This window comes from Pectobacterium carotovorum, from assembly GCA_016415585.1.
In the GTDB taxonomy this organism is placed as follows: domain Bacteria; phylum Pseudomonadota; class Gammaproteobacteria; order Enterobacterales; family Enterobacteriaceae; genus Pectobacterium; species Pectobacterium carotovorum_K.
The window spans coordinates 3,460,282-3,517,952 of the sequence record CP066552.1 but is presented as its reverse complement, the minus strand read 5'-3'; the positions used below and the strand labels follow the sequence as shown (position 1 = coordinate 3,517,952).

The 57,671-nt window shown below is 50.0% G+C and carries 35 protein-coding genes and 1 pseudogene (1 of these 36 running past the window's edge); 21 read left to right on the top strand and 15 right to left on the bottom strand.

The annotated features are described in order from the left end of the window. The first annotated feature begins 355 nt into the window (after positions 1 to 355). Both pdeH and JFY74_15645 read left to right on the top strand, forming a co-directional pair. Positions 356 to 1,147, top strand: a complete 792-nt coding sequence (gene pdeH / locus JFY74_15650) for a cyclic-guanylate-specific phosphodiesterase (GenBank protein QQG27513.1) — start codon at positions 356 to 358, stop codon at positions 1,145 to 1,147. Positions 1,148 to 1,938: 791 nt separating this feature from the next. Beyond that, the gene (locus JFY74_15645; GenBank protein QQG27512.1) at positions 1,939 to 3,453 is read left to right on the top strand and encodes a diguanylate cyclase; all 1,515 of its coding nucleotides are present in this window, start codon (positions 1,939 to 1,941) and stop codon (positions 3,451 to 3,453) included. Positions 3,454 to 3,494: 41 nt separating this feature from the next. On the opposite strand, the gene JFY74_15640 is transcribed toward JFY74_15645, so the two are convergent. From JFY74_15640 to JFY74_15630, 3 genes are all read right to left on the bottom strand, one after another. Beyond that, positions 3,495 to 4,856, bottom strand: coding sequence for an HlyD family type I secretion periplasmic adaptor subunit (locus JFY74_15640; protein ID QQG27511.1), 1,362 nt, complete (start codon positions 4,854 to 4,856; stop codon positions 3,495 to 3,497). Beyond that, positions 4,843 to 7,059, bottom strand: coding sequence for a type I secretion system permease/ATPase (locus JFY74_15635; GenBank protein QQG27510.1), 2,217 nt, complete (start codon positions 7,057 to 7,059; stop codon positions 4,843 to 4,845). The genes JFY74_15640 and JFY74_15635 overlap by 14 nt, the downstream gene beginning before the upstream one ends. Before the next feature lie 79 nt (positions 7,060 to 7,138). Further along, positions 7,139 to 8,491, bottom strand: a complete 1,353-nt coding sequence (locus tag JFY74_15630; GenBank protein ID QQG27509.1) for a TolC family outer membrane protein — start codon at positions 8,489 to 8,491, stop codon at positions 7,139 to 7,141. A 382-nt stretch (positions 8,492 to 8,873) separates the two neighbouring features. Here JFY74_15630 and JFY74_15625 point away from each other — a divergent pair, with 382 nt between their 5' ends. Both JFY74_15625 and JFY74_15620 read left to right on the top strand, forming a co-directional pair. Next, on the top strand, positions 8,874 to 15,998 hold the full coding sequence (locus tag JFY74_15625; protein ID QQG27508.1) for a retention module-containing protein: 7,125 nt from the start codon (positions 8,874 to 8,876) through the stop codon (positions 15,996 to 15,998). A gap of 59 nt (positions 15,999 to 16,057) precedes the next feature. Next, the gene (locus tag JFY74_15620) at positions 16,058 to 16,402 is read left to right on the top strand and encodes a tryptophan synthase subunit beta (protein ID QQG27507.1); all 345 of its coding nucleotides are present in this window, start codon (positions 16,058 to 16,060) and stop codon (positions 16,400 to 16,402) included. Between the two features lie 143 nt (positions 16,403 to 16,545). Here JFY74_15620 and JFY74_15615 read toward each other — a convergent pair whose 3' ends face one another. Beyond that, positions 16,546 to 18,498 carry an EAL domain-containing protein gene (locus tag JFY74_15615; GenBank protein QQG27506.1) on the bottom strand — a complete coding sequence of 651 codons (1,953 nt, stop codon included), beginning with the start codon at positions 18,496 to 18,498 and terminating at the stop codon, positions 16,546 to 16,548. A gap of 9 nt (positions 18,499 to 18,507) precedes the next feature. Beyond that, positions 18,508 to 19,197 carry a transglutaminase-like cysteine peptidase gene (locus JFY74_15610; protein QQG27505.1) on the bottom strand — a complete coding sequence of 230 codons (690 nt, stop codon included), beginning with the start codon at positions 19,195 to 19,197 and terminating at the stop codon, positions 18,508 to 18,510. Between the two features lie 348 nt (positions 19,198 to 19,545). Between JFY74_15610 and JFY74_15605 the strand changes: the two are divergent. The 3 genes and pseudogenes from JFY74_15605 (at position 19,546) to tadA (ending at position 21,337) form a co-directional block, all read left to right on the top strand. Continuing rightward, a pseudogene (locus tag JFY74_15605) lies at positions 19,546 to 20,076 on the top strand (N-acetylmuramic acid 6-phosphate etherase). Between the two features lie 31 nt (positions 20,077 to 20,107). Then, a complete protein-coding gene (gene aphA / locus JFY74_15600) occupies positions 20,108 to 20,746 on the top strand; it encodes an acid phosphatase AphA (GenBank protein ID QQG27504.1) in 639 nt (212 codons plus the stop codon). Positions 20,747 to 20,812: 66 nt separating this feature from the next. Further along, the gene (gene tadA / locus JFY74_15595; protein QQG27503.1) at positions 20,813 to 21,337 is read left to right on the top strand and encodes a tRNA adenosine(34) deaminase TadA; all 525 of its coding nucleotides are present in this window, start codon (positions 20,813 to 20,815) and stop codon (positions 21,335 to 21,337) included. A 146-nt stretch (positions 21,338 to 21,483) separates the two neighbouring features. Here the strand turns inward: tadA and mltF are convergent, their stop codons facing one another. Then, a complete protein-coding gene (gene mltF / locus JFY74_15590) occupies positions 21,484 to 22,992 on the bottom strand; it encodes a membrane-bound lytic murein transglycosylase MltF (GenBank protein QQG27502.1) in 1,509 nt (502 codons plus the stop codon). 216 nt (positions 22,993 to 23,208) lie between these two features. On the opposite strand from mltF, the gene purL reads away from it, so the two are divergent. The 5 genes from purL (at position 23,209) to glnB (ending at position 31,932) form a co-directional block, all read left to right on the top strand. After that, a complete protein-coding gene (purL, locus tag JFY74_15585) occupies positions 23,209 to 27,096 on the top strand; it encodes a phosphoribosylformylglycinamidine synthase (GenBank protein QQG27501.1) in 3,888 nt (1,295 codons plus the stop codon). Positions 27,097 to 27,816: 720 nt separating this feature from the next. Further along, entirely contained in the window at positions 27,817 to 29,253 is a 1,437-nt protein-coding gene (locus JFY74_15580; GenBank protein QQG27500.1) for a HAMP domain-containing histidine kinase, read from the top strand. Positions 29,254 to 29,271: 18 nt separating this feature from the next. Then, a complete protein-coding gene (gene qseG / locus JFY74_15575; GenBank protein ID QQG27499.1) occupies positions 29,272 to 30,123 on the top strand; it encodes a two-component system QseEF-associated lipoprotein QseG in 852 nt (283 codons plus the stop codon). Further along, the gene (gene glrR, locus JFY74_15570; GenBank protein ID QQG27498.1) at positions 30,120 to 31,457 is read left to right on the top strand and encodes a two-component system response regulator GlrR; all 1,338 of its coding nucleotides are present in this window, start codon (positions 30,120 to 30,122) and stop codon (positions 31,455 to 31,457) included. Before qseG ends, glrR begins: the two co-directional genes overlap by 4 nt. Before the next feature lie 136 nt (positions 31,458 to 31,593). Next, the gene (glnB, locus tag JFY74_15565) at positions 31,594 to 31,932 is read left to right on the top strand and encodes a nitrogen regulatory protein P-II (GenBank protein QQG27497.1); all 339 of its coding nucleotides are present in this window, start codon (positions 31,594 to 31,596) and stop codon (positions 31,930 to 31,932) included. Between the two features lie 251 nt (positions 31,933 to 32,183). Here the strand turns inward: glnB and JFY74_15560 are convergent, their stop codons facing one another. Both JFY74_15560 and JFY74_15555 read right to left on the bottom strand, forming a co-directional pair. Further along, positions 32,184 to 33,290: a pectinesterase A gene (locus JFY74_15560; protein QQG27496.1), complete on the bottom strand. Its 1,107-nt coding sequence runs from the start codon at positions 33,288 to 33,290 to the stop codon at positions 32,184 to 32,186. Positions 33,291 to 33,388: 98 nt separating this feature from the next. Continuing rightward, positions 33,389 to 35,047: a rhamnogalacturonan acetylesterase gene (locus JFY74_15555; protein ID QQG27495.1), complete on the bottom strand. Its 1,659-nt coding sequence runs from the start codon at positions 35,045 to 35,047 to the stop codon at positions 33,389 to 33,391. 646 nt (positions 35,048 to 35,693) lie between these two features. Here JFY74_15555 and JFY74_15550 point away from each other — a divergent pair. Next, complete coding sequence (locus JFY74_15550; protein QQG27494.1) at positions 35,694 to 40,502, top strand: hypothetical protein; 4,809 nt, start codon at positions 35,694 to 35,696, stop codon at positions 40,500 to 40,502. A 603-nt stretch (positions 40,503 to 41,105) separates the two neighbouring features. On the opposite strand, the gene JFY74_15545 is transcribed toward JFY74_15550, so the two are convergent. Together JFY74_15545 and hmpA are read right to left on the bottom strand one after the other, a co-directional pair. Then, a protein-coding gene (locus tag JFY74_15545; GenBank protein QQG27493.1) for an IS3 family transposase occupies positions 41,106 to 42,280 on the bottom strand; the annotation gives its coding sequence in 2 pieces (ribosomal slippage) (positions 41,106 to 42,022 and positions 42,022 to 42,280; 1,176 coding nt in all). Between the two features lie 814 nt (positions 42,281 to 43,094). Then, positions 43,095 to 44,285 (bottom strand): NO-inducible flavohemoprotein, encoded by a 1,191-nt coding sequence (gene hmpA / locus JFY74_15540; GenBank protein ID QQG27492.1) that lies wholly within the window; start codon positions 44,283 to 44,285, stop codon positions 43,095 to 43,097. Between the two features lie 360 nt (positions 44,286 to 44,645). On the opposite strand from hmpA, the gene JFY74_15535 reads away from it, so the two are divergent. The 5 genes from JFY74_15535 (at position 44,646) to JFY74_15515 (ending at position 50,370) form a co-directional block, all read left to right on the top strand. Further along, entirely contained in the window at positions 44,646 to 45,899 is a 1,254-nt protein-coding gene (locus JFY74_15535) for a serine hydroxymethyltransferase (protein ID QQG27491.1), read from the top strand. A gap of 267 nt (positions 45,900 to 46,166) precedes the next feature. Beyond that, on the top strand, positions 46,167 to 47,327 hold the full coding sequence (locus JFY74_15530) for a 3-phenylpropionate MFS transporter (GenBank protein ID QQG27490.1): 1,161 nt from the start codon (positions 46,167 to 46,169) through the stop codon (positions 47,325 to 47,327). 43 nt (positions 47,328 to 47,370) lie between these two features. Continuing rightward, positions 47,371 to 48,030 carry a DUF1007 family protein gene (locus JFY74_15525; protein QQG27489.1) on the top strand — a complete coding sequence of 220 codons (660 nt, stop codon included), beginning with the start codon at positions 47,371 to 47,373 and terminating at the stop codon, positions 48,028 to 48,030. Next, positions 48,021 to 49,124, top strand: coding sequence for a nickel/cobalt transporter (locus JFY74_15520; protein QQG27488.1), 1,104 nt, complete (start codon positions 48,021 to 48,023; stop codon positions 49,122 to 49,124). The genes JFY74_15525 and JFY74_15520 overlap by 10 nt, the downstream gene beginning before the upstream one ends. Before the next feature lie 118 nt (positions 49,125 to 49,242). Further along, on the top strand, positions 49,243 to 50,370 hold the full coding sequence (locus JFY74_15515; GenBank protein QQG27487.1) for an ABC transporter substrate-binding protein: 1,128 nt from the start codon (positions 49,243 to 49,245) through the stop codon (positions 50,368 to 50,370). A gap of 318 nt (positions 50,371 to 50,688) precedes the next feature. On the opposite strand, the gene speG is transcribed toward JFY74_15515, so the two are convergent. The 3 genes from speG to purM all read right to left on the bottom strand — a co-directional run bounded on the left by speG (position 50,689) and on the right by purM (position 53,127). Beyond that, positions 50,689 to 51,264, bottom strand: a complete 576-nt coding sequence (speG, locus tag JFY74_15510) for a spermidine N1-acetyltransferase (GenBank protein QQG27486.1) — start codon at positions 51,262 to 51,264, stop codon at positions 50,689 to 50,691. Positions 51,265 to 51,451: 187 nt separating this feature from the next. Beyond that, the gene (purN, locus tag JFY74_15505) at positions 51,452 to 52,090 is read right to left on the bottom strand and encodes a phosphoribosylglycinamide formyltransferase (protein ID QQG27485.1); all 639 of its coding nucleotides are present in this window, start codon (positions 52,088 to 52,090) and stop codon (positions 51,452 to 51,454) included. Then, complete coding sequence (purM, locus tag JFY74_15500; protein ID QQG27484.1) at positions 52,090 to 53,127, bottom strand: phosphoribosylformylglycinamidine cyclo-ligase; 1,038 nt, start codon at positions 53,125 to 53,127, stop codon at positions 52,090 to 52,092. The genes purN and purM overlap by 1 nt, the downstream gene beginning before the upstream one ends. A 336-nt stretch (positions 53,128 to 53,463) precedes the next feature. On the opposite strand from purM, the gene upp reads away from it, so the two are divergent. From upp to hda, 3 genes are all read left to right on the top strand, one after another. Further along, positions 53,464 to 54,090 (top strand): uracil phosphoribosyltransferase, encoded by a 627-nt coding sequence (upp, locus tag JFY74_15495; protein QQG30560.1) that lies wholly within the window; start codon positions 53,464 to 53,466, stop codon positions 54,088 to 54,090. A gap of 364 nt (positions 54,091 to 54,454) precedes the next feature. Further along, entirely contained in the window at positions 54,455 to 55,744 is a 1,290-nt protein-coding gene (gene uraA, locus JFY74_15490; GenBank protein ID QQG27483.1) for a uracil permease, read from the top strand. A gap of 98 nt (positions 55,745 to 55,842) precedes the next feature. Next, entirely contained in the window at positions 55,843 to 56,550 is a 708-nt protein-coding gene (hda, locus tag JFY74_15485; protein QQG30559.1) for a DnaA inactivator Hda, read from the top strand. 30 nt (positions 56,551 to 56,580) lie between these two features. Here hda and arsC read toward each other — a convergent pair whose 3' ends face one another. Beyond that, positions 56,581 to 56,952, bottom strand: coding sequence for an arsenate reductase (glutaredoxin) (arsC, locus tag JFY74_15480; protein QQG27482.1), 372 nt, complete (start codon positions 56,950 to 56,952; stop codon positions 56,581 to 56,583). A gap of 14 nt (positions 56,953 to 56,966) precedes the next feature. Next, positions 56,967 to 57,671, bottom strand: the 3' portion of a protein-coding gene (locus JFY74_15475) for a M48 family metallopeptidase (GenBank protein QQG27481.1). It continues 759 nt past the right edge of the window; 705 of the gene's 1,464 nt are visible here — the last part of the coding sequence; the start codon falls outside the window, past its right edge; it ends in the stop codon at positions 56,967 to 56,969.

Genomic DNA, 57,671 nt, shown 5'->3' with positions numbered 1-57,671 from the left:
TTCCTTTCTTCCGAGGCGGTTTACTGCGGGGTTTTAACTGTTTTCGGAGGCCTTCAGCGTGCAACCCATTGGCTGCATAAATAGTGAGGTTACAGGGTAAAATTACCATCTGTTCGTTAAATTGGTTTTATACATATGCTTTAAACTGCATGAATCAGCCAGTGCGACTGTGTTTCTTGGTTTTTAATTTATTGATTTACAATTTAAATAAATTTAGTTGTGATATTGAACCACTTATTTTTGTAATATCAATGGACATTGATTTAATCGGTATTGCTGATGATGTTTGCATCTGGAGAGCCGATGGCGGTGCATGTCCGTATGATATAATTTTATAACTAATAGTGTCAGTTTAATGGCGGAACTCATAGTGCAGCAGGAAGGTCATCTTAATCAGGTTGGGGCAGGATTTTTCCAACAGGGAGGCGCGGAGCCATTAGGCGCTGATTACTGGCACCAATGCCAACGGCGGTATACTTTTCAGCCCATTTACCGAACATCAGGTAAACTAATGGCTATTGAGTTACTGACTTCCGTTTTTTCTCCTACCCTACCGCAAAAGTTCATCTCTCCTGAAAAATATTTCGCGAATATCGATGTTGAAACCCGCCTGTTAATTATTGTAGAACAACTACAACTTTTATCTAAGTGGAGTTTTCGATTTACTCGCGACGATCTTTTTGCTTCCGTCAACATTGATGGTATGACGCTACTGGCGTTGCAAAATAATCTCGAAGCTAAGCGACTGATCGCGGCAATGCCCTGGATTCGTTTTGAAATGGTTGAAAATCAGGGAGGGTTGCCAAAAGAAATCTTAACCAAACTCCCAGAAGCGCAAACACTGTGGCTGGATGATTTCGGCTGTGGTATGGCGAATTTTTCATCACTTATGCTAGCTCAGTATGACTGCATCAAAGTGGCTCGTGAGCTTTTCATTCTCCTGCAACAAAGTGATGAAGGGAAAACCGTTTTCCCTGCGCTGATCGCTTTGTTATCGCGTTTCTGCAATTATGTGGTCATTGAGGGAATAGAAACACAGGAGGAGTGGGCAATTGTTCAGGCATCGCGTGCTTATGCTGCCCAAGGATATTACCTCTCACGCCCTCAGCCGTTTGAGAATTTTGGGATGTTGAAGATTGAACTCTAGGTTCTAGGTGGTAATTTGTTGTTTAGGCTATCACTTTGCACAGTAGAGTACAGCTGTATGCCCTTCCTGGTTTTTCCTCTATATTAATTCATTACATTTTCTAATGCTTCATACTTGTACAAAATATCAACTCTCAGTTGCTAGTCTTCACCTTTCAAAATTCAAGGTATAATGCTAAATTTTGTTTTATTTTTGTTATTTAATTCTTATTTTATTTGTTATATCAGTGTTTAATTTCAATGAAACAGCAGAAGGATGACTGCGGATTTTGCATCAAATTATGACATATGTAATCAGATGCTTGCGTTAATGATTTTATTTTTTATTTTAATTGTTTGATTTTTAATGATAAAAAAATATAATGTTTGCTGTTAACGATCAAAAATCACTTTGTGATAGATTTTGTTGATTAAAACAATGATACTTATTGGTATAATTGATTTGCTTACAAAAATTTGATGTTCAAAATATATCGCTATGTACTCTTAGGAATATTCTCTTATTCCATTAGAGAAGCTTATAACCCGAACAATTACTACTATTAAATTAAGATACTCTTTTGAATTTGTTGTTTTTATCTGCGCACAGTCATATGCGAGGGCTTTATGCTTACGTTGCTATGTTTCTAAACATTCCTGTTACATGGAGCGTTTTTTCTTTCATCCTTTCTGCTCTCCGGAAATCCCCCCATCCTGAAAATTTACGGGGTAGGGGTTTGTGACCGGGATTTTTCGTCATCAGCGTTGTGATTTGTACGATCAGGACCACTCGGGCCTGAGGAGAGTGTTATTGTGTATGAAATTATAATAACCCTATTGTTGCTATTGTTATTGTTTTCCTCTGTGAAAAATAGAAAAATTAAACAAAAGTTTAAAACTGAGCAGAAAAAACAAGACTTCCTCAACATGACTTTCTTTGCAATGGAATATAGTCCTGCCTCAATTATGATCGCAGATGAAAATTGTGAAATCATTTACGTCAACCGCCAGTTTATTACTATGTCTGGCTATATGCCGGATGAAGTTATCGGTAAAAAAACGAATATATTAAACTCCGGCATGACCAATGCCAGCGTTTATGAAGATCTATGGGCTACCATAAATAAAGGTAATGTTTGGAGCGGTGAGTTCGTTAACCGGCGTAAGGATGGGCAATTGTATTGGGAAAAAGCCAACATCGTTAAAATATATAATAAGGCGAGTAATACGACCCAATATGTCGGAATTAAATTAGATATTACCGAGCGGAAATCGCAGGAACATCATGATAATTCATACAATCGAGCGTTGGAGCTGTTATCAAGCGGTGCGCCTCTGAAGGATATCCTGGATGCGATCATTTTCAGCGTTGAGGAAAAAAACCCTGGTCGTATCGTTTGTTCTGTATTGCTAGTTGATAAAGAAAAGAAATGTTTGACGCTTGGATCGGCGCCGAGCCTGCCTGGTTTTTATAAAAATGCCATTCACAACGTGAAAATTGCCGATGGTGTAGCTTCTTTCGGTACGGCGGCCTATACCGGAAAACGCGTGATTGCTGACGATATTTCCGTGCATCCACATTGGTCTTTATATAAAGGACTCGCATTATATGCTGGGCTGCGTTCTTGCTGGTCTGAACCTATCATTGGTCAGAACAAAGAAATATTGGGGGTGTTAAGCGTTTATCATCGCAAAGTGTATGTGCCAACCGAAGAGGAAATTTTCTCTATCGAGAAGTCGGCGCAGCTGATTGCGATCGCCATAGAGCGGTATCATGCCATTGATATGCTGCGGCGCAGCGAGGAACACTATCGGCAGCTGGCGCACTATGACTCATTAACGTCACTGGCTAATGGCCTGACGTTTGCTGAGCAGATGGAGCAGGCGATTCTGTTATCGAAACAAACGGGTAGAAAGATCGCGCTGATGTTCTTGGATCTCGATAAATTTAAACAGATAAACGATTCGTTCGGACATGCTGTTGGCGATTTGCTATTAAAAGAAGCGGCTGCGCGTATGCGTGGTGCGGTTCGGGATTCGGATACGGTATATCGCCGTAGCGGTGATGAATTTATTATTTTGCTTCAGGGTATTAAGGAAATTGATAATACACTCTATGTTGCAGATAAAATCCACAATGCACTGAACAAACCATTTGAGATCAATGGGAAGAAACTTGATATATCGTGCAGTATCGGTATCGCGCTGTATCCAGAACATGGCTCCGATTCTCTGACGCTGGCAATTAATGCCGATTCCGCCATGTACCAAGCTAAAGCTATGGGGCGTAGCCAGACTCAGATTTATCACAGCATGAACGATCATTGATAAATGAAATAAAAAAGGCGCTCTGTCGAGCGCCTTTTTTATTATCTTTCTCGTAGTGCTTCTGCTTTTGCCCGGATAATCGGTTTTAGCAAATAGCTGAGGATAGTTTTCTTGCCCGTGATTATATCAACAGAGGCCACCATGCCTGGAATGATAAGAAGTGGTTTATCGGCTGAACCTAAATAATTCTTATCAGTCCGTAAGCGAATAATATAAAAGCTGTTCCCTTCTTTATCAGTGACGGTGTCCGGGCTGATTTGTTCCAACTGACCTTTTAGGCCACCATAGATGGTGTAGTCGTAGGCCGTCAATTTTATGATAGCATCCTGACCTGGGTGTAAAAACGCAATATCCTGAGGGCGAATTTTAGCTTCGACCAACAGCTTGTCATCCAGTGGAACAATTTCTACCAGATCGCTACCCGGTTGAATCACTCCCCCGATGGTATTTACCAGAACTTGCTGCACGATACCGCGAACAGGGGAGACGACCAGCGTTCGGTTTACCCGATCTTCGAGCGCTTTACCTGTGGCTGCAATTTTGTTCAGGTTGGTTTGTGCTTCACTTAGCTGAGATAATGCCTCGCTTTTATAGCGGCTGCGCGTTTCCTCTATTTTATTCTCGCTCTCTTTAATCGCAGACTCTGCTCGGGGAATAGAGAGTTTGATGGAATCAAGCTGACCACGGGTTTCAACTTCAGCACGGCGTAGGCGTAAAACTTCTACTTTAGAAATGGCCCCTTCGGCGATCAGCGGTTCTGACATTTTAATTTCTTGCTGGAGCAGGCCAAGACTGTTGCGGAACTGAATCTCCTTGGCTGAGAAATCCCGCAGTTCCTGCTGGCGCTGGATAAACTGCTCTTCCAGACCAGATATCTCATTATGCAGTTGCTGGCGACGGCTGTTATAAAGCTCTTTTTCTCCTGCCGCGATTTTAGGTGCTTGCGTCGTGATTTCTTCGGAAAGCACGAGCTCTTGACCGCTGATTTCGGCGTTTAGGCGTTCAATTCGCGACAGCAGCGCAAGCCGATCGGCTTCGGTTTCACCGACGTTTGAGGCAAAGCGGGTATCATCAAGGCGTAGTAAAGGATCGCCAGCATTGACGACCTGACCCTCACGAATGAACACTTCCGTGACAATACCGCCTTCCAGATTTTGGATTTTTTGCAATCGAGAAGAAGGGATTGCTTTACCGTCGCCCCGGGTGACTTCATCGATATTCGCAAGCCCAGCCCACAGTATGAAGAACAGGAAAAAAGCACCGATAGCCCATAGCGTAAAGCGAATAGAACGTGGCGAATCCTCTGCCATGGCCCGGCTCACTTCTGGCATTGTTTGCAGGCTCTCTTCATCTCCGCCGACAAAATACCTTTTGATTCGTATGATAAATTTACCGAGACGCATTGATTTGCCCCTTCTTCAACGCATCCATCACGATTGCTTTCGGCCCATCAGCAATAATTTTACCTCTGTCGACAATCACTAAACGATCGACGAGCGCCAGCATGGAAACCCGATGGGTGACCAGCAAGAGCGTTTTCTCTGCAATCACGGGAGCCAGAGCTTGCTTTAGTCGGTCTTCGCTAGTGTTATCCATCGAACTGGTGGGCTCATCTAGCACCAGAATCGGCGGATCGAGCAATAGCGCCCTGGCTATCGCGACTGCCTGACGCTGCCCCCCGGAAAGCTGTTGACCGCGTTCGCCAACCTGAAGGTTGTAGCCATCCGGGTGTAGACGAGCAAACTCATTCACCCCTGATATTTCTGCGGCTCGCAGCATGGCTTCGTCTTCGACATAACGTGCACCGCTAATGAGGTTATTGCGCAGCGATCCACTAAATAGCTGAATATCTTGAGGAACATAACCGATATTGTGGCGTAAATCGCTGACGTCTAACTGGCGAGCATCGACGCCATCGATCAGAATATTGCCTGTATTAGGCTGATAGAGATTCACGATCAGTTTTTGCAGGGAGCTTTTGCCCGAGCCACTGCGGCCAATGATGCCCACTTTCTCACCGGGGGCGATAGTCAGGCTGATACCTTGCAGCGAACTGGTTTTCTGTTCTGGGTAATTGAATGTCACATCGCGAAACTCGATACCGCCTCGGATACTCTCGCGCTTCAGCGGGCGTTCGTTATCGCTACGCTCTTGCGGCAATTGCATCATTTGTTCGGTGGTTTGCATCGTTAAACGCGCCTGCTGGTAACGGCTGACCAAGCCAGACAATTGGCCCAATGGCATGAGTGCTCTGCCGTTCAGCATGTAACAGGCAATCAGTCCACCCATGCTGAGTTTGCCGTTAATCAGCATATAGACGCCGACGACAATCATGGCAACGCCAGCAAATTGCTGGAACCACTGCGTTAGGTTCACTGCCAATGAAGACAGCGCCTTGGCTCGCATTTCCAGTTTGCTCAGGCTACCAATCGTCTGTTCCCATTGGTGCTGTCGTTCACTTTCCGCATTATTGACCTTGATCGCGTCCAGACAGCTCAACGTTTCGATCAGCGTAGCTTGCCGCTCGCTGGCAAGATGCATCGTTTTTTCAATCGTGGCAGACAGCGGTTTTTGCATCGCCCAACTTGCCAGCAGGGCAATAGGGTAGGCCAGGATGGAAACCCAGACTAGCGGGCCGCCAATGATGCCGATGACCAGCAGCAGCAGCAGCGTAAAGGGAAAATCGATCAGCGTTGTCAGCGTCAGTGAAGAAAGGAAATCTCTGAGCGACTGAAATTCATGAATATTCTGCGCAAAGCTACCGACTCGCTGTGGCCGAGCCTTCATCGACATGCCGGTAATGCGTTCAAATAGCGTGGCAGAAATAATCAGATCGGTTTTTTTGCCCGCCATGTCGAGGCAAATGCCACGCAGCGTTTTGAGTACCAAATCGAAAACAAAAGCGCCAGTAACGCCGATAGCCAGTACCCACAATGTCGCCGTTGCCTGATTTGGCACAACCCGGTCATAGACGTTCATCACGAACAGCGGTGTCGCAAGCGCGATAATGTTCACCAGCAGAGTGGCGAGGATGGCATCGAGATAGAGCGAACGTGAAAGCTTAAGTGTATCTTTGAACCAGGATTTGGTTCGGGGGATCAGCGACGGATTTTGCAAATCGAACTGATGACGAGGCTGGGCGAACATCACCAGGCCTAGGTAATTCTGTTGCAGCGTACTGTGCTCGACGGAGATTTCTCCGCCTTCAGTTTCACTGGGCATCAGGCGCGCACTGCCGTCAGCGTTCCAGCCTAACAAAATCGCCGCCCGTCCTTCCCGTAATAACAGCATCGCGGGGAGAGACATCTCAGAAATTTTATTCAGAGAACGCTTGAGAACACGCCCTTGCAACCCTGCGCGTGCTGCGGCTCTTGGGAGTAATGCGACAGATAACCGCTGATTACCTAAGGGTAGCCCGGCGGTGAGTGTCGTTCGGCTGACTGATTTCCCCTGCAATGCACATAGGGTTAGCAAGCTATCCAATAATGGGTCGTCATGGCGGCTGCGAGGGTCGCTATTTTCATGGACAATCGATTCATTGATAGCGGGTTCGGTGGGAACCAATGTATCAGAACCATTAATGTCTTGTACTGAATGCAACTTCATTTAACTAAACGTTCCCTTACGCAACGCAATTCTCTCGCATATAAAGCATAATTTATCGCCGCCTGACTAATGAAATATATTAATTAAGACTCGGCAGCTCTGCCTGAGCAGTCACGTTTGTCAAGCTGGTGCTGGCATCTGGTGCAGGGATTGCTAAATAGTTTAGCAACTCCCCCATACGTGATGCGATCCGGTATTCGGTATACAGGGAGATGAAGCGAACCTCGGCGAGACGGCGCTGTGCGGTGAACAGCTCGTTTTCACTGTCCAGTAGGTCCAGCAACGTCCTTTCTCCCAGGCTAAATTGCTTCTGGTAGGCGGTACGTACTCTCATACTGCGGTCGGCATATTCGGCAGCAATAGGAAGTTGTTGACGCGAATTGTTTAACGCTGACCAGGCTAATTTCAGCTCTTCATTCAGCAGGCGCAAGGCATTATTTCGGACATCCTGTGCTTCTTTTACCTGATAAGCTTTGGATTCCATATTGGCCTTGCTGCTACCACCCTCATACAGGTTGTAGCGCATCCGCAGCATCGCTTGCCACTCGTTGTTTTGGCCACGGGTTCCGTCAACGTTGTTATCCATCGTGCGAGAAAGTTCAACATTGAGGCGAGGGTAAAATGTTGATTTTGAAGTCTCATACTGTTGCTGAGTGGCTTCAATATCCGATTCTGCGGATTTCAATGCTGGGCTATTAGCCAGCATGGTGCGCTGTGCCTCTTCCAACGAGGCCGGGAGCTTTATTGTCGAAGCATTGGGCATCACCAAATTCTCCGGTATTTTACCCACCACGCTCATGTAGTTGATTTTTGCATCGTCCAGATTGGTTTTTTCTGTCAGCGTATTGTTACGGGCTTGTGCAAGACGTGCTTCAGCCTGATCCAAGTCTGCTAGTCGCCCAACGCCCTGTTCACTGCGCAGTCTTATTTGATCGTAAATACGCTCATGGCTTGCGAGATTCGCTTCTGCCAGACGCACAAATTCCTGACGCTGTAGTACATCGAGGTAGACCTGAGCGGCATTTAATGCCGTTGCCTCACTAGTATTTAACACTTTATAAGCGCGTGAATTGACCGTAGCTCGCTGTCTGCCGACCTCGCTGGAGGTGGCGAAGCCATCAAACACCGTTTGGCTTAGGTTGATACTCGATTCTTTGCGGTTGAGTTCAACGCGTTTATTAATGCTGGCTCGCGTTGAGGGGCTGTCGGTTTCTTCGCGCCCAACGCCTGCACTCAGGGTGATAGAAGGAAGATATCCGCCTTTTGCTGCTCGTAAATCACGTTCGGCAGAAAAACGGCTATTAATGGATGCGCTCACTTCAGGATGGGTATAGAGCGTGTTTTTTATTGCTTCCTGGATCGTATCGGCATACGTCGCTGTGGAAAAAGCAGTAATAAAAGGTAATAAAGTAAAACAGTATCTACGCATCATCAGCAGTTTTCCTTCACAAAAACTTTATTTGTGATTATTCCTATTTAAAGTGTTTGAGTGTTATATAAACGCTTAACGAATTTATTTTTTTTATTCCTTTTATATCAATATGTTAATTTCTTTTTCCTAAGGTGCCCAATACGAAAGAAATAAGGGTTACTCTAAGTGAGTAAAGTTCTGGAAAGAATATTCTGAATTTTTTATTATATCGTTCATTGAGTCAAGTGTTTGACGCATACCAACAGCACTATCGTAACGTTTTTTTAAGTAAAATGTCAGGACGACACACAGCAAATCAACCTTATCAGGACGATAGTGAAAATCTATAACCACAATATCGCCGCATTATAAAAATAATTAAAGATATCAAGGAGAAAGAATTTTGAACGGTGTGATTGGCGTCATTAAATTCGTTATTGGGCAAGTTTTTATCGTCGCGCTTGATGGCAGTCAGAGGCTTCTGGTTGCTGGTGATCGGGTTTACAGCGGTGAAGAAGTGGTGACTGGTGCTAACGGCGCAGTTTCAATTACCTTACCGGATGGCAAAACGCTGGATCTGGGGCGCGATAGCCGTTGGAGCGATGTAAGCAGCGCGTCTTCTCAGCAAAGTGCGGATGTTGCTAGTGATATCGCGGCTATACAGGATGCCATCGCCCAAGGTGCTGACCCAACCCAAGTGTTAGAGGCCACTGCCGCAGGTAACGCTGACGCTGGAGATGCAGGAGACGGCGGCGGTGGGCATTTTAATCCAACGGTAGTACTGAATTTAACGGCTGATGTCGTGACTGCCCCGATTGGTTACGAGACTGCTGGCATATCGTTTACTGACAGAGCCTCATCCGTTTTGGATGGAGCAGATTCATCCTCGTTACTTGTTGCAACAACGGATATCACCGATACCACACCGCCTTCTGTCACCATTGTTATTAATAGTGATGGCACAATCAGTTTCGTTTTCACAAAACCGCCTGTTGGTTTTGATCTCAGTGATATCACCGTAACAAATGGTTCTGTAACCAATTTAGTGCAGGATCCTAACGATCCCACGCGTTGGACGGCGACACTGACGTCAACTGCCAATTTTGAGGGCGAGGTTCGTGTCAGCATCCCTGATGGCAGCTACACCGATACGGCGGGTATTCCTGGCTCGGGGGGAAGTGATACGGTAATGGTCGATACCTTGCCTCCTGTTGCCTCAATTTCAATTGACAATGTCACGTCAGATAATGTGATTAATGCTACCGAATCCGGCCAGACGATTGCGGTGACGGGTAAAGTCGATAATGACGTGAAAGCCGGTGACGCGATCACGGTGAAAGTCGGTACCGAAACGTACCAGACGACGGTGAATACCGACGGCAAGACCTGGAGCGTGAATGTTCCGGGATCTGTATTAGCGACCAACGGCGATGTCTCCGCCAGTGTCACCACGCGTGATACCGCAGGTAACGTCACCACTGCCAATACCAGTCACGCTTACGGTGTAGACATCGTTGCACCAACGGCGTCGATCTCTATCGATGCTGTCACCAGCGATAACGTGATTAACGCCAGCGAATCCGGCCAGACGATTGCGGTGACGGGTAAAGTCGATAATGACGTGAAAGCCGGTGACGCGATCACCGTTAAAGTCGGTACCGAGACGTACCAGACGACGGTGAATACCGATGGCAAAACCTGGAGCGTGAATGTTCCGGGATCTGTATTAGCGACCAACGGCGATGTCTCCGCCAGTGTCACCACCCGTGATACGGCAGGCAATGTTACCACGGCGAACACCAGCCACACTTACGGTGTAGACATCGTTGCACCAACGGCGTCGATCTCTATCGATAATGTCACCAGCGATAACGTGATTAATGCGACTGAATCGGGTCAGACGATTGCAGTGATCGGTAAAGTCGGCAATGAAGTGAAAGCGGGCGATGCGGTGACGGTGAAAGTCGGTACTGAGACGTACCAGACGACGGTGAATACCGATGGCAAAACCTGGAGCGTGAATGTTCCGGGATCTGTATTAGCGACCAACGGCGATGTCTCCGCCAGTGTCACCACCCGTGATACGGCAGGCAATGTTACCACGGCGAACACCAGCCACACTTACGGTGTAGACATCGTTGCACCAACGGCGTCGATCTCTATCGATGCTGTCACCAGCGATAACGTGATTAACGCCAGCGAATCCGGCCAGACGATTGCGGTGACGGGTAAAGTCGATAATGACGTGAAAGCCGGTGACGCGATCACCGTTAAAGTCGGTACTGAAACGTACCAGACGACGGTGAATACCGATGGCAAGACCTGGAGTGTCAACGTACCGGGTTCTGTGCTGGCAGCCAATGGCGATATCTCGGCAACGGTGACCACGCGTGATACCGCAGGTAACGTCACCACCGCGAACACCAGCCACACTTACGGTGTAGACATCGTTGCACCAACGGCGTCGATCTCTGTCGATAATGTCACGTCAGATAACGTGATTAACGCCAGCGAATCCGGCCAGACGATTGCGGTGACGGGTAAAGTCGATAATGACGTGAAAGCCGGTGACGCGATCACCGTTAAAGTCGGTACCGAGACGTACCAGACGACGGTGAATACCGATGGCAAGACCTGGAGTGTCAACGTACCGGGTTCTGTGCTGGCAGCCAATGGCGATGTCTCCGCCAGTGTCACCACCCGTGATACGGCAGGCAATGTCACCACTGCCAATACCAGTCGCGCTTACGGTGTAGACATCGTTGCACCAACGGCGTCGATCTCTATCGATGCTGTCACCAGCGATAACGTGATTAACGCCAGCGAATCCGGCCAGACGATTGCGGTGACGGGTAAAGTCGATAATGACGTGAAAGCCGGTGACGCGATCACCGTTAAAGTCGGTACCGAGACGTACCAGACGACGGTGAATACCGATGGCAAGACCTGGAGTGTCAACGTACCGGGTTCTGTGCTGGCAGCCAATGGCGATATCTCGGCAACGGTGACCACGCGTGATACCGCAGGTAACGTCACCACCGCGAACACCAGCCACACTTACGGTGTAGACATCGTTGCACCAACGGCGTCGATCTCTGTCGATAATGTCACGTCCGATAATGTGATTAATGCTACCGAGTCCGGCCAGACGATTGCGGTCACGGGTCAGGTTGGCAATGAAGTCAAAGCCGGTGACGCGATTACCATCAAAGTCGGCACGGAAACGTACCAGACGACGGTGAATACCGACGGTAAAACCTGGAGCGTGAATGTTCCGGGATCGGTGCTGGCCGCGAATAGTGATGTGAGTGCCACCGTGACGACACGCGATACGGCAGGCAACGTCACCACCGCCAATACCAGTCACGCTTACGGCGTGGATACCGTAGCACCTGTCGCTTCGATCTCTGTCGACAATGTCACCAGCGATAACGTGATTAACGCGGCTGAGTCCGGCCAGACGATTGCGGTGACGGGTAAAGTCGATAATGACGTGAAAGCCGGTGACGCGATCACCGTTAAAGTCGGTACCGAGACGTACCAGACGACGGTGAATACCGATGGCAAGACCTGGAGTGTCAACGTACCGGGTTCTGTGCTGGCTGCGAACGGCGATGTGAGTGCCACTGTGACGACACGCGATACGGCAGGCAACGTCACCACCGCCAATACCAGTCACGCTTACGGCGTGGATACCGTAGCACCTGTCGCTTCGATCTCTGTCGACAATGTCACCAGCGATAACGTGATTAACGCGGCTGAGTCCGGCCAGACGATTGCGGTGACGGGTAAAGTCGATAATGACGTGAAAGCCGGTGACGCGATCACCGTTAAAGTCGGTACCGAGACGTACCAGACGACGGTGAATACCGACGGCAAGACCTGGAGCGTCAACGTACCGGGTTCTGTGCTGGCAGCCAATGGCGATATCTCGGCAACGGTGACCACGCGTGATACCGCAGGTAACGTCACCACTGCCAATACCAGTCACGCTTACGGTGTAGACATCGTTGCACCAACGGCGTCGATCTCTATCGATGCTGTCACCAGCGATAACGTGATTAACGCCAGCGAATCCGGCCAGACGATTGCGGTGACGGGTAAAGTCGATAATGACGTGAAAGCCGGTGACGCGATCACGGTGAAAGTCGGTACTGAAACGTACCAGACGACGGTGAATACCGATGGCAAGACCTGGAGTGTCAACGTACCGGGTTCTGTGCTGGCAGCCAATGGCGATATCTCGGCAACGGTGACCACGCGTGATACCGCAGGTAACGTCACCACCGCGAACACCAGCCACACTTACGGTGTAGACATCGTTGCACCAACGGCGTCGATCTCTGTCGATAATGTCACGTCAGATAATGTGATTAATGCTACCGAGTCCGGCCAGACGATTGCGGTCACGGGTCAGGTTGGCAATGAAGTGAAAGCGGGCGATGCGGTGACGGTGAAAGTCGGTACTGAGACGTACCAGACGACGGTGAATACCGATGGCAAAACCTGGAGCGTGAATGTTCCGGGATCTGTATTAGCGACCAACGGCGATGTCTCCGCCAGTGTCACCACCCGTGATACGGCAGGCAATGTTACCACCGCGAACACCAGCCACACTTACGGTGTAGACATCGTTGCACCAACGGCGTCGATCTCTGTCGATAATGTCACGTCAGATAATGTGATTAATGCTACCGAGTCCGGCCAGACGATTGCGGTCACGGGTCAGGTTGGCAATGAAGTCAAAGCCGGTGACGCGATTACCATCAAAGTCGGCACGGAAACGTACCAGACGACGGTGAATACCGATGGCAAAACCTGGAGCGTGAATGTTCCGGGATCTGTATTAGCGACCAACGGCGATGTCTCCGCCAGTGTCACCACCCGTGATACGGCAGGCAATGTTACCACCGCGAACACCAGCCACACTTACGGTGTAGACATCGTTGCACCAACGGCGTCGATCTCTGTCGATAATGTCACGTCCGATAATGTGATTAATGCTACCGAGTCCGGCCAGACGATTGCGGTCACGGGTCAGGTTGGCAATGAAGTCAAAGCCGGTGACGCGATTACCATCAAAGTCGGCACGGAAACGTACCAGACGACGGTGAATACCGACGGTAAAACCTGGAGCGTGAATGTTCCGGGATCGGTGCTGGCCGCGAATAGTGATGTGAGTGCCACCGTGACCACGCGTGATAACGCGGGGAACGCCACCACGGCGAATACTCATCATGCCTACAGTGTGGATACGATTGCCCCAGAAATTGATATTACGAATTTTGCTGGTAACGATGGGTATGTCAGCCAAAGCGAGTCGAAAAATACCGTAGTCAGCGGCACCAGCAATGAGAAGAAGGTCGATCTGGTCTTTACCGATGTGAATGGTAAGTCGGTTACGCTGCATGACGTGCCCGTGACGAACGGAAAATGGCAGACGAATGTCGATCTGAGCATGTTAGCGGAAGGCAAGATTACCGCTGGGGCGACGGCGACCGATGCGGCAGGCAATCAGGCGCATGATAACAGCCAGGCCATCATGGATATTACGCCGCCAGCTGCACACAACAACACAGTGTCGGGTACAGAAGATACACCGTGGCACATTGGCTGGAGCGATCTGGGTGTATCGAGCGATACCACAAGCATCGTGATTTCGTCTTTGCCGCCTGCTGCCGCTGGCACGCTCTATTTTAACGATAGCGGAAGTTGGAAAGCGGTCACCGCTGGACAAACCTTTACCGCTGGCAACACCGATCTGCGCTTTACGCCCGCGAGTAATGTCTCAGGCGCAGCGCTGGGTGACATTGCTTATCGGCCTGTCGATAGCGCAGGGAACACGGGCGATAAAGCTGCGCTGCACATTGGAATTACGCCAGTAGCCGATGCGCCAGTCGTGAGCCTGAGCACCACCAGTGGCACCACGACGCCGGCTTCTGCGGAAGTCATTAAGGTGAATGGGGGAAGCGCGAATGGTGGTTTTGACGTGCAGAACGGAAAAATCGTCGCGGTGGGTAACGGTGTCCGCGTCTGGTTGACCGAGGGGGATCCGGTGCCTGCGGTGGTCGGCAACGGGAAGGTGGCGTATTACAGTCAGGGCAACACCAGCGGGGACGGTAGTTACAGCGATCTCTTCGTTGTGCACTCTAACAGCGGCTATTTTTATCGGCAGAGTGATTGGGCGGCCGATCGTAAAGATCACCGCGATCTGGATTCATTCAACGGTAACCGGACCAATAACGGCAGCAATGCGCATTCTGACTACATTTTCGTTATTAAGGAAACGGGCTACACCTATAACGCAACCTACAGCACGAACAACAACGCGAATACGTCAGTCAACACGCTGGATGGGCTGAAGGTCAACTATACCGATAGCAGCGGCAAGTCGGGTTCGTTTACGCGGCAGGTTAGCAACAATATCGAAGGCGTGATCTACAGTGATGGCACGACGTATACCCCCGGCACCAATAGCGCGACGGTGGAGAAAGTACCCGGTCAGGCGGGAAAACAGACCTATACGCTCGATGTTTCAGCGGCATTGACCGACCGTGACGGTAGCGAAACGCTGTCTGGGATTCGGTTGACGGGGATCCCGACGGGAACGGTGCTGACCGACCAAATTAATAACGTGAAGTATACCGTCGGTGCTGATGGTTCATACCTGATTCAAAATGCTCACAATGCCCAGACGCTGGCCGGGAAGATTACGCTTGAGGTGCCAGCCGATGCGGGTAAATTGAATGTCGTGGCGCAGGCGACCTCGACAGAAATGGGCAACCACGATACGGCAATCGGCTATTCGGCAGAAGGCGCTGAACAGTATGGACTGAGTGTCGGTGCAGCGGGCAATGACACGATGTCCGGCACGTATAACGATGATGTGCTGTTCGGCGATGTTGTCTCGTTCCCTAATACCGATGGTACTGGCATCGCAGCCTTGCAGAACTACATCGGCAAGCAGTTAGGCATGCAAACGGGCGTCCCGACGACGAAAGACATGCATAACTATATTGAGGCACATAGCGCTGAGTTTGATCTGTCGTCGTCGAAGGGAGGGAATGACATACTCAATGGCGGCGACGGAGATGATATTCTCTTCGGCCAGGGAGGAAATGACACCCTCTATGGTGGGGCAGGGAATGACCTGCTCTACGGCGGTAGCGGAGACGACATCCTGATTGGCGGCGCGGGGGGCGATACGCTCATCGGCGGAGCTGGCGCGGATACCTTCAAGTGGCAGGCTGGCGATATCGGCAACGATGTGATCAAAGACTTTAACGCCAAAGAGGGTGACCGGATTGATTTAAGCGATCTGGTGGGCGAACTGGAGGAAGGCACCGATATCAGCCGCTATATTCGCATCACCGATAATCAGGGTTCACCGACGATTGAAGTGAGCACGGCAGGGAACTTTACGGCGGATAAAGGCGGAATGGTTGCAGTGTCGATTACGTTGGAACACTATAACGGTGCATTACCGTCGCTGGAGAGTCTGGTCAGCAAGCCAGAACCGTCTAGCTGACGAAAAGGGGGAGCCTGCTTGGCTCCTTTCTTTATCAAAAACTTAAAAGGTCTCCGAACATGTTTTATATCCAACGCGACAGTGATGGTCACCTGATGAAGGTAGAAAAGAGTCCTTTTCCTGAAATGAATGGCGAACTGCCTGATGATTCGCGCGAGGCGCAGGCCTGGTTCCGTAGCCATCAGGCAGCGACGTCCAGCCTCCAGCAACTGCGGCAAAGCGATCTGGAAATGGTGCGCGTGCTGGAGGATTTAATTCAGGTTTTGATTCAGAAAGGTGTGGTCAGCATTACTGATTTCCCTCAGGCGGCACAGCTGAAGTTGATCAACCGTGCACAGGCGCGTGAAGCGCTAAATGGCGGATTAAACAAGCTGATTGGCGACGATGAAGAGACGATGTTTTGAAAAAATGATGTTGTAGAGAGATGATATCTTAACGTCGATCCTCGCTTTTCAATACAACCCCGGCTTCTCAATATCGTAGCGAGAAGCCGGGGCCGTTAAACGCGGTTAGCCAAAATAACGCCGTTAGCCAAAATAATGTGGTATCAGATTCTGACCGCTGGCACCGGTTCACCCAACAGCCGTCCCATCGCGCCCTGTAATCCCATCTCCTGAAGCACTTTCAGCTCACCTGCGGTTTCAACACGTTCGGCGATAAGCGGCAGGGCGATACTGTTGGTGGCGCGATACAGCGCTTCGATAAACATTTGCTTATCGTCTTCCTGATCGATGTTGCGGATGTAGCTGCCATCGACTTTCAGATAAGCCAGCCCCCATTGGGACAGGTTGCCGATCATATTAAAGCGCCCGCCAAAATGCTGTAGCCCCAGCGCACAGCCATGTTCATTCAGCAGCTTGATTAAGGCTTCCAGTTGGGCACTGTCTGGCAATTGGTTCTCATCCAGCTCCAGAATCAGTCGTCTGGCGACGTCAGGCTGATGCTTCAATGGGGCAAGCAGATCGGCGAGCAGATGAAGATTCAGTACCGTGGTGCCGGACAGGCTCAGCGCCAGATTGCCGTCGTGCTGACGGAGATAGTCCAGCACTTCGCGTAGCATCGTTTGATCCAGACGGGTATCCCAGCCAAAGCGTTGAATCCACGGCAGGAAGCGGCCTGCGGCGATGCTGTTCCCTTGCGCATCCTGAATTCGAGCCAGTACCTTGTGATGCAGCACCTGACTGGGATCGTCACACGCTACGACCGGTTGCAGGAAAAGCTGCAAGCGTTCCTGTTCCAAAATGGGATCGAGCAGGTTAAACCACATATGGCGATCGGTTTCGACCTGTTCGGCACTGACGGACGGCATCGCGTGAGGCGCGGTAGTATCGGTATCGCTTTCGGCACGGGTGAGCGCCTGATCGCCCTGAATAAACAGGGATTGCGCGGTGTCGCCGGGGCGGAAAGGCACCATGCCGAATTGGGCAACAGGGGAGACATCGGTTTCGCCTGTCAGGTGCAAGGTTTCAATGCTGCGTGTCAGTTCGCCAATCAGCGAATAGGCTTCTTTATCGACCAGGCCTGGGCAGAACAGCGCAAATTCCCCACCACGGATGCGTGCCAGAAGGCTCTCAGCATTCGTATGCTGCTTTTGCGTTTTACGCAGAATATGCCCGACGGAGGCTAATAGCGCATCGGTACGCTGGCCGCCCAGACGCTGGTTCATCCCCGCCAAATCCTGCACGCGAATCATGATAAGAAAGCCGGGGGCGGTTTCCTCATCGGCGAGTTTGTCGTTGAGCTGCATGTCAAACGCACGGCGGTTATTCAATCCGGTTTGAGGATCCTGATAGGCTTCCTGACGTAGGCGCTCGCTCCGCTCTGCTTCCTCTTCAAACAGCGTTTTGAGCTTGCTAACCATCAGGTTCATCGCCTGCGCGACGCGGCGAAATTCGGGCGTATTGGGTAAATCTGGCTGGCTGAGAAATTCACGACGGGTAATCGCCAGCGACTGGTCGACGATATAATCGAGCGGACGTAGCTGGCGGCGCAGGAACAGCGCCCCGAGGAACACGCCCAGCGTGCCACAGCCGAGCAGCCACAGGAAGGTGGCCGTGCTGCTGCGCCACAAACGGGTGACTGCGAACATCGGGTGGCTGACCACTTCAACTTTTGCCGCCTGTTCCCAGCCGCGCATCACGATAGCTTCGCCCGCGCCGGGTTGCAGGTTCACCAACCGGACAAACCAGAGCGGGACGTCAGGGATATCCGGCGATGCGGTACGTTCCAGCGTAACGTTGCCGGTTTTTAAATCTCGCACGCGAATACTGGAAAAATAGCCGCTGTCGAAAATCGAGCTGACCATCAGCTCTACCATCGCTGGGTCATCAATATTTGGCGTCAGGGAAAGCCCCAATGCGGTAGCGGCATCCTGCGCGTGAGAGTGAAGCTGGTTATTGTACTGTTCACGCGAATTTTCCAGGCTGACGAAAAAACTCCCGCTGAAAATAATTAGCACAAACAGGCAGATGGCTATCAGTAATTGTTTGTATAGAGACATAGCCTACCCTTACTCCTCAATTGAAAACCCTTCGGCACGCATTTTGGTTAATACATCTTGCCAGCGTGAAAGTCGTTTGCTGTCACCGACGCGTTTGTTGCTGCCGCTCGCGCCCGGCAGCCAGAGACCACCGCCGTTAAAGGCGTACACTGGAACTAAATCATTGCGCTCTGTCGCAGGCTGGATCTTGTCGGTCAGATTGTCCAACACCAGTGGAATCGAGGTTGGCGTGGGATAATAGGTCACTACCATGTGCGCTTTATTCAGACGCAGGGCTTTAACATAGGTAATGCGTAATTTGTCTGCTGAGACGCCTAAATGGCGCAGCGTAAAATACTTGGCAAGCGCATAATCTTCGCAGTCCCCGGCACCTTTACGCAGCGCTTCAATCGGCGTAGCCCAGTAATCTTCCTGATTCCAGACGACAATATCATCGCGAAACAGCATACGGTCATTGAAAAATTGGTTCACGCTGCTCAGCAGCGCCTTTTCCTCTTTATTGCGGGAATTGACCAACAGCGTCTGCCATTCATCTATTCGGCGGCGAGCATCAGGCGTAGCCGAGCCATAAAGCTGCTCGGTTCGCTGATTAATGGTAATAAAATCCCAGTCCGCACGTAGGGAACCCGCCAGCAGAAACAGCAGACAGCTAATAAAGAAAAGCGTGTAACTGGAAATTCTGAACCTGGGGAGCCGCACTGAGGTTTCTCTGTTTACCTTGCGAGATGCATAGTGGAGAGTGAATTCGATGCAGAATAGCGTACTTTCATAGGCCCCAAAAGCATATATACCCTAAATAATTCGAGTTTCAGGCAGGCTGCAAGAGAAGGACAAATTCGTCGGGAACGAATTTGACCAGCCAACGGCTGGCCTTCGGTGAGAGACAGGATGTCTCTCATTTAATCCCGATGAGCTTACTGAGGTAAGTGATTCGGGTGACTAAACGTAGCCAACGCACATGCAACTTGAAGTATGACGGGTATAGTGGTGAAAATGATTGTTTGTCATAAGCGTGTAGCGCGCTGATATAAAGCATGAGGTAGCTGAATGCGTTCAGATGTGATGGATGGAGAGAATCTTAATTTAGGGAAATTGGTTTCCTAAATGCGTAATCCGGCAACGATGGCGCTAGATCAGCTCTCTACGCTGGAGATGATGCACGCGTTTAATCAGGAAGATCGGAAAGTGCCTGAAGCCATTGCGCTGGTTTTACCTGCGATTTCTCCCGTGGTCGGCTCAGAAGCGTTAACAGGCTCGACGCGGCTGAAATCAGGAACGGCGCAAAAATTAGTCCTGAATATGATTTCTACTGGCGTAATGGTTAAGCTGGGGAAGGTGTATCAGAATTTAATGGTTGATGTGAAGGCAACCAATGTGAAGCTGTTGGATCGGGCTTGCCGCATTGTGGTGGAAGCGAGCGGTGCCGATAGAGACAGGGCACGGCAGGCGCTGGAGCAGGCAGATAATGAGGTTAAGCCAGCGATTCTCATGCTTCTGGCTAATATTGACGTGGCAGCGGCGCGTGAGCGTCTGAAACAGCACAATGGTTATCTGCGTGAGGCGCTAATTGGCGGATAAGATTATCTTGGTGTAAGTCGGGAGGAACGTTTTGAGTGATAAGCGAGAGCAACGCATTGTTTTTTTTGATCTGGATGGCACGTTGCATCAACAGGACATGTTTGGCAGCTTTTTGCGTTTTTTACTTCGTCGGTTGCCGTTAAATCTCGTTTTGGTTATCCCGCTATTACCGATTATCGGGCTGGGGTTATTGATTCGCGGTCGTGCGGCCCGATGGCCGATGAGCTGGCTGCTGTGGGCGATTACGTTTGGCCGTGATGAAGACGAGCTGGTGCAACTGGAAAAGCAGTTTGTCGGCGCGTTTCGTCATGATGTTATACCGTTTCCGCAGGTTCAGCAGCGGCTGAAAACCTATCTTGAAGACAGCGAGGCGCAGGTCTGGCTGGTGACGGGATCGCCGCAGCGGCTGGTGGAACAGGTCTATCATGATTCGCCTTTTCTGCCCGGCGTGCGCCTGATGGGAAGCCAGATTACACGCCGCTATGGCGGCTGGGTATTAACGTTGCGCTGTCTGGGACATGAAAAAGTGACGCAGATGGAGCAGCGTCTGGGCGCGCCGCTCAAGCTCTACAGCGGTTACAGCGACAGCAAACAGGACAATCCGCTGCTCTATTTCTGCGAACACCGCTGGCGAGTCACCCCCGAAGGTAGCCTGCAACAGCTGGAATGATTTTTTCACCCTTTCATCTGATTTTTTCATCTCTTCATATAGGTATAATGCGCCGCCAAAATATGAATGTTCGAGAGAGGAAACGTGGTTAGCCTGCCTAACGATGAATACTGGATGCGCTATGCATTAACGCTGGCTCAGCGTGCTCAGGATGAAGGCGAAGTACCGGTTGGAGCGGTGCTGGTGCTGGATAATAAAGCGATCGGCGAGGGGTGGAACCGACCGATTGGGCATCACGATCCTACCGCGCATGCTGAGATTATGGCACTGCGGCAGGGAGGTCAGGTGTTGCAGAACTACCGCCTGCTGGAGACAACGCTGTATGTCACGCTGGAACCTTGCATCATGTGTGCGGGTGCGATGATACACGGCCGTATTGGTCGTTTGGTTTACGGTGCGTCAGATGAGAAAACGGGGGCTGCGGGGTCGCTGGTGGACATTCTGCGCCACCCTGGAATGAATCATCAGATTGTCATTGAATCCGGCCTTCTGGCTGATGAATGCTCCGCAACGCTCAGCGCGTTCTTTCGCCTGCGCCGTGAGCAGCATAAAGCTCGGCGTGCCGCAGAAAAAAACGCCGCGCAGGAGTAGCGTATCCCCGTCATACTTCAAGCTGCTTGTGCGTTGGCTGCCCTTGCTCACCCCAGTCACTTACTTGTGTAAGCTCCTGGGGATTCACTCAGTTGCCACCTTCACGCAACTCGAATTATTTAGGGGATAGTCCTGCTAAGGCTCGATTATTCCGGTACTTTGCTGAACGGAACCGCCGGATAGCCTCGTGCGATCTGGATTTGTTGCTGCGCTTTGGTTTCTTTTTCTATCAGATAACCTTCCAGACTCACCATATAACGCCGAATGTTTTCCACGTAGTTATAGGCTTCATGTCCGCGCGCGTAGCCGTAGGTGGTTTGAGTGTAATAGCGCTTCTGGCTCAGCATCGGCAGGCGCATTTTCACATCGACCCAGCTGTCGGGGTTACCCTTCTGTTTTTCGGTCAATTTACGCGCATCAAGCAGATGGGCGTATCCCATGTTGTAGGACGCCAGCGCAAACCAGATTTTTTCATCTTCGGGGATGGTGTCCGGCATTTTCTGCATCATGTGCGACATATATTGCGCGCCGCCGCGAATACTTTGCTCAGGATCGACCCGATCGGTGACGTTCAGACTTTCTGCGGTGTTGCGTGTGAGCATCATCAGCCCACGCACGCCAGTCGGTGACGTTGCCTGCGGGTTCCAGTGTGATTCCTGATAGGAGATGGCGGCCAGCAGCTTCCAGTCGATGTCGGTGGCGTATTTTTCAAACAGCGGGCGCAAATCCGGTAGCGTTTCATCAATCGCGCTCAGGAACGTAGTGGTATCGACATAGTCAAATTCACCAACGTGGCCGAGATATTTCTCCTCCAGACGCGCGAGCGTACCGTCTTCGACAATCTGGCTGAAAAAATCGAGCAGTGCGGCGGATAGGCTGTCATCGTGCGAACGACGCATGTACCAGGTGACCGGCTCTTCGTCGCTGAGATCAAAGGCGACGGCGAGCTGTGGATGAATACGCTGCATTAAGCCGATGGTGACCGAATCACCCAGCGCGTAGTCCAGCTTGCCGTCAGCAACCTGTTTCAGTAATTCCTGTGTACTCTGATCGGAAGCGGACTCCCAGCTTAACTGCGGGTATTTTCCTGCTTTTAGATCGCGCAGCGTGGCCGCATGGGCGGAACCGGATGTGACGACAAAACGGCCTTGCAGCTTATCCAGCGTCTTCGGGCGGGGTGAGCCGAGGCGGTAGACTATCTGTTGTGAAATGGAATAGTAGGTTGGGCCGGCACGGAAGCGTTCCAGACGCTCATGATTGTAAATCAGCCCGGCAGCCAGCAGGTCTGCATCGTTACCGTCCAGATCGTCAAACAGCTCGTCAAGATTCTTACGTGACGAGACCACCAGCTTGACGCCGAGATAATCGGCGAAACGTTTTGCCAGTTCGTAATCCAGACCTGTCGGGGATCCGTTGCTCATTGCATAAGTCAGCGGTGAATTAACGGTGCTGATACGCAGTTCACCGCGTGAGAGGATCTGCCTGAGCTGAAGATCCTGACTACTGCGCCACGGAATGCTAGGCCATAGCGCTAACGCCAGCAGTAACGTGATAATCCCGATGAAAAAATAATTTAATTTTAACGGCTTCAAATAGTTATCTCTCGGCGGCCGAGTGGCCAGTCTGTCTGTAACGGCAGTTTTTTTATACGTCATTTCCCAGAGTGGGGGCATTTTGCTTAACAAAACGCCAGTGTGCAACTTTTATTGATTTGGTCACCGATTAATCATTCGCCGGACGCGAAATGAAATTATCGCCACGCAAACGGTTTCGTCCGAGGGAAGGATTCTCTATAATATGCGCGTTTCCCCCCTGTTGTGCCCAATGGCTGTATCGCAGCCAGTGCATCGAAGACGAGAGAACTTTAGATTATGGAAATACTGCGTGGTTCACCTGCTTTATCGGCTTTTCGTATTAATAAATTGCTAGTCCGCTGCAAAGAGCACGTTTTGCCAGTCAGCGATATCTATGCTGAATACGTACATTTCGCCGATGTCAGCGCCCCGCTGAACAACGATGAACAGGCCAAACTGACACGTTTGCTGAAGTATGGTCCTTCTCTCGCGGAGCACGAACCGCAAGGTCATCTGTTACTGGTTACGCCGCGTCCCGGCACCATTTCGCCGTGGTCTTCCAAAGCAACGGATATCGCTCATAACTGTGGATTAAGCAAAGTCCTGCGTCTGGAACGCGGCCTGGCTTTCTATATTCATGCGCCTACGCTGAGCGATGAACAGTGGCAGCAACTGGGGGCATTGCTGCATGACCGGATGATGGAAAGCGTATTCAGCGACCTGAAACAGGCGGAAGCGCTGTTCTCTCATCATCAGCCAACACCTTTCAAGCGCATCGAAATTCTGCTGCAAGGGCGTCAGGCGCTGGAAGAAGCGAACGTCCGTCTGGGGCTGGCATTGGCAGAAGATGAAATTGATTATCTGCTGGAAGCCTTCACCAAACTGGGCCGTAACCCAACCGATATTGAACTGTATATGTTCGCACAGGCGAACTCTGAGCACTGCCGGCACAAGATTTTCAATGCTGATTGGGTGATTGACGGCGTCACTCAGCCGAAGTCACTGTTCAAAATGATCAAAAACACCTTTGAACACACGCCCGATCACGTCCTCTCTGCCTATAAAGATAACGCCGCCGTCATGGAAGGCTCCGCCGTCGGCCGTTTCTATACCGATACCAACGGACAATATGATTACCATCAGGAAGACGCTCATATCTTGATGAAGGTTGAAACGCATAACCACCCAACCGCCATTTCACCGTGGCCGGGCGCAGCAACAGGATCCGGCGGTGAAATCCGTGACGAAGGCGCGACAGGTCGGGGTTCCAAACCGAAAGCGGGTCTGGTGGGCTTCTCTGTATCGAACCTGCGCATTCCTGGTTTTGTCCAGCCGTGGGAAGAAGAAGAGTTCGGCAAGCCAGAGCGTATTGTCAGTGCGCTGGATATCATGACCGAAGGTCCATTGGGCGGCGCGGCATTCAACAACGAATTCGGTCGTCCTGCACTGACGGGCTATTTCCGTACTTATGAAGCGCGCGTCGATAGCCACAATGGCACAGAGCTGCGCGGCTACCATAAACCGATCATGCTGGCGGGCGGCATTGGTAACATCCGCGCCGATCACGTCCAAAAAGGCGAAATTATCGTCGGGGCCAAACTGATTGTACTGGGCGGACCGTCCATGAATATCGGTCTGGGCGGCGGTGCTGCCTCTTCTATGGCATCGGGTCAGTCTGATGCGGATCTGGATTTTGCTTCTGTACAGCGCGATAACCCGGAAATGGAGCGCCGCTGTCAGGAAGTAATCGACCGCTGCTGGCAATTGGGTGAAGCCAACCCGATTCTGTTTATCCACGATGTCGGCGCGGGCGGTCTGTCTAACGCCATGCCGGAACTGGTGAGCGACGGTGGTCGCGGTGGGCGCTTTGAACTGCGCGATATTCTGAACGACGAACCGGGCATGAGCCCGCTTGAAGTCTGGTGTAATGAATCGCAGGAGCGCTATGTTCTGGCCGTTGCGCCAGAGCAACTGGCACAGTTTGATGAAATTTGCCGTCGTGAACGTGCGCCTTATGCGGTGATCGGTGAGGCGACGGAAGAACTGCATCTGACGATGAACGATCGTCATTTCAACAACAAACCTATCGATTTACCGCTGGATGTGCTGCTGGGTAAAACGCCGAAGATGCTGCGTGACGTTGAGCGCAAGCAGGTAGAGGGCAGGCTGCTACAGCGCGACGATATCTATTTGGCCGAAGCGGTTGAGCGCGTACTGCACTTGCCTGTTGTTGCGGAAAAAACCTTCCTGATTACCATTGGCGACCGCTCGGTGACCGGCATGGTGGCACGCGATCAGATGGTCGGGCCGTGGCAGGTGCCAGTGGCTGACTGTGCTGTGACCACCGCCAGCCTTGACAGTTATTACGGCGAGGCGATGTCTATCGGTGAACGTGCGCCAGTCGCGCTGCGTAACTTCGCGGCCTCCGCGCGTTTAGCTGTGGGTGAGGCACTGACGAACATTGCTGCTACGCATATCGGTCCACTTACCCGCGTGAAGCTGTCTGCGAACTGGATGGCGGCCGCAGGGCATCCGGGCGAAGATGCTGGGCTGTACGAGGCGGTGAAAGCTGTGGGTGAGGAGCTTTGTCCGGCGCTGGGTCTGACGATCCCGGTGGGTAAAGATTCCATGTCGATGAAAACCCGCTGGCAGGAAGGCAGTGAAGATCGTGCGGTCACCTCGCCGATGTCACTGGTGATCTCTGCGTTTGCCCGTGTGGAAGACGTACGTAACACGGTAACGCCACAGCTGCGTACCGGACAGGATAATGCGTTGCTGCTCATCGATCTGGGTGCAGGCAATAAAGCACTGGGCGCGACGGCGCTGGCGCAGGTTTATCGTCAGTTGGGTCGTAAGACGGCAGATGTTCATAGCCCAGAGCAACTGGCAGGCTTCTTTAATGCCATACAACAGCTGGTCGCGGGCAAAGCGCTTCTGGCTTACCATGACCGTTCAGACGGTGGCCTGCTGGTTACGCTGGCAGAGATGGCGTTTGCGGGTCACTGTGGCCTGACCGTCGATATCGCGTCTCAGGGCGAAGATACGCTGGCGACGCTGTTTAACGAAGAGCTTGGTGCCGTCATTCAGATCCCTGCGGCACGTCGTGCGGAAGTGGAAGCGGTTCTGGCGCTGCATGGTTTGGCGGACTGCGTGCATTACCTCGGTCATGCTGAAGAAGGCACGCGTTTCACCATCAATCAGGGTGCAGAAGCGGTCTATCAGGAAAGCCGTTCAACGCTGCGTCGCTGGTGGGCTGAAACCAGCTGGCAGATGCAGCGCCTGCGTGATAACCCGCAGTGTGCCGATCAGGAACACATCGCCAGACAGGATGATAACGATCCCGGTCTGAACGTATCGCTGACCTTCGAGCCGCAGGAAGATATTGCCGCACCTTATATTGCTAAGAATGTCCGGCCTAAAGTCGCAGTCCTGCGTGAGCAGGGGGTGAACTCTCACGTAGAAATGGCGGCGGCGTTCCACCGTGCAGGCTTTGATGCCATCGACATCCATATGAGTGACCTGCTGGCAAATCGCCGTAATTTGCAGGATTTCCAAGCACTGGTGGCGTGTGGCGGCTTCTCTTATGGTGACGTGCTGGGCGCGGGTGAGGGCTGGGCTAAATCCATTCTGTTCAACTCTCGCGTACGTGATGAATTCGCTGAATTCTTCCTGCGTCCACAGACGCTGGCGCTGGGCGTGTGTAACGGTTGCCAAATGATGTCTAACCTGCGTGAACTGATTCCGGGTGCCGATCTCTGGCCGCGTTTTGTCCGCAATAAATCCGACCGTTTTGAAGCGCGCTTCAGTCTGGTTGAAGTGGAGAAAAGCCCGTCGCTATTCATGAACGATATGGCTGGTTCGCGCATGCCGATTGCGGTTTCACACGGTGAAGGTCAAGTTGAAGTCCGCGATGGTGCGCATTTAGCGGCGATTGAAGAGCACGGTTTGGTCGCGCTGCGCTATATCAACCACTACGGACAGGTTACTGAGAACTATCCGGCTAACCCGAATGGCTCGCCAAACGGTATTACGGCAGTAACCAGCACCAGCGGCCGGGCAACCGTTATGATGCCGCACCCTGAGCGCGTGTTCCGTACCGTCAGCAACTCCTGGCACCCAGAAGAGTGGGGCGAGGATGGTCCGTGGATGCGTATGTTCCGCAACGCACGCAGACAGCTGGGCTAAGTTAAGGTCAGTCAGAGAAAGGGGCTTCGGCCCCTTTTTTACGTCTGTTTTCTCAGTTTGTCGTTTTTTTGCGACGGACCGGTTTTTTGGTGTCTCTAATTGGTGACATTTAACTGTTTGATTTATATGAATGGTATGATGGCATCATAAAGCTGTCTGTTTTTAGCGACATAAATCGTCTCTTTGGCGTGTATTTTCGTTATTCGAACTCTGGACTATGTGTTTTTTAGCGAAATTTAAATTAAAAATCATTAAGAATCAGTGTATTGATTTAATTATTTCAAACTTGGCATGCTAAGTGCATTTTAATGATAGTTGCTCATTCAACTGGTTATGATTGCGTTGCTAACTGGCAAACATTTTCGCTCATAACATCTGGAATGATGCCAAAAGAAAGGGTGCCTATCGTCCACCAGACCGATAACCGGGCGTGAAAACGAACGTTATCAAGCATCGGGCGACACGTTGAGTGAGGCACCGCCTATTCAGTTACGCGGCCAGAGGGAGCGATTCTTCTGGCCGCGTGACGTTTCATACCCGCCACCTCCCCCAGAGAATCCTTCCTGATTGTTTTTACGGCGCTATTTTTTACGGCGTTACTTTTGACGTCCTTACATGGGTACTCATGCCACATTGCGAAGCGTTACGCATGTCGTAAGGGAAAACGTTGAAGTTTTATAAGACTCAGTTAGCATCAGAGCGGATTCGATAGGTAACGAGATGATTTCTTTGAAACGATGGCGTTTATTCCCGCGTTCCCTGCGGCAATTAGTAATTATGGCGTTCTTGCTGGTGTTGCTGCCGCTGTTGGTGCTGGCCTATCAGGCTTATCAAAGCCTGAACATGCTGAGCGAACAGGCAGCGGAGATTAACCGGACAACGCTGACGGATGCTCGGCGCAGTGAGGCAATGACCAGCGTCGCGCTGGCGATGGAGCGTAGCTACCGACAGTACTGCGTATTGGACGATCAGACGCTGGCGACGCTCTATCAAAACCAGCGTAAACAGTATTCTCAAATGCTGGACTCTCACGCGCAGGTGCTGCCCGATCCCCGCTATTACCAGACGCTGCGTCAGCTTCTTACTCAGCTTAGCGAAATACGCTGCCATAACAGCGGCCCGGAACAAACAGCATCGAGTCTGTTGGAAGGCTTTTCTCGTGCCAACGGACAGATGGTGCAGGTAACGCGTGACGTCGTTTTCTCCCGTGGGCAACAGCTCCAGCAGGCTATTTCTGAACGCGGTCAGTTCTTTGGCTGGCAGGCGCTGCTCTTGTTTCTGGTCAGCGTGCTGTTGGTGGTTCTCTTTACTCGGATGATTATCGGCCCCGTTAATGGCGTCGAGCGGATGATCAACCGCCTTGGAGAAGGGCGATCGTTGGGTAACACCAGCACGTTTAAAGGGCCGCGTGAGATCCGGACGCTGGCGCAGCGCATTATTTGGCTGAGCGAACGCCTGTCCTGGCTCGAATCACAGCGACATGAGTTTTTACGCCATATCTCCCACGAACTGAAAACACCGCTGGCAAGCCTGCGGGAAGGCACCGAATTGCTGGCCGATGAGGTGGTCGGCCCGCTGACTGCCGATCAGAAAGAGGTGGTCGCTATTCTTGATAGTAGCAGCCGCCATCTGCTACAGCTGATCGATCAACTGTTGGACTATAATCGCAAGCTGGCGGATACACCGACCGAGCTGGAGCGGGTCGAAATTGAAGAGATCGTCGATATTGTCGTGGCCTCTCACAGCTTGCCTGCCCGCGCCAAAATGATTCATACCGATGTGACGCTGGCCGTTGAGCACTGTTGGGCGGAGACGACACTGCTGATGCGAGTGATCGATAATCTCTATTCCAATGCGGTGCACTACGGTAAGGAATCCGGTAACATTTGGATTTATAGCCGTCAGATTGGCAATCGCGTTCAGATTGATGTCGCCAACAATGGTACGCCTATTCCCGATGCCGAGCGGAGCATGATTTTTGAGCCCTTTTATCAGGGAAGCCATCAGCGCCGTGGTGCCGTCAAAGGAAGCGGGTTGGGGCTGAGTATTGCGCGTGATTGCATTCGCCGTATGCGTGGTGAGCTTAGCCTAATCACCGTGGACTATGCTGATGTGTGTTTCCGCATCGAGCTGCCCTTATTGTCTGATAACGAATAGTCCGAGAATGAATAAATAATGAATGCAGGGTTTATGAAGGGATGGCTTGCGAATAGCGTATTTTCCCGCCTTTTGACGGCGGCGATTGTGTCGTCGCCGCTCGTTTTGGCTGCGTGTAATAGCCATGTGAGCAGCGGCACGGCGTTGCTTGAGGCAGAGGCTACACCGCCGAAAGAGCAGGTTGCCGATTTTCGCATCGCGCAATGCGAGCATCTGTGGCAGATAGACGATCGTGAATCTATGAACAACGCGCTTTATTGGCTGCGGGCGATGGACTGCGCCGGGCGTTTGACGCAGTTCCAGGCCCGTGAGGAAGCCGGGCAGGTTGCGGGAGATAGCTGGGACAGCGTGTTTAAGCAGGGCATACTGCTGGATAACGCTGGTATTACTCAGGCTGAGCGCCGTCAGGTGCTGGAACAGATCAATTTATACCGTCTGGCTTTCCCTGCTGCGCTGCGCCCGCTGATGCAAACCTGGCGTGACAGACAAACGCTGTTTCTGGCGCTATCGGATGAGCGCCTGCGTTATAAGCGTTTGCAGGAATCCAGCGACAAACAGCTAGATGCCCTGCGTGTGCAGCAAAGTCACCTGCAATATCAGTTAGAAACGACCACGCAGAAACTGGAAAATTTGACGGATATTGAGCGTCAACTGTCGTCTCGTAAGCCGCTGTCAGGGGAAATGCCGGATAGCGACGGCGATCGCCGCGGTAGTTCCGGTGCGAATAGCGGTAGCGGAAACAAAGACGGTTCGCGCAATTCGGCAACGAAATCCAGAAATGAGCCAGTTGATGCGGATGATACCTATACGCCGCCGATGGAATCACATACGGACAACGCGACGAGGAAGAAGGAGTCAACAAGACAATGACAGCCCGAAAAACGGCGAATTTATTGCTCGTGGATGATGACCCCAGCCTGCTGAAACTGTTGGGTATGCGTCTGACCAGTGAAGGATTTAGCGTGATGACGGCGGAGAGCGGCCAGGAGGCGCTACGGCTGTTAACGCGCGAGACGTTCGATTTGGTGATCAGCGATCTCCGAATGGACGAAATGGATGGCATGGCGCTGTTTTCCGAAATTCAGCGCTATCAGCCGGGGATGCCTGTGATCATTTTAACCGCTCACGGTTCCATTCCCGATGCGGTTGCGGCTACGCAGCAGGGCGTATTTAGCTTTCTGACGAAGCCCGTCGACCGTGATGCGCTCTACAAAGCGATAGACGAAGCGCTGGCATTGTCCGCCCCGGCGGGTGATGAAAGCTGGCGTGAAACCATCGTGACGCGCAGCCCAATTATGCTGCGTCTGCTGGAGCAGGCCAGAATGGTCGCGCAGTCGGACGTCAGTGTGCTGATTAATGGTCAGAGCGGCACCGGGAAAGAGGTGCTGGCTCAGGCGATTCATGCAGCGAGCCCGCGTGCGAAGAAAGCCTTTATTGCGATTAACTGCGGCGCGCTGCCGGAGCCATTGCTGGAATCGGAGCTGTTCGGCCATGCGAAAGGGGCTTTTACCGGTGCGGTCAGCAGCCGTGAAGGGCTTTTTCAGGCGGCGGAAGGTGGCACGCTGTTTTTAGATGAAATCGGCGATATGCCGCTGTCTTTACAGGTTAAGCTGTTGCGCGTTCTGCAGGAGCGAAAAGTCCGCCCGCTGGGGAGCAACCGCGATTTGGACATTAATGTGCGGATTATTTCCGCCACGCACCGTGATTTGCCGAAGGCGATGGAGAAGAACGAATTTCGCGAAGATCTCTATTATCGGCTCAACGTGGTGAATATGAAACTGCCAGCGCTGCATGAACGTGCTGAAGATATCCCAATGCTGGCAAACCATCTACTGCGCGAATCCGCCAATCGCCACAAGCCTTTTGTGCGCACCTTTTCAACCGATGCAATGAAGCGCTTGATGACGGCAAGCTGGCCGGGTAACGTGCGTCAACTGGTCAATGTCATCGAACAGTGTGTGGCACTGACCAGTGCGCCAGTGATCAGCGATGCACTGGTTGAACAGGCGCTGGAAGGTGAAAATACCGCGCTGCCAACGTTTGTTGAAGCACGTCATCAGTTTGAGCTTAACTATTTGCGAAAACTATTACAGATCGCAAAGGGTAACGTGACGCAGGCCGCGCGAATGGCTGGGCGTAACCGAACGGAATTTTATAAACTGTTGGGCCGCCATGAGCTGGATGCCAACGATTTTAAAGACTAGCGCTGAGAGAGCGGGTAGCACGCCTGCAGCGTGATGCCGGGTGGATATGGATGGATTGTCCGCCTGAGTTCTGACATGCTGTTCACTTGCTGATGCTCGGCTTTGGCCGCAACATAGATAACACAAAGGTTCCTCCATGAAGAAAATTGATGCGATTATTAAGCCGTTCAAACTGGACGATGTACGTGAAGCGTTAGCTGAAGTGGGCATCACAGGGATGACGGTAACGGAAGTTAAAGGCTTTGGTCGTCAGAAAGGTCACACCGAGCTGTATCGTGGCGCAGAATACATGGTCGATTTTCTGCCAAAAGTAAAAATCGAAATTGTTGTGTCAGATGACATCGTCGACACCTGTGTGGAAACCATCACGCAGACCGCGCAGACGGGTAAAATCGGCGACGGTAAAATCTTTGTCTTTGATGTGGCACGCGTTGTCCGTATCCGTACCGGTGAAGAAGACGAAGAAGCGATTTAATCGTTTCGCCAGTATCGCTCTATACTCTAAATAATTCGAGTTTCAGGACAAAACGTTAACGTTTTGAATAATGCGAAGCGTTAGCCCTTTAGGGCGGTGCTCATTTATGAGCATCGTAACGCGGCAAGAGAGGGAATCCCGATGAGCTTACTCAGGTAAGTGATTCGGGTGAGTGAACGAAGCCAACGCACATGCAACTTGAAATATGACGAGTATAGAAGCCAGCCTGATGAGGGCTGGCTTCTCCACACTTACTTCCCTTTAGGTGCAGTGGGAATCCAACCCGCCAACACCTTGTCTGCCGTATATTCTGCTGCTTCCGCGTTGCTTAACTGGCGGCGCTGATCGTTTTTCTCTGCACCTGCGCCTTTGGATTTATACTCGAAAAAGCGTGAATCCTGTGGATAGAACCAGATTGTCGCACCTTGTTTATCTTTACCGGACATTTTGTCCCAGCCGTAGATGTGATCATCCATACTGGTGTTCAGGAACACCGTTTGCCCGATGGCATTAGGGTTGGCATAACGTCCATCTGGAAAGGTCGTTGTTGGGTGCCAAGGTCGACCCAGTCCATAACTTTTCGCGGGGACGCCTTTCTCTTTAATCACCCGGCTATTGGTAATGACCAATCCATATTTTTGCTTAATATCCGTGCTGGGCGCAGTGAGATAGCCAAGCGGCTGACCTTTCACGTCGGTACGGTTGCGTGAGACGATGTCGCAATTGTCAAATAATGCAGTGCCGTCGCCAAAGATGAAGTCAACGGTGCCGCTGATTCGACATTGTGAGAAGAAGCTGCGTCCGCCTTTCACATATAGCGTGTCCTGATACCCGACCAGGCTGACATCATGGAACCACGCACGATCGCTATTTTCGGCAACCAGCAGCGCAACGGCCTGCGAATCTTTTAGTTTAGTCGGATCGTCGCTGGCTTTAGCCTGATTGGCGGGGTAATCGAAATCATTACGGATGGTCAGCGAACGGGCACTGAAGTCAGGCGCATCGACTTTCACCGTGTTGCTGCCGTAAGTTCCCCATTTGCTGCCATCGGGTTTGAGCGTCCCGGCTGCGGTGGTCGCGGTGATCACGGTGCCGTTACGGCTTTCCCCCTTTAGATGAATGTTGGGGCGCGTAATCGTCAGGCGCTCATGATAGACACCATTTTTCACATAGATAACAAATGGCGAGCTGTCTGCCGGAGCGCTGGCAATCGCTTCAGTAATGGTTTTGTAGGCTTTGGCGTCCCCGGATTGGGCGGAAACCAGTGCATTGTAGTCGGCTGCCTGTGCTAGTGATAAAGGGGCGGAAATTAACATGGCTAAGGTCAGCGTCTTGCAGAGGTGTGAGGTGTCTATCATGTCCATAGTCCTTTAATTGGTATAGGGAAGGGTACATAACGCGCGGCGGTGAAGTACACCGCGCGCGATTCGGTCTTATCGTTTTACCTGACTGATAACTACTTGTGTTTGCTGGCCGTTTTTTCCGCCAGCGACGCTAAAGCGGGTTCCTGCCGAATGGCATCAGCGACAATCCCTGCCACGGCGATAGCGCCTTTTTTCTGAAAATGGGTGGTATCTGGTTTGCTCAGGCTACCCGCCTGATCGCGATAAAAAGGATATTTTTTGGGATCGATCACCAGCCAGTACTGTTTCCAGCTATCGCTGTTGCCCTGATTCGCCAGCGCGATAGTGGCTGGCTCAACGTCCAGTAAAATCACCTTGTTATCTGCTGCCGTATTCTTGATGGTCTGGCTGTAATCGCCGATGAACGCGTAGCCGTTATCTGCATTTTGCTTGGTGAAGTGGCTATGTACGGCAGGCGTGCCATCTTTGCCTTCAGCTGTTTTCACTCGGGTGGTCGGGGTAAGCAGAACCGGTGTGAGTTTGTGCTGGCGGGCAAAAGTGATGTAGCGCTCCAGCGATGTCTGGAACGACATATCGGCTTTCCCCTGCGGGGCCTGTTTTTTCCCTGCCGCATCGTTCGGGTAAGTACAGAGGTTAGCGACATCAGCTGGGCCACGTACCGCCTTCGCCCCGTTGCAGTTTTGATCGTTGTGTCCCATTTGGATAAACAGGAAATCACCTTCCTTCATCAGCGGCTGCATCTGGCGGAACCAGCCTTCGTAGAAATAGTCGCGTGAGCTACGGCCTGAACGTGCGCCATTGACGATTTTTACGCCGCTATTTTTACTGAACTGTTGTTCAAAAACCTGTCCCCAACCCATACGTGGGAAGCGCCCCTTTTCATAGGTGGCTGCTGTCGAGTCGCCGACGATAAAGATTCGAGTTTGTGCTTTCTTAATCGCATCCAGATTCTGACGTGCAGCGCGATAATCCAGTGGTTCATAGTCGCCTTTGTCGTTCAGGCCAACAATCGGGTGAAATGCGCTGTCAGTCAGCACGGTGTGGCCGGAGTAACCCGTATTGTTGTGATAGTTGCGGTTATGGTTTATGACGCTGACGATTTTGGTGACCGCATCCTGCTGAGTCGCAGGGTAAGTCAGAGGATCGAAACTCTTGGGCGCACTGACGCCTACCTGTTTTAGCGCGTCATTAAAGCCTGCATGAAAATCAGCGTAGGCTTTTTTCCATGCGGCGGCGTCCAGTTTCGGTGATGCCGTATCGTCTGTGAGCTGCTGTGGACCAATGTAGCCTGCTGCTACCGCGATATCGGAAGTAATGCGGTCAGTCAGCGGGTTGATATTGGCAATATTCTCTTTACCGTCATGCAATGACGGGGCGACAGCGGACAGGCAGATTGCACGGGAGATATTATTCAGCAGGCAGTTATTGCCGCCAGATTCGACGGCTAAAAGACGTAACGGTGGTGTGAGGCCAGAGATATCGAGGTGATATTTTCCTTGCTCATCGGTCTGTGTTTGCCGCTTCTGACCCTGCTGGTCTCTGATAATGATGGTGGCAGGCAGATGAACATCCCGTACAGTAACATGACCGGATAAACCGGTTTTTTCACCCAGCGTTGAACCCGACAGTAAGTTAACGCTGTCCGGCGCGGCGGTCTGGTGTGCCGCGGCGGGCGTTTTAGCGTGTACCAGTGTGAAAGGGGCGGAAAGTATCAGCGCTAAAGCTACACTTTCTGAAAAACGTTTTGCCATGGTCAGACATATCCCTTGTTGGTTAGTCGAAAACGGTTAATGAACCCAGGCGTTATCAAAGGAAGGTCGCTGTTTTTTATCGCTCTTGTCACGGCCTTTAGCGAGAATGTCGGGATTTTATTGTGCACCCAAGCTGCGTTCAAATACTTGCTTTGGTGTACCAATACTTTGTGTTGTTCAAAACGCTAACATTTTTCCTAGCACTCGAATTATTAAGGGCATAAATGCAGACCTATGGTGAAGTAATCACTTATTAAAAATGAAATGTTATTTTAATAATATTTACTTGTCTGTGACCCACCTCTTTTTTAGCGGAGTGCTTATGTCGGGGGGATATCGAAAATTATTGTACGTCAAAGCTGTTTTTGTACTCAGGCGGATAATTTCACGCTGGTGTATAGCGATACATGCAGGGCGCACACCATGGATAAATGCCAGGGTAAATAAGCTGACTGGGGGCGGTAGCTGAAAGTACTGTACTATCTCTAGTTTAAGAAACTAAGTGTCAATTAAACGGCGAAGCCACAGGCTACAGTGCTTCACAGGTATGCCGTATACAGACTCTCTATAAAGATGTTTTCTTGATAGCAAAACTATTTCTGTCTGACGAAAATAAGGTAACAATTTGCTATTTTAGGAAAAAATGATGTTACTTACTGACTTAACATCAGACCTCTCATCAGTCAGCAGAACGTTGGAATCCACCGGTAGTCCAAGTCCGGAAGCGTCGGATAGCTGGTTTGACGCCATCGACTACATTGAGATGGAAGATACTTGGTTTGACGCCTGTGAAAGTCATCATGCTCCCCCCACAGATACCCTGATCCCATTTACTGAAGACTGTCGGCGTAGTGTTCAACAACTGATCCGCACTCTGGGGGAACACTGTGAGAGCAAAATGCTTTCCGCCTGCCTTTCGAAAATACTTCCCGGTACCCCGATTAGCCTCGTTATCGCGGCAAACAGCCTGTATACCGCCATTACAGAACAACGGAACATTGATACTGCGGTATTGCATGCCCTCGGACTGGCATCATGGTGCCTTCCTGATGATATTAATATCGTTTCCCGTCTGGCGGAGTTTATCAGAGAGACAGCCACCAGTTGGGCTGATAAGAGTTTTCTGCAACATTTTCTGGGCAACGAGGAAAATCACTCATCTACCTGTCTGTTTACAGCCCTTGCGGTTACGACCATCGTGGCCAGACGTTGGATGAAAGACGAGAGTGCTCCTCAGCGTGGTTTGCTTAAGGTTCCTGCCTTTATAGCTAATATTTTTATCCGCACGAGCCATTACTGGAATACGCTGGGAAATATGGCGCGCAGTCCTCTGTCCGACGATGAAATGCTGGAAAATGCCGAACCATTCCGACATGTCCCCGCTTTTGAGGTCGATACTGTGGTGGAAATGACCGAAGATGTATGCGATACGGCAGCTCTTTGTTCTTCTTCTGCACCACTGTTCACCGCATTTTCGTCAAACTCAACCATTAACCCAGAGGCTTACTTCCGAGCGACAGTGCGGGGCAACTCCGTCTCAGCGTCTAGGGCAAATTATCGCCTTCCGGTGCCTGAACAGGCACACTTTCTGGCGATGGACAAACTTCGGCAGGAAAGCAGTCTTTCAGACTTGTTGTACTGTGCGACCCGGAAAACTAAAACCCGTCAGCAGACAAACGAAAAGATCGTCACCGCAGCGCATTTCAATACGAAATGTGATGCGATTACTTATCCTGAACCACTGACTAAAAAGGCTGAGAACTTAGCTGTACATACAGATATACTTGAAATGCCAATGTCTTCACCAGCAGCAGGTCGGGATAGTGGAGATACTTTGCTCCCCTTGGTGATAACGGCAACGGTAACTGCTGCTGCACCCGTGTCATATATGCAGGCTCTGAAAAGCAAAACTGTTATTGCTACTGGCCTGACTGCCGGCCTGACTGGGCTTATCGTGGGGGGGAAATTGCTGCGGGATAGGATTTGGGGGCAACAACCTAAAACGCAGCGGGGAATCGAAAAGTTATCACAATTAGATTTTTTAACCGAAAAGAGACTCAATAAAAATTCAAGTTTGATTGACTGGTTAGTTTATAAAAATAAGATAGAGTTATATACCTTTCCCACAGAAAAACTTCCATCACCTGGAGATAATTCCGATTCAGTTATGTTAACTGACGCTTCTATTTTAAAGACTCAGTATGGATATGTTAAAATAACAAAACTATTTTTAGATAGTAATGCTGAGTTAAAATTTAATGCACCATGTAGCCAGCACGGAAAATCAAGGGTAGAAATTGATTTTGATAATAAAAAAATAATGGATCGCAGTCTTGGTTTTATCTCTGAAACTATCATTAACGATATTATTGGTTGTGATTCTAGTGAGTATTACGCCGATTTAAACGAGGTTTTTTTTCGTTTGATGAGTGAGTCATTATTTAGAAATCCATCTCAAAATTATTTTGATGTTATTGCAGATTTTCATTGGAGAGTTAAAACTATATTTATTTCAAATGACGAGAATATTATTAAAAAATTATCATACATGGAATTTGAGATATACAGAAAAATAAGGATTTATTTTAATGATGAAATCGCAAGTCCATTTGTTTTTACGAGAGGTCCGATAATAGGATCATCTGATTATCTTAGTTTGAGAAGAGGCAGTGATGCCTATTTTTTTGTCAAAGAAATACTCTCTGATGGATGGAAGGATCAAGATTCTATCAGAGCGTTAATTACTGAAAATGAATCAGTTCTGAATGTTAATGGTGAGTTTTTTTTGTGTAGAATATACTCTGAAGGTTTTGGGGTTATTGTAAATAGAAATGAGGAGTTTTTGTCGGTTAAATTTTATCGGAATATTGGTTGGGGGATGAGTGAGAATGATTTTTTTTATATTAAAAACGAAGATGGATTATTTGAACCTAGCTTGGATAAAATTAAAAAATACTATTTTCCATTTATTGATGATGTATCAGAAATAATTCCTGAATTAGATGTAATTATTGAATCGGCTTTTGTGGAAAACAGGGAGAAGACTTATGATGAATTTCTTTGTCTATTTATAAAAAAGATAAAAGAATATATCTCTAATTTGGCTTTGGATTCGAAAAAAGAGGAAGCCGTTGCACTGTTTATTCTGATGGTGTTGAGAGGTAAGTTGTCATCAATAAATTCATATGCAGGTGAAATTTGTTTCGGTGGTGAAGATATAATATTTAAGCGTAAATTTGTAAACATACTAAATTTGGCTCAGACGTCTAAGGTGGATGAGTCCTTCTATAACCAGGCTATCTTCGGTGTAAAATCCATAGATAATAAAATCTCTGAAATTTCCAGAGATATTGAAAATAAAAAAAATCGAATTGAATATTTGGAAGGGATGAAACGATATGAGAAAAGTAAAATCCTTTTTTTTACTGGTAATGACTTGTCGATATTTATGATAAAACATAATGTCAGTGTTCAGGGTGATATATTGGAAATAAATAATAGATGGGATGTTAAAATAAAAAATGAAAGATTTTACTTAAGGTTTTTTCAATCTAAGTTGGATTCATTAAAAAAAGAAAAGTTGTTAGTTGAACATAACTTTAAAATTATAAACGAGGTGGTTAGTGAATTTGATAATGCACCAAACCAGATAGAGGGATCAGATAGAAACAATAAAATCTCATTCGAGGCATATAGTAAACAATTTCTATCATCGAAAGGTTTAGGGAACTACACAGAGGATGATATTAAAAGAAACTCATATAGAATACTACATTATAACTATCTTGGTTATTTAAATGAATTATATAATGTAATTCACCCTTTTATTATTGATGACGATATGTCATGGGATGGACGAGGGGATTTGCTTGATATAGATATAGCAATGAAAAATGCAGGTGAAATTTACGCGAGAGCTTTTCCCCAAGAAGTCGAACATGATAGGGGATATATTATCTATTTTATTGCTGCGTATATATTTTACAAACACGATCACAGGGAAGGAGATTGTGATTTATTTGAAATGATGAGATATTATAATGAAAAAGGGAAGGAGTTTTTAGGGCGGGTTTTTTTTACTGAACTCCTAGCACCTGACGGATACGTACCTTTGGAGGATTTTCTACCCGGGAGTTTTTTCTCCTCAAGGCGTATGTATACCGATCAATTTAGTAATTATCAGGATAATGGATCGGTTGATTATGATACGAAAATTTTTTCAAATACAATTCTACTTAACGCAAAAAACCTTCCTTTAGAAGACTTGATATTGCCACCAAAACGGGTGGCATATTATAATCATAGCGGAGGTGAGATAAAACGTAGTTACGGAAAGCAAATTCACCCAGACATTGGATTTTATGGCTTCATTGAATGCTATTCTGGTAATTATCTGGTAATTAATTCTTTCTTTGGGAATATTCAGGTTCGTTATTTAAATTCAAAGGAGCTAGGGGAGTATTTTTCCTTAGATGAAAATTCGCGATTTGGTTTTGAAAGGCAATATGGTGCTTTTGTGAATGGTGAGTATTTTGGCGAGGGGCATATAATACAAACTGATCCTAACAAGAGATATGAAAGTATTATCCACAGGGTGGACTATTTTCAAGAGTTTCATGATAAAAATTTCATTCAACTCAAGGATGCAATATCATCACTAGTAAGGAAATATATTGTCTATTCAGCAAATAATTATAAAGACAGCATGGATAACCCGTCAGTGCTTGCTAAAATTGCCGGTTTTACTCTCCCCTTTTTTAGTGAAATATATGGTGTTTTAACGGATAAGTATCACCAGTATGATACCGATAATATTATAATGGATACGTTTTGTATTACGAATCTTTTAACTAGTGCTGGTCTTAGCCTCTATAAAGTGAGTAGTCAGGGTATGAAGAGCATTGCACAAACCGCTTTTTATTATAGACGTAGTGGACTTCGAGGTATCAAGCTAGCGGAAGCTGTTTTGGCTGATAGCCAAAAAGTATGGGGTTCTATTGCGACACTATCTGCATTTCAGTTAAAAAAAATAATGATAACTATTGCTGACCCTATCGGAATTACTGGTTTTATAAAATCAAATAAAGAAAAAATAATGTATGATATAATCAATGATTATAATAATTCTAAAGGGTTTTATTCTGATTTGCATAACTTCGCCAAACCTATAACTACAACTACTGATGTTATTGGTGAAGGATATAAAATAATAGATAAAAATGGTAAGTTTAAAGCAGAGTTTGATCCTATTATTGATGCGTGGCGTCTTGTCGGAGGTTATACGTCTGATGCTCCTTTAAGGTTAAGTGAAAATAATGAATGGGAGGTTGATTATGAACTTTATTTAAAGGAAAAATTAATTTCTATCGATGAGTTAAGTGTTTCTTCTTCTCGTGAAAATGGTAATGCCGTGAAAGAAAGTAAGTCATACTCCCAAGGTGAGAGAGATAAATGATAGAGTCGGGATGTCTCATGACATAACTAGTCTAGGGGACCCTCATGTACTAATTAATGCTAAAAATGGTGCCACCGTCACGAAAAGAGAATGTGGTGATGCTTTCAATTCGTATTCATAGAGAGATGAGACTCAAGTAGTTAAACCAGCAGACAGAATACTTGTTACTGCACATGGAGATGCAACAATTTTGAAAAGAAAATTCACAGTTATTGAGGGGGTTTAATTGAATTTTTGGCGCCTTATAGAAAAAGGTTGGAATATCTCGGCGTGGATATTGTTAATATTCCTTATTTGGAATTCAACTCCCAGGTTTCCCCACTCTGATTTTAGTGTAGGAAGTATAAAAATGGATGGTATCCCTCCCCCCCCCCACACACACATACGGATGTTAAATCAATCACTGGCCTCTCTAATCAATAAATGGGAGAGGTTAGAGGAGATAACTTAAATTTTTTTTATGGTGATATAGAAAAAGATATTGTTACAGCCATTGGCTATATCCTAAATAATTCGAGTTGCAGGCAGGCGGCAACCGCACGAGTCCCCAGGAGCTTACATCGGTAAGTGACTGGGGTGAGTAAGAGAAGCCAAGTGTAGTGGTCAACAAAAACTGGCCACGGCTTTAGAGTTTTTCCAGAACAATCTTTCTGATTCATTCGGCGTCAAACCACCATTATATTGATGAGGTCTGAGCTGGCTGTAATATCCTGTGATGTAATTCGTTATTGCCGTGCTGGCTTGGCTAAAATTCGCGTAGCCATTATCCGGTACCCACTCTGTTTTCAGGCTTCTGAAGAACCGTTCCATTGGGCTGTTATCCCAGCAATTTCCCCGGCGACTCAGACTTTGCTTTATCTGATATCTCCACAGTAACTGCCTGAAATTCCTGCTGGTATAGTGACTGCCTTGATCCGAGTGATACAGTAAATTAGCCGGTTTTCCCCGTGCTTCCCAGGCCATCGACAGGGCTTTACCTGTCAGTGCTGAATCAGGGAAAAATGACATCGCCCAGCCAACCGGTTTACGGGAAAACAAATCGAGTACTACAGCCAGATAAGCCCAGCGTTTTCCCGTCCAGATATAAGTCACATCACCGCACCAGGCCTGATTAGGCTCGGTAACAGCAAACTGGCGATCCAGATAATTAGGGATCTCAATGTGTTCCTTAGACGCCTTCTTATAACGATGGCCAGGTTGCTGACAGCTGATAATATTGAGCGCTTTCATCAGCTTTGTTGCCCGCCAGCGGCTCAGTTTTATACCTTTGGTGGTGACCATCGCGGCAATGCTTCGCGCTCCTGCTGAGCCGTTACTTTCGCGATAAACTTCACGCACAAGGCTCAGTAATGCCACTCTCGTGGTGTCAGGCTTCCTGGGCTGCCGCCAGTATTTATAACTGCTGCGATGAACCCCAAACACGTTGCACACAACGGCAACAGGAAACCGCGCCCTGAGTTTCTCAACTAATGAGAATTGTTCAGGGAGTCTGACATCAAGAGCGCGGTAGCCTTTTTTAATATATCCCTTTCCATTTCAACGCGTTGAAGTCTTTTCTTTAGCTCACGTATTTCAATCTGCTCAGGTGTCATGGGTGAAGCAGTGGGTGATTTTCCCGCTCGCTCTTCTTTCAGTTGTCGAACCCATTTGTCCATCGTGGATTTGCCGACATTCATTGCCGTAGCAGCGGCGGCAACGGTGTAGTGCTGATCGAGTACAAGCTGGGCAGCTTCGAGGCGAAACTCGGGGCTAAAATTACGTCTGTTACGTCCGGTCATAATGTCACCTGTTTTGACTGTGAGGTGATGATATCACCTCTATTCAGGTGGCCAAATTCAGTGTGCCACTACAAACGCACATGCAGCTTGAAGTATGACGGGTATATAATCGTTCTGCTAGAAAGTATCCCTATGTTCCAATAACAGATGTTATTACTGTTAAAGATAAGCTATCTCATGAATTAGTTGATCCAACGCTAAGTAAATTAATGAGGGAGTTAAAAAAGATAGAGCATCCAGCAACGGTTATTACCGTTTGCATTTGTAGGAAACCTGTATCTCACTCTAGTTTTGCTTATAATGAAAAAAGGAGTGCCAAGGATACTATATCTCAGGAGAAAGTTCCTGTTGAAATTGAAATATATAATTATCATGTTGATGATGGAGTAGCGAAATTAGTATCGTAAAACGTATTATATTTACGATGATTATAGATGTATTGGTGATGAAAATTTTCTAACAGTAATTTTTTTTCCGAGTCTGTCAGTAATAACGTATAGTTGCTCACTCATTAAAGGTGAGCGCCCAAGCGCTCATCGAACTCGATAATAAAATGAGTTATTGCCAGTCGTCAGTGTTGGATCAGTATACTCCATTATTTTTACGTGGCCTGAATCATGCTTTTCAGATATTAGATAGCGCTCGTGGTGCCGATAGTCTCGGAGGTAGCTGAGTAATGTATTGAGGTTTTTCTACTAAACCAAATTGGCAGGTTTATTTTTGACTATTTAAATGACTGTTTAACGGTATTTTTATGATAAATGAAAAAAGGTCGCAAAAGCGACCTTTGGGTTTGATCCGTTATCAATGAGGGTTAGACAACTTTATGCGGACCAAAACATTCGTAATGCAACTGCTCAGCGGGCGTGCCCATAGCCAGCAACTGCTGTGCGATAAACTGCATGAAAACCACAGGGCCGCACAGGTAATAGTGCATATCTGGCGTGGTTAATTCCTCTTTTAACGAGGCCAACTGCATCAGCCCGCTGTGATGATAATCTTCGCCCGGACGATCGGCCTGCTGCGGTTCCCGATACCAGATGTGGTGCTGAAACTGCGGCAGAGACTGTCCCGTTTTTCCGATTTCATCAGCAAATGCATGTGCTGTGCCGTTTTCTGCCGCGTGCAGCCATAGCACCTTCGCCTGATGGCCCTGCTGTTTGAGCGTATGTAGCATGCCCAGCATCGGGGTTTGCCCCACGCCGCCAGAAATCAGGGCAACCGGCGTGGAAGCGGGGATATCAAGGAAGAAATCGCCATGTGGAGCCGCCAGATGAATGATATCGCCTTCGCGAGCGGTATCATGCAGATAGCCGGAAACGGTGCCTTGTGCTTCGCGTTTAACCGCAATTCGGTAGGACTTTCCATTTGGCGCATGAGTTAGAGAATATTGGCGAATCTCCTGATTGGCAAAACTGTCATGCTTGATGTAAACCGCCAGATATTGGCCCGGCTGAAAATCAGCAATTGGCTGGCCGTCGGTGGGTTCCAAAGTGAAGCTGGTAATCACCGAGCTTTGTGGCTGCTTGTTCACAATACGGAAAGGTCGCACACCGCTCCAGCCGCCGTTTTTCGCTTCGGTGCTGCGGTAGATATCGCCTTCGCGCTGAATGAAGACATTCGCCAGCACGCCATAGGCTTTACCCCAGGCATCCAGTACTTCTTGCCCTGGGCTAAACAGTTCATCCAGCGTGGCCAATAAGTGATTACCCACGATCTGATACTGATCGGCCTGAATGTTAAAGCTAGCGTGCTTCTGGGCGATGCGCTCAACTGCAGGCAGCAGCGCGGTCAGGTTTTCAATATTCGTTGCATAAGCACAGATGGCATTGAACAGCGCTTCACGCTGATCGCCATTGCGCTGGTTGCTCATGTTAAAAATATCTTTGAGCTCAGGGTTATGCGTAAACATGCGATCGTAAAAATGCGCGGTCAGTTTCGGGCCGGTTTCCGCCAGCAGAGGAATGGTCGATTTAACGATGGCGATAGTTTGGTTATCCAGCATGGTGACTCCTTATTTATTGGTATGATTTATAAGTTGTATTTTATATGCATCTTATTGGGTTTGTCCGCTGCTGTAAATTACCTTTTTGGTGGTAGGGGTTTTTAGGCGGAGCCAAAGGGAATAACATGAAGAAATAGCAGGTTGAGAATGAAGAAAAATCCGTTTACCACTGCGCAACAGATATTTGCTGAAGCCTTGTGCTGCCTGTAGCTAATCGTTTGCGTAAAAACCTCTGTCAAGACCTATCTTCATGAGGGAAAAACGGTTTACACTATACGCCATTCCCCAAAAGGGTAGCCCAATTCCCAAATGGGCCATTAATTCCCAGTATATTTATGTTAGCTGAGTCAGGAGATCCGGATGTTAAAGCGTGAAATGAACATTGCCGATTATGATGCCGACCTGTGGCAAGCAATGGAGCAAGAAGTGGTGCGTCAGGAAGAGCACATTGAACTGATTGCGTCAGAAAACTACACCAGCCCACGCGTTATGCAGGCTCAAGGGTCTCAGCTGACGAACAAGTATGCTGAAGGTTATCCGGGCAAACGTTACTACGGCGGCTGTGAGTATGTTGATATCGTTGAGCAACTGGCGATCGACCGTGCGAAAGCGCTGTTCGGTGCAGATTATGCCAACGTGCAGCCGCACTCCGGCTCTCAGGCGAATTTTGCCGTTTACACCGCGCTGCTGCAGCCGGGCGACACCATTCTGGGTATGAACCTGGCACATGGTGGTCACCTGACGCACGGTTCTCCGGTTAACCTGTCGGGCAAACTGTATAACGTCATTCCTTACGGCATCGACGAAAGCGGCAAGATCGACTACGACGAAATGGCTGAACTAGCGCGTACGCATAAGCCAAAAATGATCGTTGGCGGTTTCTCTGCTTACTCCGGCGTGGTTGACTGGGCGAAGATGCGCGAAATCGCTGACAGCATCGGTGCTTACCTGTTTGTTGATATGGCACACGTTGCCGGTCTGATTGCCGCAGATGTTTACCCTAACCCGGTTCCTCATGCTCACATCGTGACCACCACCACGCACAAAACGCTGGCTGGTCCACGCGGTGGCCTGATTCTGGCGAAAGGCGGCGACGAAGAGCTGTACAAAAAACTGAACTCAGCTGTTTTCCCTGGCGGTCAGGGCGGCCCGTTGATGCACGTTATCGCGGGTAAAGCGGTTGCGCTGAAAGAAGCGATGGAGCCTGAATTCAAGGTTTATCAGCAGCAGGTCGCGAAAAACGCCAAAGCAATGGTTGAAGTCTTCCTGTCACGTGGTTTTAACGTCGTTTCTGGTGCAACCAGCAACCACCTGTTCCTGCTGGATCTGGTGAGCAAAAACCTGACCGGTAAAGAAGCTGATGCTGCGCTGGGCCGTGCAAATATCACCGTGAACAAAAACAGCGTGCCTAACGATCCGAAGAGCCCGTTTGTGACTTCTGGTATCCGTATCGGTACACCAGCGGCAACTCGTCGTGGCTTTAAAGAAGCGGAAGTACGTGAACTGGCTGGCTGGATCTGTGATGTGTTAGACAACATCAACGACGAGGCGACCATTGAACGCGTGAAACAGAAAGTTCTGGATATCTGCGCCCGCTTCCCGGTTTACGCATAATTCGGCATTTTCTCTGACATCACTGTCGGAACACTTCCCAAACGCCAGCCTGAGTGCTGGCGTTTTTTATGGCGGCTATCCCTGCGGGCCGTTGCTGACGCAACGTTAAAAATTTCTCCCGGAAATTTTTTATGCCTGTCGATCGGGCTGGTATCTCCGTTCGCGTTTAATGACGAATAACGCGTTGCGCCGCCGTGTGCACTCTGACACAGTAACCAGCAAAAAAGTGCCGAAGCTAGGGGAGTTCGTCACTGAAAGGGAGGAATCATGGTTTTGCAATCGACGCGCTGGTTGGCGCTGAGCTATTTCACCTATTTTTTTTGCTATGGTGTTTTCCTGCCGTTTTGGGGCGGATGGCTGAAAGGCGAGGGGCTGTCCGCTGAGTCCATCGGCATGCTGTTGGGAGCGGGGCTGGTGGCGCGCTTCGTCGGCAGTCTGGTCATCACGCCCAGCGTGAAAGATCCGTCCAAATTAATTACGGTATTACGTGGGCTGGCGTTGCTGTCACTAGCGCTGGCCGTCGGTTTCTGGCTGGGGAATGCCTGGCTGTGGCTGATGATAGTGATGATCGGGTTTAACCTGTTTTTCGCACCGTTGGTGCCGCTGACCGATGCATTAGCCGCGACCTGGCAGCGGCAGATCGTGATGGATTATGGCAAGGTGCGCGTCTGGGGCTCGATAGCGTTTGTTATCGCTTCTGCAGCAACGGGTGAACTGGTCGCTATCTGGGGACATCCGGCGATTCTGGCAATCCTCAGCGCGGGGCTGGTTGTGATGCTATTAGGCATGCTGCTTCGTCCCAGCGTGATGCCGCAAGCGGCAGCGTCGACAGCCCAATCAGTCAACGTCACACCGTGGAAAACGTTGCTGACCGAACCCGCGGTATGGCGTTTCCTGCTTTGCGTGTCCCTGTTACAGGGGGCACACGCGGCTTACTATGGTTTCAGCGTCATTTATTGGCAGGATTCGGGCTATTCCGCCTCGATTATCGGCTATCTCTGGTCGTTAGGCGTGGTTGCGGAGATTGTCATCTTCACTTTCAGCCAGCGCCTGTTCCGACGCTGGAGTGCGAGACAGCTTCTTTTGCTCTCGGCCGTATGCGGCGTGGTGCGCTGGGGCTTGATGGGCGCGACAGTGGCTCTGCCGTGGCTGATTGTGATACAGATATTGCACTGCGGTACGTTCACCGTGTGCCATCTGGCGGCCATGCGCTTTATCGCGGCACGCAGCGATGGGGACGTATTGCGGTTACAGGCGGTGTATTCCGCGTTGGCAATGGGCGGGAGTATTGCGGTGATGACGATGGTGTCCGGTTTTCTGTTCGAACACCTGCAGGGCGGTACGTTCTGGGTGATGGCGCTGCTGGCGGTTCCGGCCCTGTTTATTCGGCCTTCTGTCAGCCACCATACTGCTGTCGAAAAGGCGTAAGAAATGGCGTGTACTGTCAAGATAACGTAGTGTGGTAAAAATAATGTTACATTATAACGCTTTGAAACGGTGGTGCGGACGGATAACGTTGCTGATGACAGGTTTGGCATTCGGCCAGCCCGTTTTCGCTCACCCACACAGTTTTATTGATATGCAGACGACAGTTGAGAGCAAGAACGACAACATCACCGGTTTACGTATGCTGTGGACGATGGATCCCATCACGTCTGCCGACCTGTTGTATGATGCAGGGAAGGCGAAGAAGGACTCTGAAGTCTGGAAAAAGCTGGCGGCGGAAGTGATGGCAAATGTGTTAGGGCAGCACTATTTCACCGATATTTATCGTGATGGTCAGCCCGTGAAATATGCGCCGATGCCAACCGAATATCACCTTTCCCGCAAAGGCAATCAGGCGGTACTGGAGTTTGTGCTGCCGCTGGCGCATCCACAGCCGCTGGCGGGCAAGCCTTTGCTGATTTCTACTTACGATCCTACCTACTTTGTCGATATGTCCTACCAGAATGACAAAGCCGTTACGCTTGCACCTGCGCTGGCTTCACGTTGTAAAACTTCGCTCGTCACGCCGGAACCTAACGCTGAACTGCAATCCTATGCGCTGTCGCTGGATAAGAACGATGCACCGGATGAAGACATGGAGCTGGGGAAACAGTTTGCACAGCGGGTGACGTTGCAATGTCAGTGAATCTCGGTTCGCTGCCGCGTCAGCGCCCGTTGTTGAGCCGATTGCGCGATCTGTGGCCGCTGTGGCTGTTTTTGGCACTGCTGGCCTCGGCGTTGCATTACATCGTGGGATACTGGCCGCAAATCGTGCTGCAAAGCGCGATCTGGCAGAAATCGCTGCATCAGCAGATGTCGCACCTGTTGCAGATGGTGGAACAGCAGCCGCATCAGGCGGGGCTGAGCCTGATGATGTTCAGTCTGGTCTATGGCGTGCTTCATGCCGTCGGGCCGGGGCACGGTAAAGTCGTCATCATGACCTATCTGGCTACGCACCCGTCGAAGCTGAAAAGCAGCCTGAAGTTGACGCTTGCCGCGTCGCTGGTTCAGGGGCTGATGGCAGTCGCGCTGGTGACCATGGTGTTAGGGATTTTGCAACTGTCGAGTCGAACGTTGCATAACAGTAGTTTCTGGATGGAAAAGGGGAGCTTCGTGCTCGTTGCGGGGTTGGGGCTACTGCTCTGTTTCCGCGCGTTGAAACAGCTGTATATCGTCCTTGTTCGGCAGCCTAAGCCCGCGACGATTTTGCGCGTGACGCCTTTACACGTAGATTCTTTGAATGCAACCCAGCTTAACGTACCGACCGATAGACGTATGGCGCTTCGCCCGATGCCTATGCTTTCCTCTTCTCCTCATCAGCACGATGCCGACTGCGGCTGCGGGCACCGCCATCTCCCGAGCAATGAGGAACTTGAGCGCGATAGCAACTGGCGTACGCGGCTGATGATTGTGTTGGCGATGGGGATGCGCCCGTGCTCAGGTGCTATTCTGGTGCTGCTTTTCTCTAAAGTGATCGGCGTGTATTGGTGGGGCGTGGCCTCTGCGCTGGTGATGGCTGCCGGAACGGCAATTACGATCTCGGCACTGGCCGTGTTGGTTTTTTACTGCCGTCGCGTGGTTGAGCGCTTAGGTGCAAACCGCGTATCACCCGTGTGGCAGCGTGCAACGTTTTCTCTTCTGGCGTTTGCTGGCGGGCTGATTTTAGTTGGCTCTGGCGTCCTGTTTTACCTCAGTGCACAGCCCGCGATGATGGGCGGCATTCGGCCCTTCTCCGGCTGATTTTTCCTTTTATTAACGCTGCGCTAAAAACCCATTGCTTCTGATAATCACGGCAGGATATCATTTAAATAATGATAACTATTATCATTTGTAACCATAATCGCAGAAGGGAATAAGAATGAAGAAATGGCTGTTTTCAGTCGTTGCTCTGTTGGGGCTGAGTGCGAGCGTTGTCGCCAGCGCTAACCCGATTGTTATTGAAGACGTTAGTGGCAGGAAGGTAGAAATCAAATCCGAAGTGAAGCGGATTATCTTAGGGGAAGGTCGACAGATTTATCTGCTGGCTGCCTTTGATACCGAGGCTCCGTTCCAGCGCGTAGTGGGCTGGCGTGACGATTTGCCGAAAGCCGATTACGACGGCTATTTGGCTTACGAAAAGCAATACCCAGAAATTAAAAAGCTGCCGACCTTTGGCGGAGCGAAAGACGGCACTTTCAACGTCGAGCAGGCATTGACGCTGAAGCCGGATTTGGTACTGATGAATCTGGAATCAAAAGCGGCGACGGATGAAGGCAAGTTGATTGAGAAGCTCAGTTCGCTGGGCATTCCGGTGGTGTTCATCGATTTCCGCGAGAAGCCGTTTGAGAACGCAGAAAAAAGCATTCACATCATGGGCCAACTGGTTGGCAAACCACAGCGTGCGGAAGAGATTATTAAGTTCCGTCGTGAGCAGATTGAGCTTGTCACCGATCGGTTGAAGAACTATCAGGGTCCACGTCCGAAAGTGATGATCGACCGCGCGGGCGGCTATGATGAAGAGTGCTGCATGTCATTCGGTGATGAGAACTTTGGTCGTATGGTTGAGGCCGCTGGCGGTGACAACATTGCCAAGAACATCATCCCCGGCACGTTTGGTACGCTGAACCCTGAACAAATTATCAGCTCTCGCCCGGATGTGGTGGTGGTGACTGGGGCTAACTGGAAAAACTACAACACGGCGAATGGCTGGGTTGGCGTTGGGCCGGGAGCCGATCAGAAGGAAGCGCTGCAACGCCTGCAAAAACTGATGGAACGCTCAGCATTCAAAACGCTGCCAGTAGCAACCGACGGCAATGCGCATGCCATCTGGCATCAGTTCTATGACAGCCCGTATCAGTTTGTAGCGATTCAGGTATTAGCAAAATGGATGCACCCGGAACTGTTTAAGGATATCGATCCTGATGCAACGTTCCGTACCTTCCATGAGAAGTTCCTGCCGCTGCCCTATCAGCCAGGCTATTGGGTTACGCTGCCAGCGAAGAAATAATTTTGCCAGACAGTAAACCAGATAAGAGAAAAGCACTGAACCTCATCGGTCAGTGCTTTTTTTTGTACTTTTTTCGCTGATTCTATCGTCTATCAACAGCAGCATTGGCGATGTTTATTTCACCGCATTCTTTGTCCTGCCGGAAAATAAAGCAAACGTTTCCCTTCCTACAACTTCATTGCAGGATCGTTAGATGTTTCGGTGAGCAGGGGGGCAGTTGCCGTGTTTTATGATGTTCAACGTAAGCAGGCTAGGGAAACTTAGCCTGCTGTGCATGTCTAGAGATAACTAACGGATAAAGCTTATTGGTTGGCGAATTTATTGGCTGATAGCACTTCCTAGCGCTTTGCCGCCGATTTCCGCTACCGTTTTGTGTTTTGCCAGATATTGATATTGGAAAATGCACATACGGATTGCATTGCGGTATTCGCCATTAACGAAAAATTCGTGAATCAGCTCGCCTTCTATCTCAAACCCCAGCTTGCTGTAGATATGGATCGCTTTCTTATTTTCCTTATCCACAATCAAATAAAGCTTGTAGAGGTTCAATACCGAAAAGCCGTAATCCATTGCCAGCTTGGCCGCCGCACTGGCGTAGCCTTTGCCTTGATAGGCGGGATCGATAATGATCTGAAATTCCGCGCGACGGTGGATATGGTTAATTTCCACCAGTTCAACCAGACCTACTTTGGTTTGCTCATGTTCAATAATGAAGCGCCGCTCGCTTTGGTCATGAATATGCTTGTCGTACAGATCGCTGAGTTCGACAAAGGCCTCGTAAGGCTCTTCAAACCAATAACGCATCACGCTGGCATTGTTATCCAACTGATGAACAAAAGTAAGATCGTCTCGCTCCAGCGGTCGTAGCCGAACAGAATTGCTCGTACCGGACATAGTGAATCCTTAATTGATTAGATAAATGTGAAACGGCATTGCCGGCGTCACGCTGGCATGGATATGCCAACGTGAGTATAGCTGTGGGGAGGCTGGCGCTGAACTCTCAATGTGGAATGAAACATCGCAAGAAATGCCCCGCATCGGTGAGACACGGGGCTAAAGTATATTAGAAACAGGGACAGAACTACTCGGCAGCATAGCCCTGTGGCGGAATGCGAACGCTGTCCAGCCAGGCTTCACTATCACGCATCACCAGTCTGCCGTTCAGGAACCAGTTGATGACCATCGGATAAATCGTGTGCTCGTGCGTCTTCACGCGCTCGCTCAGGCTTTCTTCCGTGTCGTCACTAAATACAGGCACCTTCGCTTGCAGAATCAGTGGGCCGCCGTCCAATTCATCGGTGACGAAATGAACGGACGTCCCATGTTCCCTATCGCCATTTTCCAGCGCCTTGCGGTGTGTATGCAGGCCGGGATATTTGGGCAGCAGAGACGGATGAATGTTCAGCATTTTGCCGGCAAACTGGGCAACAAATTCTGGGCTAAGAATCCGCATGTAGCCTGCTAAGATCACCAGCGCGGGTTCATATTGCTCAATTTCGTTTGCCAGTGCGGCATCAAATGCAGCACGGTCGGCAAAGTCTTCAGGGTTCAGGACGCACGTAGGAATATTCGCATTCTGTGCGCGTTCTAGCCCGTAAGCCTCCGCATTATTACTGAATACGGCGACGATCTTTCCTTTAAGGCGTCCGTTCTTACAGGCGTCAATTAACGCCTGTAAGTTGCTTCCATGACCTGAAATCAGCACAACGATGTTTTTCATCAGTTAATAACCACTGCGTCTCCGGCATCGGTTTGAGTAATGACGCCGATTTTCCATGCGTTTTCGCCGCTGCTGTTGAGTAATGCAACGGCCTCGTCTACCTGTTCGGCTGGCAGTGCGATGATCATACCAACACCGCAGTTGAAAGTACGATACATTTCGTGGCGGCTGACATTACCAGCCTGTTGCAGCCAGTTGAAAACAGCAGGCCATTGCCAGCTGGATTCGTCGATCGTCGCCTGCATACCTTCTGGCAGCACGCGTGGAATATTTTCCCAGAAGCCGCCGCCGGTCAGGTGAGAAATTGCGTGGACATCGACTTTTTCAATCAGGGAAAGTATGGACTTCACGTAGATTTTGGTCGGAGCCAGCAGGTGATCGGCCAGCGATTTGCCTTCCAGCTCGAACTGCTCTGGATCGGTCTTACTGACTTCAAGCACTTTGCGCACCAGCGAATAGCCGTTTGAGTGCGGGCCGCTAGAAGCGAGGGCAACCAGAACATCGCCGTGCTGAACTTTGCTTCCGTCAATGATTTCTGATTTTTCTACCACACCGACGCAGAAGCCAGCAACGTCGTAGTCTTCGCCGTGATACATACCCGGCATTTCGGCGGTTTCGCCACCGACCAGCGCACAGCCTGATTGCTTACAGCCTTCCGCGATACCAGTAATGACGCTGGCAGCGGTGTCGACATCCAGCTTGCCCGTGGCGTAATAGTCGAGGAAGAACAGCGGCTCAGCGCCCTGAACGACCAAATCGTTCACGCACATCGCAACCAGATCGATACCAATAGTATCGTGGCGTTTCAGGTCCATCGCCAGGCGCAGCTTGGTGCCGACTCCGTCAGTGCCGGAAACCAGAATCGGTTCGCGGTATTTTTGCGGTAAGGCGCACAAGGCACCGAAACCACCCAATCCACCCATAACTTCCGGGCGACGGGTCTGTTTCACTACACCTTTGATACGGTCTACCAATGCATTACCCGCATCGATATCCACGCCTGCGTCTTTATAGCTGAGAGAGGTTTTGTCGGTCACTGCTGAGTCCCCACGAAGGTTACGGGTCGTATTCAGAAAACACGGTATTTAGAAAACATACTGTGGTAAAAATGGTACGCGCTAATTCTAACAGTGTAGGCAATCGTTTGCGAGTGATGAGTCATCGGCTGGTTATTTTTCGTTAATGGCCACAATTTCTCTCCTCGGTTGATCTGGATCAGGCTTAATCATATGGCGCTAAGTAAAAAAGGCGGTATAATCCCGCGATTTTTTTTATGACGGGCTCTCGTGCCCGCCGCCCTGCGGGCCGCCGCAAGCGGTGTTTAAAACGCGCTTGGCGTTTTTGTCCGTCCACTAGCCGATGGGGAGATAATGATGAAGATCGTCGAGGTGAAACACCCACTCGTCAAACACAAACTAGGTTTGATGCGTGAGAACGATATTAGTACGAAGCGTTTTCGTGAGCTGGCTTCCGAAGTGGGAAGTTTGCTGACTTACGAAGCGACGGCTGACCTGGCAACCGAAAAAGTCACCATTGATGGCTGGTGCGGTCCGGTTGAAGTCGATCAGATCAAAGGCAAGAAAATTACCGTCGTACCGATTCTGCGTGCAGGATTGGGGATGATGGACGGCGTGCTGGAAAATGTGCCTAGCGCGCGTATCAGCGTTGTCGGCATCTACCGTGATGAAGAGACGCTGGAGCCTGTTCCTTATTTCCAGAAGCTGGTTTCCAATATCGAAGAGCGCATGGCGCTGGTGGTTGACCCCATGCTGGCAACCGGTGGTTCAATGATCGCGACGATCGATCTGCTGAAAAAAGCGGGTTGTCACAGCATTAAGGTGCTGGTGTTGGTCGCGGCGCCAGAAGGGATTGCCGCACTGGAAAAAGCCCACCCGGATGTCGAGCTTTACACGGCATCCATCGATAAAGGCCTCAACGAGCAGGGTTACATCATGCCGGGCCTTGGTGATGCGGGCGATAAAATATTTGGTACCAAATAACAGGTAAGCCGACTTGATAGTCGGCTTTTTTTTGGCGCAAATGATACCCGTCATACTTCAAGCTGCTTGTGCGTTGGCAATACTCGGCTCATCTCTGAGCCTCGCCCTGAAGGGCCGCCGTAAACGGCGTTCAAATTGGCTTAGCCAATTTGTCCTTACTCACCCCCAGTCACTTACCTGAGTAAGCTCCTGGGATTAATGGGCCTCATAAATGAAGCTCACCCTTCGGGCCAGCGCTAGCGCTGTTCAAATCGGTTAGAACCGATTTGTCGTGCGGGATAAGTCTGGCTGCCATAAGAGGTGCGGGTATACCTGCACACATAAATAGCAACACTAGATAACAACACTACAGAGGATATTGAAGATGACTCGTCGCGCCATCGGGGTAAGTGAACGACCACCCTTGTTACAAACCATCCCGTTGAGTTTCCAGCATCTGTTCGCGATGTTTGGCGCTACCGTTCTGGTACCCATTCTGTTCAAGATCAATCCGGCCACCGTACTGTTATTCAATGGTGTGGGTACGCTGCTTTATTTATTCATTTGTAAGGGCAAAATTCCGGCATATTTGGGATCGAGCTTCGCGTTTATTTCCCCAGTTTTACTGCTGTTGCCGCTGGGGTATGAAGTTGCGCTGGGGGGCTTCATTATGTGCGGCGTGTTGTTCTGTCTGGTGGCGCTGATTGTTAAGAAAGCGGGCACCGGCTGGTTGAATGTGCTGTTCCCGCCTGCGGCGATGGGGGCGATTGTCGCCGTTATCGGCCTTGAACTGGCGGGTGTCGCGGCAGGAATGGCCGGGTTGCTGCCTGCCGATGGCGCTTCTGTCGATTCTACCGCCGTGACTATTTCACTGGCGACGCTGGCGATCACTATTCTGGGTTCGGTGCTGTTTCGCGGTTTCCTGGCGATCATTCCGATTCTGATCGGGGTACTGGCAGGCTATGCGCTGTCGTTCGTGCTGGGTGTGGTTGACTTGACCCCGATTCGTGAAGCGCACTGGTTCGCGATGCCAACATTCTATACGCCACGCTTTGAGTGGTTTGCCATTCTGGCGATTCTGCCTGCGGCGCTAGTGGTGATTGCGGAGCACATTGGTCACTTGGTGGTGACGGCGAATATCGTGAAGAAAGACTTGATGCGTGATCCGGGGCTGCACCGCTCCATGTTCGCCAACGGGATTTCTACCGTGCTGTCTGGTTTCTTTGGTTCTACGCCGAACACGACCTACGGCGAAAATATCGGCGTGCTGGCGATAACCAAAGTGTACAGCACTTGGGTTATCGGTGGCGCGGCGATCCTCGCGATCCTGCTCTCCTGCGTGGGAAAACTGGCGGCGGCGATTCAGGCGGTTCCGGTTCCGGTCATGGGCGGCGTGTCGTTACTGTTGTACGGCGTAATCGGTGCATCTGGTATTCGTGTACTGATTGAATCCAAAGTGGATTACAACAAAGCGCAAAATCTGATCCTGACTTCCGTGATTCTGATCATCGGCGTCAGCGGCGCGAAAGTGCATCTGGGGGCAACTGAGCTGAAAGGTATGGCGCTGGCGACGGTTGTTGGTATCGGCATGAGCCTGGTGTTTAAGGTCATCAGCCTGTTCCGCAAAGAGGAAGAGATCCTTGATGCGCCGGAAGAGAACGACGCGCGTTCATAGCCGCATCATTCCCCCTGTTGAGGCCGTGCATATCGCGTCCTCAACAGGGCTCGGTTTCTGTGATAAACTCGATCCGTTTCCTGCCCGTTTTGCTTGAGGTGATTCTGAACACGCCGGCACAGCTTTCATTGCCACTCTACTTACCCGATGACGAAACATTTGCCAGTTTCTATTCGGGTGAAAACGCGTCTCTTCTTGCCGCCGTCAATAATGCTTTGTATCAGGAGCATGGTAGCTATATCTATTTCTGGTCACGAGAAGGGGGCGGACGCAGCCATCTGCTGCATGCTGCCTGCGCCGAACTGTCGCGTCAGGAACGTGCGGTGGGCTATGTGCCGCTGGATAAACGTGCCTACTTTGTGCCGGATGTGCTGGAAGGGATGGAGCAACTGGCGCTGGTGTGCATCGATAACATTGAATCTATCGCGGGCGATGAAGAGTGGGAAATGGCGGTGTTTAATCTGTATAACCGCATTCAGGAAACAGGGCGTGCTCGGCTGTTGATTACCGGCGATCGTCCACCGCGTCAGCTGAATTTACGTCTGCCCGATCTGGCTTCTCGTCTCGATTGGGGACAAATCTACAAGCTACAGCCGCTGTCGGATGACGAAAAAGGGGAAGCGCTACAGCTGCGTGCCAGACTGCGCGGGTTCGAATTGCCGGAAGACGTCAGCCGTTTTCTGCTTAAGCGTCTGGATCGAGAAATGCGCACGTTATTTATGACGCTCGATCAGCTTGACCACGCTTCCATCACCGCCCAGCGCAAGCTGACCATTCCTTTTGTGAAAGAGATCCTCGGACTGTAATTGACGATCGTCGTTGAGGATCACTTCTGGCTACAGTATTTCCAGCACCTGCTCTGGCGGACGGCCGATTCGAGCCTGACCTTGTGCCACGACGATGGGGCGCTCGATGAGCTTCGGATTATCGATCATCGCCTGAATCAGCTGCGCGTCCGTTAGTGCGGCGTCGGACAGCCCCAACTGCTGATAAATCTCTTCTTTGGTTCTCATCAATTCGCGTGCGCTAGTAAAGCCCAACTGCTTGATCAACTGAGACAGCGTTGCGGCATCGGGCGGCGTGTCGAGATAGAGCACGACGTCAGGCGTAATATTGTGTTCTTGCAACAGCGCCAGCGTTTCACGGCTCTTGGAGCAGCGCGGGTTGTGGTAAATCGTCACGGATGTTTTGGTTGGAGACGGTGTCATCGTCATGCTCCTTATCAGGATTTCTGGTACTGGCGGAAGCGCTGCTGCAACTGGCGGAGCTGGTCGATACGGGCGTCGTAACGCGCCTGTTCCAGACTCCCCAATTTGACCAGTGAACTTGCGTTGCTCAGTAACCGAATAGATTGATCGAGCTGGCCGCTGAGCGCCAGACTCTCCGCTCGTGCGGCCAGTTCTTCTGCCCGCTGTCCTTGTGCAGCAGCGGCTTGTGCCAGCAGATCCCAGCCGTTCGAATCGTCAGGGTGTGCGTAGGTGTAGCGATACAGTATTTTGCTGGCAGCAGCAGGTTGTTTCCCTTCCACATAAGCATTCGCCAGATTAAGCTGAAGTACCGGGTTCGCCTGCATTCCGGGCACGTTTTGTAAGCGGGCGATAGCCTGCGTCGCGCGGTTTTGTCCCAAATCGATGTCGGTCATCATATCCAGAAACCACGGATTTTCAGGCGCGCTGCTTAGCAGCGGTTGCAGCACATTACGTGCTTCATCGTACTTCTTTGCCTGATAAAGCTGTATCGCGCGGCCATACTTCGCAGCTAGCTGCTCCCGCACGTTGCCTTTTTCCCATTGCTCCAGCAGATCGTTGCTCAGCGGACGCTCCGGTGAACCATACATGCCAAAGGTGCGTATTTTGGCGAACAGGAAATCCTGAGAGGACTGTACTGGCGTTGAACGCATCTGGTTAGCGCGGTTACGTGCATCGGA

Bases quoted from the DNA above. Each gene is read 5' to 3' on its own strand.
- purL (QQG27501.1), top strand. From the start codon at position 23,209: ATGGAAATACTGCGTGGTTCACCTGCTTTATCGGCTTTTCGTATTAAT.
- uraA (QQG27483.1), top strand. From the start codon at position 54,455: ATGACTCGTCGCGCCATCGGGGTAAGTGAACGACCACCCTTGTTACAA.
- JFY74_15555 (QQG27495.1), bottom strand. From the start codon at position 35,047: ATGGCAAAACGTTTTTCAGAAAGTGTAGCTTTAGCGCTGATACTTTCC.
- JFY74_15640 (QQG27511.1), bottom strand. From the start codon at position 4,856: ATGCGTCTCGGTAAATTTATCATACGAATCAAAAGGTATTTTGTCGGC.
- JFY74_15615 (QQG27506.1), bottom strand. From the start codon at position 18,498: ATGTCTCTATACAAACAATTACTGATAGCCATCTGCCTGTTTGTGCTA.
- qseG (QQG27499.1), top strand. From the start codon at position 29,272: ATGAATGCAGGGTTTATGAAGGGATGGCTTGCGAATAGCGTATTTTCC.
- JFY74_15515 (QQG27487.1), top strand. From the start codon at position 49,243: ATGAAGAAATGGCTGTTTTCAGTCGTTGCTCTGTTGGGGCTGAGTGCG.
- JFY74_15530 (QQG27490.1), top strand. From the start codon at position 46,167: ATGGTTTTGCAATCGACGCGCTGGTTGGCGCTGAGCTATTTCACCTAT.
- JFY74_15580 (QQG27500.1), top strand. From the start codon at position 27,817: ATGATTTCTTTGAAACGATGGCGTTTATTCCCGCGTTCCCTGCGGCAA.
- glnB (QQG27497.1), top strand. From the start codon at position 31,594: ATGAAGAAAATTGATGCGATTATTAAGCCGTTCAAACTGGACGATGTA.
- glrR (QQG27498.1), top strand. From the start codon at position 30,120: ATGACAGCCCGAAAAACGGCGAATTTATTGCTCGTGGATGATGACCCC.
- pdeH (QQG27513.1), top strand. From the start codon at position 356: ATGGCGGAACTCATAGTGCAGCAGGAAGGTCATCTTAATCAGGTTGGG.
- mltF (QQG27502.1), bottom strand. From the start codon at position 22,992: ATGACGTATAAAAAAACTGCCGTTACAGACAGACTGGCCACTCGGCCG.
- JFY74_15560 (QQG27496.1), bottom strand. From the start codon at position 33,290: ATGATAGACACCTCACACCTCTGCAAGACGCTGACCTTAGCCATGTTA.
- JFY74_15525 (QQG27489.1), top strand. From the start codon at position 47,371: ATGTTACATTATAACGCTTTGAAACGGTGGTGCGGACGGATAACGTTG.
- purN (QQG27485.1), bottom strand. From the start codon at position 52,090: ATGAAAAACATCGTTGTGCTGATTTCAGGTCATGGAAGCAACTTACAG.
- hmpA (QQG27492.1), bottom strand. From the start codon at position 44,285: ATGCTGGATAACCAAACTATCGCCATCGTTAAATCGACCATTCCTCTG.
- JFY74_15630 (QQG27509.1), bottom strand. From the start codon at position 8,491: ATGATGCGTAGATACTGTTTTACTTTATTACCTTTTATTACTGCTTTT.
- JFY74_15520 (QQG27488.1), top strand. From the start codon at position 48,021: ATGTCAGTGAATCTCGGTTCGCTGCCGCGTCAGCGCCCGTTGTTGAGC.
- tadA (QQG27503.1), top strand. From the start codon at position 20,813: ATGTTCGAGAGAGGAAACGTGGTTAGCCTGCCTAACGATGAATACTGG.
- arsC (QQG27482.1), bottom strand. From the start codon at position 56,952: ATGACACCGTCTCCAACCAAAACATCCGTGACGATTTACCACAACCCG.
- JFY74_15620 (QQG27507.1), top strand. From the start codon at position 16,058: ATGTTTTATATCCAACGCGACAGTGATGGTCACCTGATGAAGGTAGAA.
- speG (QQG27486.1), bottom strand. From the start codon at position 51,264: ATGTCCGGTACGAGCAATTCTGTTCGGCTACGACCGCTGGAGCGAGAC.
- JFY74_15550 (QQG27494.1), top strand. From the start codon at position 35,694: ATGTTACTTACTGACTTAACATCAGACCTCTCATCAGTCAGCAGAACG.
- upp (QQG30560.1), top strand. From the start codon at position 53,464: ATGAAGATCGTCGAGGTGAAACACCCACTCGTCAAACACAAACTAGGT.
- JFY74_15635 (QQG27510.1), bottom strand. From the start codon at position 7,059: ATGAAGTTGCATTCAGTACAAGACATTAATGGTTCTGATACATTGGTT.
- JFY74_15535 (QQG27491.1), top strand. From the start codon at position 44,646: ATGTTAAAGCGTGAAATGAACATTGCCGATTATGATGCCGACCTGTGG.